Raw genomic sequence first — 57,671 nt, forward strand, 5'->3', positions numbered from 1 at the left:
CATATAAGTTCAGCGGATATGGCCGCTACTAAGACCTTTCAAGCCCGCTACACTTTCAACCCGCCATGTTGCATGGATTCGGAAATGGTGCTATTTAACGGGTAATTCGAGTGCGGCTTCCTGAAGTGGCGCCGTGTGCCGGTCCGTGGACGGTTCTATTCGGGTATGTCTGCTTTCAGGGAGATAATCACGATCATGACCTGAAGGTGTCCTTGGCTATGACGCAACGCCTGATCGCCTGCCATGAATGTGACCTTTTGCACCGCATGCAACCGCTGCCGGAAAAAAGCAAAGCCCGGTGCAGTCGATGCAGGGCCGTGTTGTATGCCCACCATCCGCAATCGCTTGACCGCTCTCTGGCGTGCGCCATTACTGGTCTGCTGCTGCTATTTATCTCCAATATCTACCCTTTTTTGTCGTTGGAGTCCCAGGGGACCATCCTGGAAACCACCCTGATCACCGGAACGATCATTCTATCACAGCAGAGCATGGCAGGAGTGGCTTTACTGGTTCTGCTGACCAGCATGCTCGTGCCTTGCATGATGCTGGCGGCGCTGGTCTATGTGCTCTGGCCGATTAGACGCGGATATCGCCTGCCGGCCAGTCGCCATGTTTTTAGACTGGCCCTTTGCCTGAGACCGTGGAGCATGACCGAAGTCTTCTTGTTGGGGATTCTGGTATCAGTGGTCAAGCTGGCCAAAATGGCCACCATCATCCCGGGTACGGCGCTGTTCTCCTTTCTCGCTCTGGTGTTTGTGCTCGCAGCGGTCGGTGCATTTTTGGATCCCCATGGCATATGGGCAAAGATGGATGAATGGCGATGACCCGTTTGAATGCGGCCCTTACTGCCACCAATTGCGGTCTATATAACTGCCTCCGTTGTGCCTTGTTAATCCGGCGACCGGCAATGACCGGGCGGGTGCGTGTCCGATGTCCCCGCTGTGGTGCGCGGCTGCATCTCAGGAAGCCCAACAGCATCATGCGCACCTGGGCCCTTCTCATTGCCGCCTTTATTTTTTATATTCCGGCAAACCTGCTGCCGGTTACCCTGACCACCTATTTGGGCAGCACGCAATCCGACACCATTTTGAGCGGGGTGATCTACTTTATGCAGACCGGCTCATGGGGCATTGCCCTGATCATTTTTGTCGCCAGCATCGTGGTGCCCATCGCCAAGCTGCTCATCCTGAGTGGACTTCTCATTTCGGTGCAGCGGAGCTCCCGCTGGCGACCTGAAGAACGCACCCGGCTCTATCGAATTACCGAGTTGGTGGGGCGATGGTCCATGCTGGATGTCTTTGTCGTAACCGTGCTGGTCGCTTTGGTCCGCCTGGGCTATTTAACGACCATCGAAGCGGGGATCGGCGTTGTTTATTTTGCTGCCGTGGTGGTCATTACCATGGTCGCCGCCATGAGTTTTGATCCGAGATTGATCTGGGACGCGCTGGAGAAGAACGATGACGCAACCGCCTACTGAACCTGTTTTCGACGAGCCGATACCAGCGCCTGAGATCCAAGCCGGCAAACGGTTGTCGATTGTCTGGCTGATTCCCCTCCTGGCGGCACTGATCGGGGTTTGGCTGTCGGTTAAAGCGATTCGGGAGAGCGGACCCAGCATCACGATTGTCTTCAAATCTGCTGAAGGCTTGGTTCCCGGTAAAACTGAAATCAAATTTAAGGATGTCACCGTCGGCAAGGTCCAGAACATTCAACTCAGCGAAGATCTTTCCCAGGTGTTGGTCACTGCGGCAATGAGCCGCGAAGTCGCCGCTCATCTCACGGGGGATACCCTGTTCTGGATCGTCCGGGCACGGGTGGCCGTGGGTGAGGTGTCCGGGATCAATACCCTGCTTTCCGGTGCCTATATCGGTATGATGCCGGGCAGCAAAGGCAAGACCACGCACCAATTTCAGGGGAGCGAAAAACCACCGGCCATTTTCAGGGATTCGCCTGGCCGGCAGTTCAATCTGCGGGCTGAGCACCTGGGGTCTCTGGATATCGGATCACCGGTTTACTACCGGCAGGTCAAAGTCGGTCGGGTCACCAATGTGGATATGGCCAAGGACGGTACGGGTGTAATGCTTGAGATATTCGTGGAAGCGCCCTACCACAACCAGGTGAAACACGGTTCGCGGTTTTATAATGCCAGCGGTCTGAATGTGAAAATCGGCGCCGACGGTGTCCGCATCGATACACCGTCGTTGGCCAGCTTTCTTGTTGGCGGCATCTCTTTCTTTACGGCCGAAGATGTCAAGCGGGCACTCCCGCCATCGTCCAGTCAGGTTTTTACCCTGTATGACAACCGTGACGCCGCCAATGCCGCAACCTACAGTTATCGCGAGTATTATCTGCTCTTTTTCGAAGAGACGGTTCGGGGGCTGTCGACAGGTTCGCCGGTGGACTTTTACGGCATTAAAATCGGCGAGGTGATCAGCATCCGACTGCTGTTTGATCAGGACGCGTTGACTTTCAGGATCCCAGTGTTGATTGCCATCGAACCGGACCGGATCGAACTGTCAGGCAACCTGGCGACTCCCGAATACAACGTGGTGGAAAAGCTGGTGGGCAAGGGGCTGCGGGCCCAGCAGCGCACCAGCAACCTGTTCACCGGTCAAAGCTATGTGAGCATGCGCATTCACCCGGAGGCCGAACCCCAGATTCTCCGCACGGATGATGTCTATCCGGTGCTGCCTACCATTCCCAACACAGTTGAAGAGATTACCGCGACCGCCAAACGCCTGCTGGACCGTTTCAACACGCTGCCCATGGAAGAGACGTTGCAGGATATCCGTGAAGCTGCCCGTCAGGTGGAGGCCATGCTAGGATCCAAGACCCTTGAAAGCGCAATTGACAATATCGACGAGAGCTTCAACCAATTCAAGCAGGTGACATCCGGCTTCAATAGCGGCACGCTGCCGAAAGTCAACGGCATGCTGGATCAGGCCAGGCAGTCGCTGGCTCGGGGCGAGGAAGCCCTTGCCACGGCCAACACCGTTCTGGGCGAGGGTGCACCCATCGTCTACAACCTGAACCGCCTGCTGATGGAGCTTCAGGAAGCAGCCCGAGCAGTAGAAGCCCTTGCCGACTACCTGGAACGTCACCCCGATGCGATCGTTTTCGGAAAAGGAAGCCAGCAATGACCCGTATCCCGTTATGGACCGTCACTTTGAGCTGTGTGTTGATTGCTTTCTTTTCAGGCTGCCGGTCGATGACGCCACCGGTAAAATATTATTTCTTGACCCCTCTGTCTGTCGGACCGTTCTCTTCAGTAAATTCAGATGGTATGCGGGATATGCGCGTCGGCATCCAACCGATTGAACTGCCAGGATATATCAATCGGGCGCAAATGGTCAAACGAATAGGGGAAAACCGCCTGGAGGTCTCGTCCCTTAACCGCTGGGCCGATTATCCGGACCGCATGATTCAGCGGGTGATCGGCGAAAACCTTCAACTTCTCCTGGCCGAGGCCCGGGTTTACAGCGCACCGTGGCCGGTGGGCCTTCAACCGGACATGGTTGTCGATTTTTCATTCTTCGAGTTGATTGGCACGGATGATAAAAAAATACGACTCAGTGTGGTATGGACAATCAGGGCCAAAGATGACCCGGCGGCGGGGTTGTCCCGCCGGACGAGCCTTTCAGAGAAGATGCCCGGTTCCGGGTTTGAGGATATAGCCGCCGCTCACAGCCGGGTGCTTGCGACCCTTTGCCGGGATGTTGCCCACGCCTTGAACGATTTCTCTGCCCAGTGACATCGGCAACCCTGCTTCACGGGCCTGGCTGCGTGATCCGGCAGTTGCAGATAGTTTATCGCACGCACGCCGCTTTTTGGGGGCGACTTGCCGGAGGGTTGTGAACCAACCGATCAGGCAATCCAATCGCCAAGGTTCGGTTCTGTCTTGGCGTTGAAGTTCTTCGTCCTGGTCTTCCGCGCAGCGTGAAAAATAACCGGATCGTCAAGGCCAATTTTTTCACCATGGGCATCGATCGGCCGTCACCTCAGTTTGCGTCTGCGGGTTTGGCTTTGATAAGCAGCGACAGCAGCAGGCAGATCGCCGCGCCTACCAGGCAGACGTGAAATGCGCTTTTGAATCCCGGCAGCGGATAGTGCTCCCCGACCTGGCCGGCACGGTCGATGATGTTGCCGGTGAGCACCTGGAATGCGGCGACGCCCAGGAAAGGTGCCGGATTGAGAATGCCGGAGGTCAGGCCCAGGCGTTCAGAAGGTGTATTTTCACGGATGATCCCCCATATGGTGCTGATGAATCCGCCCACCACGAAGCCCAGTACGCCAAAGATCGCGGCGAATCCGACGATGCCCAAGCGCTCGAAAACCACCAGGATGGCCAGCCAGCATAGGGTGTAGACAGCCGAGATGACTGTCAGGATTCTGGCTTTGTTCAGGGAGAAGCGATCGGGCAGCCATCCGAAAAAGGGTGCACCGATGATAACACCGATGGGGATCAACATATTCAGTTGGCTCGCCAGGATGCGGTCGATGTTCAGCACGGCCACTAAAAAGGGTGTGGCCCACAACCCCTGAAGGGTCACCGCCGTTCCGTAAAAACCGAAGAAGATGGCCGCCACCAGCCAGAACTGCAGGGAATTAAGGATGGTAAGCGTGTTGCGTGCCAGACCGGGCGATGGTGCCCCGGACGCATCGCCTTGTGGACCGGGCAGCGTTTGCTGGGTGGAATCGTGGGTGACGGTCAGCATCAGGACAGCCATCGCCAGAGTGACGCCGCCGATGATGAAAAAAGTGGGGCGCCATCCCCAGGTGCCGGCTGCCCAGGCCAGCGGCGTGGTTGCGATCACCGCACCGAAATTGCCCACGGACATGAGAAGGCCCACCATGGTGGCGAACTCTTTTTCCCTGAACCACTGGGACAGCGCCTTGACCGTCGGTACATAAACCCCGCCCACACCAAACCCGATCAATGCTCTTCCTGTCGATGCCCAACCGATTGATGGCGCCATGCCGAAGATGAAACAACCCAGGGCCGCTGTCATGGACCAATAGGCAATTACCCGCCGTGGGCCGATACGGTCCGCCAGATAGCCAACCACAGGTTGATTTAGTGCGTAGATGTAAAAATACATGGAGGACATCAATCCCAGCGCCGTTGCATTGGTGTTGAACGCCGCCAGCAGGTCCGGCACGATCACCGATGTGGAGACCCGGTGGAAATAGACCAAAAAATAGATCAGGCAGATCACGGTGAAGACCACCCATCGATGGGGGTCGCGATCTGAACCCGATGAGGATGAAGACATGGGGGGCTGCTCTCTTGGGTGGAATGAACCGCGATAACGCGCGGACAGCAAATCGATTATCATCCATATGGTGCTGCGCAGCACTGCCGTTGCAGGCAGGACATGCCCCGCGGCGTGTTGCGGGGAATGTCAATTGCAGCGGTTGTTCATGCTGGTGATGACCGCCGCACCCGATGGCAGACCGGACAGCCATAACACAGATGCGTTTCGTTGACCATTGCAAAACATGGCTGGCAGCCAATCTCGGCGCATTGCGCTTGGCGGCTGTCGCCTCTATCAGGACCGATTTCGAACCCAACCTATTGAAAATGATTCAACGACCCGGTCAGGTGCCCGACCCAAATGTCGACAAAATCATCGTACTCGGCGGTGCCTTTGAGAATTACTTCACAGTCAATTCCCGCTCTGCTCAAGACCGACTTCCATGAATCATCTCCTTCCCCGGCCATGTCGTTTTTCGCATGGTCGCCGGCCACGGACATAAATGGCATCAGGTATGCCTTGTCAATTTTTTTCTGCAGCAACAAATCCGTTATCAGCCCGATCCCCGGGTACCCCTCAACGGTGCCGACAAAGATGTTGGGGTCCTTGAGCTGGATCTGGAACATCAGGGCCGCATAAAAAGCGTTGGCGGGATGGTGGGTTCCGTGTCCCATCAGTACCACGGCTTCATCGGCGCGGCGGGATTTGGGAATCACCTTCATTATCGCGTTGACGGCGCGTTCCATATCTGTCTGCTCGGCAATCAGGGGGTATCCCAGAACAATTCGCCGGATTCCGCCCATGGTTTTAAAGGCCTCCACGGTCCGTCTTAAATCGTGAAACTCTTCTCCACCGATGGTGTGCAGGGACTGCACGGCAACGTGGGTGAATTTTTCATCCTGCATTTTAGCCAGGGCAACGGCTGGAGAGTCCAGATGCAGGCCCTTTTTAAGGAGTTTTGCGCGGATGATATGGGATGTATATGCCCAGCGGACCGGAATGCCCGGGTAGGCTGTCTTCACTTTCTTGTCGATGTTTTCGAATGAGACCTGGGCGGACGCTTCGCTCGATCCGAAAGCCACCAGCAGGATGCCGATCTTTTCGGGGGCACTGCTGTGCCCGTACCCGCCTGCGGCAGCATCGTTTGCGGGCATCGGCAGCGCCACCGCCAGCATCATCGTCAATACCAACAATCCAATTGCCCTTTGCATCCTTTATCTCCTTTGCAAAACCATCGTTTAAAACAAAAAGCCCTTCATGCAAAATACACGCATGAAGGGCTGCACCCAGCTTTCTTGACCCTTTCCGGTTGTCATCCGCCTCATTTCTCGTGGCAGGATGGATCGTTCAGGCAGGTCTTCTGACTCTCGGATCGTTCTACTCTTCGCGCCTTCCCGTTTCACGCGATGGAACAGTGGCTGTGCGAATTTCGTCCCCGATTACAGCGGCGGGACCGTTCCCGATTTGCACGGGATTCCCTATTAAGCCTCGTGGCACCTTGACCGAGCTAATATCAGGCCGCCGGAAAATGTCAATAAAATTCTCAGTGTCCAGCGGAACCGAAAAAGGGATTTATCGATGGTGTTGTAAGTATTTAATTATTGCCTTTGAAGGGCTATCGTGCTTGAACGACAATCGACAGCATTCGTTGGATAAAATTCCTTTGGCGTAAACCGATATAATCTTATCTCGAGGAGATTGCGACCATGTCCTTACCTTTGATAAAAAACTACATTGACGGGGAATGGGTGGAATCCGATTCGACCTCATTCGGGGACGTGTACAATCCGGCAACGGGTAAGAAAATTGCCACTGTGGCCTACGGAACGGCCAAGGATGTGGACCGGGCCGTCAAGGCCGCCCGGGAAGCCTTTGCATCCTGGCGGGAAACGCCTCCGTTGAGCCGGGCCAGGTATCTTTTCCGTCTCAAGGATGCTTTTGAGGCGCGCTTCGAAGCGATCGCCGAAACCTTGACCACCGAGCATGGCAAGGCCATTGACGAAGCCCGCGGAGAGGTGCGCCGGATGATCGAGAACGTGGAGCACGCTACCGGTGTGACCACCCTCATGACCGGCTACACATTGGAAGACATTGCCAAGAACATCGACTGCTATGGTCACCGGCAGCCCATGGGTGTTTTTGGCTGCATTGCTCCCTACAACTTCCCGGCCATGGTGCCGTGGTGGTTTCTGCCCTATGCCGTGGTCACCGGCAACACCTTCGTTTTCAAACCATCCGAGCAGGTGCCCATGACCCAAACCCGCATCATGGAGGTTGTCGACGAGGTTGGGTTTCCGGAAGGAGTGATCAACATGGTTCATGGCTCGCGGGACGTGGTCAATGCCATGCTCGCGCATCCCCATATCGAGGGTATCAGTTTCGTCGGATCGACACCCACGGCCCGGTATATCTATCGCAAATGCGGGGAGACGGGGAAAAGGGTCCAGTCCCTGGGCGGGGCCAAGAATATCGTGGCCGTCATGCCCGACGCAGACCTGGATCAAGGTATGCCGTCCCTACTGACTTCCTTTTTCGGCTGCACCGGCCAGCGCTGCCTGTCCGGGTCGGTCCTCGTGCCGGTGGGGAATATTGCCGGCCGCCTGGTGGAGCAGTTCACCGCTGCCGCCAAGACCGTCAGCGTGGGGAATGGCCTGGATGAGCAGACCTTCATGGGGCCGCTGATCAGCGCAGCCCATCGGGACCGGGTTTTGGGATATATCGAAAAGGGTCTCGCTGAGGGCGCGGACCTGATCCTGGACGGTCGAGATGTGGCGGTGGATGGCTACCCGGATGGTTTTTTCGTCGGGCCCACCATCTTCGATAACGTTACAGCGGATATGACCATCGCCAAGGAGGAGATTTTCGGCCCGGTGGTGAGCATCGTCCGCGCAGCGGATATGGATGCGGTGGTGGATCTGATCAATACCCGCGGTTTCGCCAATGCGGCCTGCATATACACCGCCAGCGGAGCGGCGGCCAGGGAGTTTAAATACCGGATCAAACCGACCATGATCGGCGTCAACATCGGCATTGCCGCGCCCATGAGTTTCTTTCCATTCGGCGGGGCCGGGCATTCCATGTTCGGTGACATCAAGGGCCATGGTCAGGAGAGCTTTCTGTTTTACACGGATATGAAGGTCGTGATCGAACGGTGGTATTAGGATCAAAGGTTTCGCAACCCACTTAAAGGATCCACGGATTGGGGACCCCAAGGATTGGCGGGACCGCTTGCGGGTGCGATCAATATCACCATAAACTTGGATATGCCGGGAGTTTTAAATGGTTGGGGTGGGTTGATACGACCCGTTTCCCATCAGCAGTCCGTTTAAACAGCCAATAGAATCTTAAAGGGAAGATGATGCCATTAACCAATTTTGGGGCGATCCTGAATTTTGCCGAAATGGTCGAGCGAGACGATATGGAATTTTACCGCCGGGCTGCATTCACGGAGGCCGCGGCGCCACACCGGGACCTGTTCGAGGCGTTTGCCAAAGAGGGCGGTAAGAATATCCTTACGGTCCAGCGCACCCGGCGGGAGAACGTTACCGAGATGATCCTGGAACCGATCCGAGGTTTTGTGCGGGACAGCTATCAGGAAACGGTGGAGGATCCGGCAGGCAAGGGTCCTGCAGCTATTCTGGCGGCGGCCATTTCACTGGAAAAACGAGCCATGCGCTACTATAGCGACGCCGCAGAGAAGATCCGTGCATTGCCCGAGGTGTCGCGGGTGCTGAAAACCCTTGCCAAGAAACGATCCAAGCGACTTGAACATCTGCACCATCTGTTGCCATGATCGCCAGACGTTTGCGTCCCTGCCGGGCTGCAGATGCCGCTTACGCGTGGCTGCTGGAAAGGTAGTGCCGGATATCAACGGCATCCATCTGCGCCGGGTCCAGAAACTGTTCCGCGTAAGTCTGGTAAACCCCGCTTTGTAGAAACAGGTCGAACAATTCGGCATCGATGTGCCTGTCGTTGCGCATTCGGCTCATGATGCGCAGGGCCTCATTCAGCGTTTTCGGTTTTTTATAAGGCCGGTCCGCGGCGGTCAGCGCTTCGAAAATATCTGCTATGGCCATTATTCGTGCGGGAATGGACATCTCCTCTTTTTTCAATCCCCGGGGATAACCGTTGCCGATCATGGTCTCGTGGTGGGCCCCTGCGATTTCGGCCACGTGTTTCATATTTTCGGGGAAAGGGAGTCGCCTGAGCATAATAATGGTCTGGATGATATGTTCGTTGATCTTGAAGCGGTCTTCCGGTGAAAGGGTTCCTTTGCGGATAGCCAGGTTGTAAAGCTCACCAAGGTTGTACTGATTTTCGGGAACGGCCATATTGAAGCCGTAGGTGTTGCCTTCGAAGGGGTCCGGGTTGGGTCTGGGAATGATATGCTCGGGTTTGTCGGTCAGCACGTGCTCGACAACCGGCAGGGTCGGGCGCGGCTGCCTGTTTTTCAATGCGGTTTCATCCTGGGAGATGCCCATGCGGTCGTCCAGGTGGCGCACCCATGTGCGGGCGGCGATCTCCTCCAAGCGTTCAATTTTCTCGTCGGGCATGAATTCGCCGCCGATGTTGCAGGCGGCAACAAATGCAAAATCATCGGCGATCTGCTTGTGTCTCTTTTCCAGTTGCGCCTCAAGGCATGCACCGTCGGCATTGCCGGCCAGGCGCTGGCGATAGAAATCGATCTCGGCATCCCGAAGCAGCACCTCGAAGCGCATGCGGATCTCGTGAATTCGATTGTAGATCGTCTCCAATTTGGTGGCCTTGTCGACCACATGTTCGGGTGTGGTGACCTTGCCGCAGTCATGCAGCCAGGCCGCCACCTCAAACTCGCGCCGCTTATCTTCCGCGTCCATTCTGAAATTGGCAAAGGGGGCGTCTGTGGACTCGTGGGCTGCCATGGCTATCATTTTCGCCACGACCGGCACGCGCTTGCAGTGGCCGCCGGTATAGGGGGATTTGGCGTCAATGGCGCCGGCGAGGAGTTCGGTGACGGCTGTGAACAGGTCTTCAATTTCCTGTTTTGCCTGGATCAGCCTAGCCGTGTAGTCCCGGATGGTGCTTTTCATCAAGACAAAAGCCTTGATCAGGGAGTGGATCTCCTTGATGCTGGAGTCGAAGGGTTTCGATTCGGAGAAATCGGACTGCTGGATTTTCCTCGACTCCTTTTCCAGTTGAATCAGGGATCCTGATATCTTGCGCGATACCAGCAGGGCCAGGGGCATTACCACCAGGAGCACCAGACCGGAGAAGAGATAAATCCGCTGCTGCATCCGCCGGATGTGACCGGTAAAGTCGGCCAACGGAGCGGTGGAGGCCAGTATATGATCGAATTTCAGGTCCGTTTTGAAGGCCGTTGACCGTACCAGGTAGGTGGCGCTGTTGATCATTATTTCAAGGGTTCGGTTGCGCAGGTATTCCGGGTGGGCTCTGTATTCGGCAACGATGGCCCTGACCAGTGGGTCGGCCGATTCCTCACCGGTGAGAAAGCTCAGGGTTTCCCCTGCACCGGTTTTGATTGGGTTTTCTGTGGGATGGGCAATGACCCGACCCGTGCGGTCGAAAAGGAACAGCCTGCCATTGTCCGACACTTTCTGTCTTTCCAGCGAGATGGAAAACCGGTCCAGGGTGATGTCGGCACCGAAAACCCCGCCGCCGCTCAGCAGCCGCTGCGCACAGGTGATACCGGGAACTTTCGTGGAACTGAAAATATACGGCTCGGTGAAGAATGCTGTTTCCAGCTTACCGGCCTGTATGTACCATGGCCTTGAGCGGGGGTCGAAATCCGGATCCAGATTGTCAATTTTTCCAATGACCTGCCGTTTCAGATTCAAAAAACGCCAGCGCTGCTGCTTCAGACCCTGGGAATCGGTGAAAATGGTGCGCAGGATATAGGCGGCTCCCGGCGGTGCGTCGAACAGGAGGCGAAGTTCCGGTTGGTCGCGAACGGCAACGATCTGGATGAAGCTGCCGTTATCGTAACCAAGATAGGTTGAGAAGATATAGTCATAAAAATCCAGCGCCTTGATCATCAGCTCAATGCCTGGGTGTGACGTCCCTGCTTCCTCCGGGGCAGTGGCCATACCGGGGATGCGCGCAGCCAATCCGACCAGCACGGCCACCGATTCCAAGGTACGCTCGTAGCGCTCCAGGGTCTTTGCGTTGATTTCCGAAAACAGCCGGTCGGCCATGTGGATCGCCGCCGCCTTGCTTTCCCTGTGGCTGATCCACAAAAACAGCCCGGTCAAGGTGATGACGATGACCACTACCAGCGTGGTGATGCCGATATAAAACGGATAGCGTTTGACCTTCAGGTTCATGCGTATTCCTTGTGCTGGGAGAAAGATGTGCATCCCGCGTGTCGGGTCTTGCTCAGGAAGACCACCCCTGGGGATCGAATGGTAAAGGAAACAACTTCGGGAAAGCTTGGCGGTGCCGCAAGAAGTCCGATTTCTGCGCTACGCTTCATCCCTCGGCACGGCTGTCGACGCCGGGGTCAATGGCTGAATAGTTCATTTGCTGCCGTTCGAACCGGAAGGGCCATCCGCAGAGGGATCATCCACGCAGACACTCGACCACTGGGTGACTTGGACGCAGCCCGCCCGGCGTTCACGGTTTTCACGGCGATCTTTATCCTGTCGTCTTTCAGGCCCCCCGTCGGCGAAATAATCGATGTCGTACGTCTGCCGCCGGTCTTGGCCGGAGCGTCGATCCAAATACGGATCTGATTTGCGCTTATCTTTTGGCGGTTTTCTTTTTTGCATGGCTTACAGCGTCTCCCTTCAACGCTTGGCACCAGATATCCGAGACTTTGCGGGCCCGCTGCCGGGGCCCCGTCAGGCGCGATTTCCGCTTGCGCAGGGTGGGGCCGCCAGCGGTTTTGAGAAGTGACCGTAAGGCCAAAAAGGGCTCGCAGCGGCCTTGAAAACACATTGCCGATGCCGATGAAACCTGGCCGCGATTGCATCTAATATGTGATTACCCTAATGTATCAAATAGCTTACCAGACCACAGCGGCAGAAACAAGCGCTATTGCAACCACCGTGAAGATCGCGTGGTTGGCTTTTGACGTTTTATTGATTATGATGGGAGGCCGTTGTATGGGAACAATGGAATCCGCTTCGCGGCTGTCCGCCGGAAAGGTTCGCTGCAAGGTAATTGCCCATGGCCTTGAACGCCAAACCGTTTTTCAATGAGTCCGATTCCCGCTTCAAGCTGTTCCACGAGCTGATGGCCCGTAAGGTGCGCAATATTCTGCTGGTATCGACACCCTATGATGCCTGGATCATGGAAGAGGACTGCCGGCTCTCCGAGCGTATCGTCAATGAGTACCGGGGCCTGAACCTCAGCCAGCCGCCGCGCCTGACCTGGGTTTCATCGGCCGAACAGGCGCTTGCCGCCCTTGACGACAAACCTTTTGACATGGTCATCACCATGCCGAGGCTGTCGGATATGGACGCCGCCGCCCTGGGCCACCGGATAAAGAAAAAAGCCCCCGGATTGCCGGTTATCCTTCTTACCCACGACACGATTCCTTCACCGGCCATCAAAGAACCGGACAATGCGCCGGGGATCGACAGAACCTTTGTCTGGTCGGGCAACACAGACATCCTGGTGGCGCTGACCAAAAGCGCCGAAGACCGGATGAATGTGGAAAAGGATACCCAATCGGCAGGCATCCGCGTGATACTTTTTGTGGAAGACTCACCCTATTACCTCTCTTCCTTGCTGCCCATTCTTTACCGCGAATTGGTGGGACAGACCCAGGCGGTGATGGAGGGAACCCTCAACGAAGAGCATCGGCTGGTAACCATGCGGGCCCGCCCGAAAATACTGGTTGCCGGAAACTACGAGGAAGCCCTGGCCCTCTACGAGCGATTCGAAGCCAACGTGCTCGGCGTCATTTCCGATGTGCGTTTTTCCCGCAACGGCGTGTTGAACGAAACCGCCGGGGTGGATTTCCTTAAGCACGTGAAAGCGCGGCGCTTCGACATCCCGCTGTTGCTCACCAGTTCGGAAGCCGCTTATGCATTGAAGGCCGAGTCGATCCCCGCCGCTTTTGTGGATAAGAATTCTGACACCCTGCACCAGGATGTGCGGCGGTTTTTCAAGGAGCGCCTGGGCTTCGGCGATTTTGTTTTTCGGATGCCCGACGGGTCTGAAATCGGTCGCGCCTCCAACCTGAAGGCGTTGGAGAGGCATCTGCTGAGTATACCCGAGGCGTCCTTTCGCTACCACTGCAACCGCAATGATTTTTCCCGCTGGCTCTTTGCACGCACGGAGATGGTCCTGGCCGCCGAAGTCCGTCCCATCAGTGGAAATGACTTCTCCGATGTAGAGAGTCACCGCCGCCATCTGGTAGAAATCATCGCCGACCGGCGCAAATGGCGCCAGAAGGGGATCGTTGCCGATTTCGATGCGGCGGATGCGGATTTCGATACTGAATTTTTCAAAATCGGAAAGGGCTCCCTGGGGGGGAAGGCACGGGGATTGGCCTTCGTGGCCTCCCTGCTGGGCCAGAATTTGGATCGCTGCAGCACCTACAAAGGCGTGGAGATAATCGTCCCCCAGACCCTGGTGGTCACCACCGATGGGTTCGAGTCCTTTGTGGAGGAGAATCAGTTGCGATACCTGTCTAAAACCGACCTGCCGGACGAGACGATCGCCGATATTTTTGTCAACAGCCGTTTTCCCGGCTGGATCGAAAACCGGCTGCGCGACTACCTGACCCAGGTTACCTATCCGCTGGCCATCCGATCTTCCAGTCTGCTTGAAGACGCCCAGTACAGGGCCTATGCCGGCTTGTACCGTACCTACATGATCACCAATGACTGCCCGGACATCGAGCAGCGCCTGAGCCATCTGATCCATGCCATCAAGCTGGTCTATGCATCGACCTATTACAAGGGGCCCAAGGCCTTTTCCAGACGGGTGGGCCACCGAACCGAAGAAGAGCAGATGGCTGTGATCATTCAGAAGCTGGTCGGGACCCAGTATGGGGACAGTTTTTATCCGGCCATTTCCGGCGTGGCCCAGTCCCACAATTACTACCCGTTCGCGCGAATGAAGCCCGAAGAAGGAATTGTCACGCTTGCCATGGGATTGGGAAAAACGGTGGTCGAGGGCGAGAAAACGCTCCGGTTTTCACCGTTCCACCCCCAGCTGCTTCCCCAGCGTTCGACTGTGGAGGATATCCTCGAAAACGCCCAGCGCCATTTTTATGCGCTCAAAATGGAAAAAGTCTGCCAATTTCTGGAGGCCAATGATGGTGCCAACCTGTGGCATCGGGAGGTGGCTGACGCGGAAAATGAGCTCCCCATGCAGCTTCTTGCCAGCACGTATGTGCCCGATGAGCATCGCATTCGCGATACGGTTCATATCCCGGGTCAGCGGGTCCTCACTTTCGCCCATATCCTTAAATACCGGGAGTTCCCCCTGGCTGACATCCTGAAGGACATGCTCGAACTGGGTGAGCAGGGAATGGGTTGCCCGGTGGAGATGGAGTTCTCCGTCAACCTGACTGCTAAAGACGGTTCCCCACAGGAATTTGCCTTTCTCCAACTTAGGCCCATGACGGCCCGCGCCGATTTGGAGCAGGTGAATATTTCTGCAGAGGAGATCGAACAGGCGTTCTGCTTTTCAGGCAGGGCGTTGGGAAATGCTCGCAAACAGGATATGGCCGACCTTGTTTTTGTGAAGCCGGAGACGTTTGATCCGGGAAAAACGATTGAAATTGCAAGGGAAATCAGCCGAATCAACGCGTTTCTGGTCAAGGAGGGTCGAAAATATTTGCTCCTCGGTCCGGGGCGATGGGGCTCGGCGGACCGGTGGCTGGGGGTTCCCGTCGCCTGGGCAGACATTTCAGGGGTGGGCGCCATGGTTGAGACCGAGTCGGAAAAACTGGTTGCCGAACCATCCCAGGGCTCGCACTTTTTCCACAACATTACGACGTTGGGTATAAACTATATCACTGTTTCCGCTGCAGACGGCGGAAGAATAGATTGGCGCTGGCTGGCTGCACTGCCCCGTATGAATGATTCCACGTTTGTCGCGCATGCGCGGCTTGAGGCGCCGGTGACCCTTAAAGTCGACGGCCGCCGGTCCCAGTGCGTAATCGTTAAAGGCAACGGCCCGGGTGCTGATTCGTCGAACGGTACCCTGAACACGAACTGACATTCGGAACCATTCAAACGCAACCGCGGCGTTCCCAATTTGGGGGGGGTACATTTACTTAGACTGATGGGAGGAAATCCAATGTTGGACATTCTGCAGCTGGTAAAAGAGAAGGATCCCGGGCAGCGGGAGTTTCACCAGGCGGTCATGGAGGTGCTGGCCTCCGTCAAGCCGGTGATGGACCGCAACCCCGAATACCGGGCGGCCAAGATATTAGAGCGGCTGGTGGAGCCTGAGCGGGTGGTTTTGTTTCGGGTGCCCTGGGTGGACGACCAGGGCGAGGTGCAGGTCAACCGGGGTTTTCGCATCGGGATGAACAGCGCCATCGGTCCATACAAGGGCGGCCTGCGCTTTCATCCATCGGTCAACTTGGGGATTTTGAAGTTTCTGGCCTTTGAGCAGGTTTTCAAAAACGCCCTGACCACTCTGCCCATGGGCGGGGGCAAGGGCGGGTCGGATTTCAACCCCAAAGGCAAGTCGGATTTCGAGGTGATGCGTTTTTGCCAGAGCTTCATGGCCGAGCTGTTCCGCCACATCGGTCCGGACACGGACGTGCCCGCCGGGGACATCGGGGTGGGGGCGCGCGAGATCGGCTACCTGTTCGGCATGTACAAGAAGCTCAAAAACGAGTTTACCGGGGTGCTCACGGGCAAGAGTCTGAACTGGGGCGGCAGCCTGATCCGGCCCGAGGCCACGGGTTACGGTTCGGTTTATTTTGCCGCCGCGATGCTGGCCACGCGCAACCAGACCCTGGAAGGCAAGACCTGCCTGGTTTCCGGTTCGGGCAACGTGGCCCAGTACACGATGGAGAAGCTGCTGGACCTGGGTGCCCGGCCGGTGACCTTTTCGGACTCTTCGGGGTACATCTACGACGAGGCGGGCATCGACCGTGAGCGGCTGGCCTTTATCATGAATCTGAAGAATGTGCGCCGGGGCCGGGTCAAGGCGTATGCCGAGGCTTATCCGACTGCGGTGTACAGCGACGTCACGCCGGACCAAGCGTACAATCCGCTGTGGAGCCACAAGGCCGACTGCGCCTTTCCGTCGGCGACCCAAAACGAGATCAACGCCAGGGATGCGCAGAACCTGGTGGACAATGGGGTGATCGTGGTCAACGAAGGGGCCAACATGCCCACGGAGCCGGAGGGGATCGACATTTTCATCGACAACAACCTGCTGTATGGCCCGGGCAAGGCGGCCAATGCGGGCGGGGTGTCGGTATCGGGTCTGGAGATGACCCAGAACAGCATGCGTCTGTCGTGGACGCGCGAGGAGGTGGACACGCGTCTGCAGATGATCATGAAGAGCATCCACCGGACCTGCCTGGATGCGGCCGAGCAGTACGGTACGCCGGGCAATTACATGAACGGGGCCAACATTGCCGGCTTCGTCAAGGTGGTTGACGCCATGATCGACCAGGGCGTGGTATAGCGGCGTCTTGAACAGCGACGTGCGTGCAATTTACTGCCAGTTGCCGCGGAGAAGCTTCAATCTGAAATAAAAAAACGGCATCCCGTGGTTAATAAGGGATGCCGTTTTGATGGTGCGTCTGTCTATGGGCTTATACTTTGGCCACATTGGCTGCAGCGGGACCACGATCGGTTTTTTCGACGTCAAAGGTCACCCGATCGCCTTCCGCAAGGGTTTTGAAACCCTCGGCCTTGATGGCGGAAAAATGAACGAAGATGTCGCCCTGACCTTCTTCCTGTTCAATGAAGCCAAACCCCTTCTTGTCGCTGAACCATTTTACAACACCATTTGCCATTTCTGCAGCCTCCTTAGAAAAAAGTAAACACAACGGTCTCGTACGATAGTTGCCGCCCATTGGCGGCGAAGCCCACCCTTGTGCAAGACCTATCCGGCCGAATGGCCGGCCGCCACGCGAATCAACATGTTACGATGAAAATTCAATCAACGGTGTTTTCACCCGCACTGGTCATCGCGGGCGGCAGAATAAGGCATGCCTCGGGACCGACTGCTGATTGACAGCCGGTCCAATCGCACTGTCGCCCCCTTCATAACCATAGGGCTACTGTTCATTCACAGAATAAACGCCCCGGCCGATCCTTTTCATTTTCCCTTTTTGACATGCCCGATGAACGATATTGCTGATCTGTTTTTCCGTAAAACCTGATTTTCCTCTCAATGCCTCCACCGTGATGCCTTTTTTAAAGCGTTTCATGATGGTGAGCACCTGATCTGTGGGGGTGAGATTTTTACCCTTGGGCGTCGCCTTTTCATTCGTGACCGGCTCCGCCTTTTTATTGGGAATTGCTGTTTGGGGATCTTTTTCGAACGCCTTGGCCAGCGCTTCGGTTTTCTTGGCTAATGTGTTTAGCTGCCGGGCGACGGTTTTTAGATCTTTGGCTACTTTTTTCATAACCGGTCTCCTCCATGTAAATGGGTGTGCGATGGCTTTACGTTGGCAACGATATATATTGAGACAGAACGAGGCGCCACTCGACAAATCAACCACTCAGCGATTCATGTGAGCGGCGGCTCGGTTGCATTTATCATGATGAACCGAATGCCGGTTGATTCACGGCTTGTTTGGCGTTGCGGGATGAGAACAAGTGTGGACCGACTCTGAACGGCTGCACGAGTTTCGCATGAGAACAGAAGGCTCAGACGCTGCAACGCATCATGAGAAGGAACATAATGGATTGGTTGGTAAATGTCAAGCTGCCAGAATATCAATAAAAAACGAATTTCCTGCGCGTTTGGTGCGAGATGATGAGATGCATACTTCGATTCCGTACGATGGCGACGTGATGCCCTCAACCCGTCTGTCAGGAAATACGAAGACGGTTTTTAAGCCATGCTTGGGCTTTTCAAGTACTCACATGGGCGTGAACGGCAATGTCATTCGCAAAACGATTACCGATCCCGGGGGCCCGGCGCCTGGGTTGGGTTCCCTGCCTGCCGTCCGCAACCGGTGCTACCAGATCTTGATCGGGCCGGTATCCAGATGGACGAAATTGGATTTGGGATAGTAGCCGACACCACCGCTTTGAAGGTCTATGGCCACTTGGCGAAGTGCAGGGGTCTGGTGCCCGGGAATTCGGATATCGACGGCGCGGCCTTCCATGTGCAGGCTTTTTTTGGCCACCCCGCCGCTGACTTTTCGGAGTGCAGCGTTTGTGCTCGGTGAGCGGTATCCGGAAATAATGCTGATGGGTGCCACGGGCTTCACCCCGACCACGATGTGATGAAGCAGATCCAGAAGATTGGGGTCAATCGCTTTGATCTCCCCGGTACGAAAATCGCGCATGATATGATTGATCCGAATGACTGCACGATGGATCAATTTTCCGTTTGCCCGGTAGCAGGTTTTAAGGGTTTCTCCGGTGTGCACATTATAGAAGGAGAGCACGTGATGTTCAGGGCTCAGTGCAGCCAGCGCTGGATGAGCGAAGGCGGTTGTCAGGATTACGGACGCTCCCATTTTCAGAAACGTTCGCCGGTCAATCTGGGCTGTGCTGGCGAGCCGCTTGTCGACCCCCTGGTAAGGGGTCGACAAGCGAACGGCAAATCGATTTCTGCCCTTGCGATAAGGACTTCCCGCAGCTTGCTGCATAGAGGGATCCGAAGTGGAGCAATTTTTCATCGTTCTCATCCCATGCCTTGCAATATCCGGCCGATTCCTGCGTGGTGAAGGCGTGAAATCGCACCATGCATTACCGTGGGCGTACCACGGGGAGGCCATTTTCGGAAGTGGGGGGCCTTTTGTTCGGCCACAGGCCGACAAGGCATTAAGAATTACTTAGGGAAAAAAATCTTGGCTGTCAAGGGTTGGCTTGCGAAGGCTTGAACGGGCCAGTTTGCGCGGGGCGGATTGGGCCGGCGAACCAGGCAGTCGATATAAAGTTTTTGTTCAACCCTGCCGATAAACGCATATATGTATCCACATCCCAGCCGAAGCCTGCAATCGGTGCGTTTTCCTATGAAGGCATTGGCGGCGGCATGGGCGCGGCAATACGGGCTCAGGACTGAAATGAAACCGAATCAGACCCAAAAAACCGACACCATAAACTCCCGTAGAGCAGGAATTGACCGGCGTTGGATTCCCTCAGCAGGCCACCAGCCTGAACGACGGAGAGGCGGGGATCGTCGGGCTATCCGCAAGCGATCGTTCATGGAACCGCTTGACCTGGATGCAATTGAGGCAAACCGGGTATCGGCCGCCGATATGGATTTCAATGCGCCAACGCGGTCGGCGAACCGTTCGTCCTTTGCGCCTGACCAACCAGGAACGCAGACGTTGGCAACGATTCCGAAAAGGGGATTGTCAGACGGCGCATAGGCCAATGTTGCAGCCATATCCGTCATCCCGGTGAAGCGACCGGTTTTCGCCAGGCCGTCTTCATGCCGGCCGCCTGCAGTATTCCGACGGCCTTTTGCATGTGCGTGCCAATGGTGTCTACCTCGTGAGAATCATCTCCCGGAACAATGTCTATACCCATGTCACAGGCTTTTTTAAGAATGGGTGTGGACAGATAGGGTTCGTCCTCACCCCTTGAGAGCGGGCGCAGGTTGAAATCCAGGATCAGATCCAATTGCTTGATCAATTCCAGGTTTCTGACGATTTTCTCCCATATGATCGGCATGCACAGCCGAGATCGGTAATCGGGATCATGTATCCGAATGATATCCAAATGGCCCACCACGCGTGGTTTCAGCGCCTGAATCATTTCGTACTGCAGATCGAAATAGGCCGCGTACAACCCATCCAAACCGCCGCAGCGATTGGCCGCCTGGTCATAACAGGACCGGCTGCAGTCAAAGGGAATGTCCTTGACATGGTGAACGGAACCGACCACATAGTCGGGTGAAAAGGTATTGATCAACGCGTTGACGAAGTCGAGACTGCCGGTGCAGGTTTCGGTTTCGAAGCCGACATAAAGGCGGATGTCACGCGCATATTTTGTCTGAAGATGCCTGCAGACCTGCATATAGGCGGCAAAGCGATCCTTGAGTGCTCCGGCGTCCAGTCCGGCGCCTTTCTCTTCGGGGTAGACAAAGTCATCCGACACCGGCGGCATATGTTCGGTTATGCCCACCCAGGGATAGCCCTGGCCAATATACGCCAGAACGATTTCCTCCAGACTGTTTTTGGCATGGCCGCAGAACTGGCCGCTGTGGCCTCCGTGAACCGACACCGGGTATGGGCGTTGCATTGCTTTTCTCCGAAAGCGTTATTTGGATTGGCGCCAATGTGTCAGTGCAAAGGTCATCGACCAGCCGGCGCATGACCGTCATACTGATTCTCGAGATCGGCAACGGCAGAAATGCCGGCGTATTGATCAACAGACGTTCGACGGATGCTGCTGCAGCTATCAGAATTCATCGGGGGCGTCAATGCCCCCCGAACGGACATAAGCCTCAAATTCAAATTGAAGCCACCGGCAAATGGTGATACCACCGCTTAAGAATGCCGGTGTAGGAGCAGCGGAGCAGCATGCAAAATCATAAGGGAACAATCCGGACCTATCCCGACGCACCGCGACCGGCGGTTGCGGCGGTGGTCTTCAAAGGCGATGCCGTGCTGCTGGTCCGGCGCGGTAATTCGCCCTGCCGAGGTATATGGGCCATTCCCGGCGGGCGTGTCCGTCTGGGGGAAACCCTTCAGGCGGCGGCCGAGCGGGAGATCCTCGAGGAGACGGGTGTGGTGATCCGGGCCGGAGAGCCGCTGCTTGTCTTTGATGTCATTCAAAAAGACGCGACCGGAGGGGTGATGTATCATTATGTGGTTGTGGATCTGGGTGCCGACTATGTGAGCGGAGAGCCCCGGGCCGGCGACGATGCCGACGAAGCCCGCTGGGTATCCGAGGCTGAGCTTGAGGGGTTGAAAGTCAATCCGGCCACCTGCCGTCTCCTGTCAGAAAAATTCAATTTCGGGAGACAGGTCTGATGCGGGAGCTCAGCGTTGAAGAAAAAGCTTGCATCTGGCAGTGGGGAAAGCAACTGTCGCTCCACACCACCCTTCGATATGCGACCGTCGGCCACGCGATGGGTCCAGCATTCAAAAGCTTCGCCGACCAGGTTGCCGAGCTGGCCCCCCGGGTTGGGCTGAAAAAGGACGGCGATGCGCGCGTTGCGCTGCCCACCCTGTTCGTCAGCAGCCAAGTGGCCTACCAGGCCCTGCCCCTGGACCGGGAACTGGAACCATTTCTGGCGGTCCTGGGTGATGGCAGTGCGTTTGCCGATCGCATTGCACCGCATGCACGGGAACGGTTGACCCTGCTGCGCGCCCCCGCACTGGTTAAGGTTTACGTCACCCCCCGCTGCCCATTCTGTCCGGCCACCGTGTCCATCCTGCTGGGCCTTGCTGCCTGCAGCGGGCAGGTCCGTGTGACGGTCATCGATGGGGAACTGTTTCCCGACGCGGCGCAACGGGATCGTGTCAGTGCTGCACCCAGCGTAATCCTGGACGATCAGTTCCGCTGGACGGGAACCGTCGATGCCGGCGAGCTGGTCAGCCTGATGCTTGACCGCGATCCGGCCGGTCTGGGTGCCGATGCCTTAAGAGGCATGATCGAAGACGGCGACGCCGAAGGGGTAGCCGTTATGATGGCTTTGCGCGGGATGATTTTTCCCGCTTTCATCGCGTTGCTGGTTGATCCGCGCTGGTCCGTACGATTGGGGGCCATGGTGGTCTTCGAGGCCCTGTTTGAAAAGGATCCCGGGCTTGCCGGCGAGATAGTGGAACCACTGCTGGCAGCTTTTTCTGATGTGGATGACATGGTCAAAGGGGACGTGATCCATATACTGGGTGAGTCGGGAAACCGGAAGGCGCTGTCATTTCTACGGTCAGTGGCTGCCGGCGACTATGACGACGAGGTTCGAGCTGCGGCAGCGGAAGCCTTGGACAAACTGAAATATAAACCAATCTGTTTTTAAATCACCGACGCAAGCAGTGAATGCCTGTCCAACCGCTGCCAGGGAAGGTAGACGTGATTGACAACACGGACATCAATGGTGAATTCCTGACCTGGGTCTACTTGACGGTTAAAGACGCACCCGATCCTATATTGTGGTTTGATGAATCCGGCCGTTTGCTGCGTGCCAACGCAGCCGCCTGCCGCCGGTTTGGTTTCCCATCCAACAATCCCGCCGGGCTGACGATTCATGACATCGACACCCGTTGCGATGCAGCGCGCTGGTCGATGCTGAAGGATGATTGGGTAAAGCAGCCCGGCAACATTTATGAGACGCAATTTTTTTCACGGCAGGGGGAACCGATTCCCGTTGAAGTAACCTGTGCTCACTTCCCATTCAATGGCCGGCGTCTGTTCTCCCTGTTTGCCAGGGACATCTCTTTGTGCCAACGCATCCAGGCGGTTTCAAAGGAAAGCGAGGCCCGGCTGCGCGCAATATTGATGGCGCTTCCCGATCTGGTTTTCGTGCTCACCGAAGAGGGACGCTACCTGGAAGTGCTCACATCCCGGGAAGAGCTCCTGAGTGCCCCTATCAACGACCTGCAGGGGCGATTGCTTCAGGACATTTTTGAAAAACCGGAGGCAGACCGTTTTCTCAAGCTGACCCAAGACACCCTGTCCAGCAACGCACCGGTGGTGATCGAATACGAGCTTCCCATTGGTGGTCAAATCCACACGTTCGAGGCTCGCGCCGCGCCTATGGCTGAAGCCATCGACGGGAAAAGGTGCATCGTTTTAATCGTGCGCGACATCACTGAGCGCAAACGGGCCGAACATCTCCACAGCCAGAACCTCTACCTGAGGGAAGAACTGACCAAAGAGCTCAACTACGGCGACATCGTGGGTTCATCGGCAGCCATGCGAACCGTATTCGAAAATATCAAGGTGGTGGCCGGTACGGACGCCACCGTGCTGCTGCTCGGAGAGACGGGCACAGGCAAGGAGCTTATCGCACGCGCCGTTCACAAAACCGGCAGCCGCAGGAGCAGTCCCCTGATCAAGGTTAATTGCGGCGCACTGCCGACCGATCTGGCGGAGAGCGAACTTTTCGGGCACGAAAAAGGGGCCTTCACCGGTGCCACCGACCAAAAGAAAGGTCGTTTTGAGTTGGCCCACCACGGTACGATCTTCCTCGATGAAGTCGGTGAACTGCCGGCGGCAATCCAGATCAAGTTGTTGCGCGTGCTTCAGGAGCAGGAGTTTGAGAGAGTGGGCGGCACCCAGACGCTGAAGGTGAACGTGCGTGTGATTGCCGCAACCAACCACGACTTGTTAACCTTGGTTAAGGAGGGCAATTTCAGGTCGGATTTATACTACCGGCTCAACATTTTTCCAATTAAGGTGCCCCCTTTGCGCGACCGCAGGGAAGATATTCCGTTATTGACAAAGCATTTCACTGCTGCCTTTGCGAAGCGCTTTGGCAGACACATCGACCGGATAGACGGCCAGGCAATGGAAAAGCTCATGCGCAGCAACTGGCCCGGGAATGTGCGTGAGCTGGCCAATGTGATCGAACGGGCCGTAATTCTCTGCCCGGGAGGGGTTCTTGAAAAAAAACATATCAGCGACCTCAGCCAGGAACCGATAAAAGGGGACCGATTCCCAACCCTGGAAGAGGTGGAGCGACAGCACATTCAGGCTGCCTTGGGAAAAACAGGCGGCATTTTAGCCGGATCCAGGGGTGCTGCCTCCCTGTTGAATATCAACCGCTCAACCTTATGGTCCCGGATGCAGAAGCTGGGCATTCGGATCGACAAAAAGTATGTCATATCCTGAGTACGGACACGGTTTGCTGAAATTTCTGCATTTGCCGATATAACGGCAATTTTTTAAATCCATTCACCATTTCCCATCAGCACCATCCAAATCGCTGATGTTGCGCCCGCCAACCCTCCGGGACACTCTTCAGATACTTTTCTCAATTTGGCACGGATTTTGTTCTGAAATGTGGGCATCAGCCCATTCGAGGCCCTTGCCCATAACGACCTATCATCGGTGATATCATGGAAAACAGGGTCTCGATATGGATTAAGACAGCGTCCCCGGTCTTTTTGAACGCTTCGGGCTGACCTTCTCATCACTTTAAGGTTTCTGGAGGCAGAAATGAAAGCTATTGCCGTCAACGCGGGCCAACTAAAGAGATTGCGACAGGCCTTCAAGGGTCCGGTGATCGGCCCTTCCGACCCTCGATATCCTAAGGCCCGCAGGGTGTGGAACCATATGATCGACAGAAAGCCCGCATTGATTGCCCAGTGCACGGGGTCGACGGATGTGGCCGCAGCGTTACGTTTTGCCCTGGAAAACAGGCTTTTGGTCTCCGTTCGCGGTGGCGGTCACAATGTGGCTGGCTACGCTGTCTGCGATGACGGTCTGGTCATCGACCTGGCACTGATGAACCGAGTGACAATCAATCCCCAAGCGCGCACGGTCCGCGTCGGGGCAGGCGCGCGATGGGCTGATGTGGATCAGGCAACCCAGCCGCATGGCTTGGCCACGCCGGGTGGTGAAGTATCGAAAACGGGCGTTGCCGGACTTACACTCGGCGGCGGGGTCGGATACCTGAGGCGCAAGTATGGTCTGAGTTGCGACAATCTGCTGTCAGTTGACATGCTCACCGCGGATGGACGGATGATCACGGCCAATGCGATCGACAACCCCGACCTGTTCTGGGCCTTGCGTGGCGGAGGCGGCAATTTCGGCGTCGTGACCGCATTCACGTTTCGGCTGCACCCGGTGGGACCGGAGGTTGCGACCCTGAACCCGTTTTATCCCCTGACCGAGGCCCAACGGGTGCTGATTTCCTGGCGGGAGTTCACAGCTGCAGCTTCCGATGAAGCCACAACCGCTTTTGGCATATGGGGTATTCCCGCACATCCGGATCTGCCCGCCGATCTCCATGGAGCTTCCGTGTGCCTGTTCGACGGTATGTACGCCGGTCCGTCCAGTGTCGGGGAAGAGGTCTTCCGGCCGCTGAGAAACCTGAATGGTTCGTTGCTGGATTTCAGTGGCCGCGTTCCCTACGTGGAGGCGCAGCAAGCCTTTGATGCGTTTTTCCCTGATGGCGGCCTGTACTACTGGAAGTCCCTCTTCATCGATGAACTCAGCGATGCGGCCATCCAGGCCATCGTGTCCATGGCGGCCGAGCGCCCCGACCCCAACATCCTGGTCATCATCCGTCATCTGGGAGGCGCCATCAGCCGGGTCGACGAACAGGCAACCGCCTATTGCAATCGTCAGGCGCAGTTTATGCTCAGTATTGACGGGGCCTGGACCGATCCATCGGCGTCCGAACGCAATATCGACTGGATCCGACAATTCTGGAAAACCATGCGGCCGTTTTCCAATGGGAGGGTGTATCTCAATTTTCCGGGATTCGATGAGCAGGGCGGTAACATCTGGCAATCCAGCCATGGCGAGAATTACCGGCGCCTGGCCCTGGTTAAAAAAAAATATGATCCAACCAACGTCTTTCGCATGAACCAGAATATCCAGCCGGCATCGCCAACGCATTGAACCGCGATAGCGAGCGCATTCCCCGCGGCTTGCCGCGGGGAGGATTCAATCGATCTGCACGGGAAAGGGAGTCATCCAATGCAGCACCCTCATCGTCAAACGGCTGCTTCCCAACGGCAGAAACCTTGCTACGACTGCGCCGGTGAGCTTGAAAGGCGGTGCCCCCGATGCGACACGAAAATCCTGCCGGGGCAGAAGTTCTGCGGTGAATGCGGTCTGAAACTGAATCCGACGCACGCGCAGACAACCCCTACACCGGCCGAAATTGAAGGGGAACGCAAACCTGTCACCGTGCTCTTTTCGGATGTTTGCGGATACACGGCCATTTCGGAAAAGCTGGACCCCGAAGAGGTCCGGGATATCTCCAGCCTTCTTTTTGCGGAGATTGCCAAAATCATTGCCGGCTACCAGGGTTTTATTGAAAAATTCATTGGAGACGCCGTCCTGGCAATTTTCGGTTTGCCGGCTGTTCATGAAGATGACCCGATCAGGGCGGTCAGTGCGGCCATTGAAATTCACCGTAAAGTCAAATCGATTCGACCGAGGTTGCAGGGTCGGATCGACCATCCGTTGCGTATGCACAGCGGTATTCACACCGGACTGGTTGTGTCCGGCGAGATGATCGTGGAAAAAGGGATCCACGGTGTGGTCGGAGACACGCTGAATTTGGCTTCGAGGCTTTCCGATATTGCCAAAACGGATGAAATCGTCATCAGTTCTCAGACGCACCAGCTCATCTCCCCTTACTATGAAACCAGACCGATGGGTCAAGTCAACCTCAAAGGCATCGCAAGTCCTGTCAACGCTTACCTGGTTGTGGAAGAACTGCCGGTCAAAACCCGGTTCGAGGCGGCTAGACGGCATGGCTTCACAGAATTTACAGGCAGGCGTCAGGAGCTGGACCGGCTGCAGGCATGCCTTGAAAAAACCGTGGCTGGAAAAGGGCAGTTGATAACCGTGACCGGTGAGGCCGGGATGGGAAAAACCCGTCTGGTCTATGAGTTCTGTGACCGCACCGATAAAAACCGGGTCACAGTGCTTCAGGGGCGCTGCCACACATACGGAAGCAATATACCCTATCTGCCATGGCTCAATGTGCTCAAGGGTTATCTGTCCTTGAAGGAAGATGACACGCAGACGCAACTGGAAAACAAAACCATCGCCAACATCCTCGCGATCGATCCTTCTTTAGCGCAGTATCTGCCTGTATATTTGCACCTGCTTTCCATTCCGAGCAAAATTTATCCGCTTCAGGACCATCTGCACGGCCAGAAACTAAAAAATTCGATCAACCAGGCACTGGCGGGTATGATTCTGTTAAGCGCCCAAAAAAAAACAGTGGTCCTGGTTCTGGAGGACTGGCACTGGGTGGACGAAGCCTCGGATTCGACCCTGGCCTACCTGGCAAGCCTGATGGAATCCTACCCGCTGATGGTAGTGATTCTTTATCGCTCGGAGGAAGCCAAAAAATGGCCCGACTGGCACTTTCATACCGCATGTGTGTTAAAAGCCATGGATGATCAGAACACGGACCACATCATCAAATCCATTTGGAAGGTAAATGAACTGCCGGATGGATTTTCATCGTATGTGCATGACCGGACCGGCGGCAATCCATTTTTCATTGAGGAGGTCTGCCGGGCATTGAAGCAGGACGGGTCTGTGCGAATTGCCGATCGAAAAGCGGTTCTGGTCAAGCCGTCAGAAAAACTGAGCCTGCCCCCAACGGTTCAAGCCGTCATCAGGGCGCGACTGGACCGGCTGGCAAAACCTGTGAAGGAAACCCTCCAACTGGCGGCGGTCATTGGCCGGGAATTCCCCTTGCGAATTCTTGAAATGCTTACCGAAACCAGGCACCAGTTGCCATTGGTGCTGGATGTGCTTAAAACTCAGGAATTGATCCAACCGATCCGATTGACTATCGAGCCCAGGTACATGTTTACGCATGTGCTGACCCAAGTTGCCGCCTATGAAAGCCTGCTGTTGAAGAGACGCAAGACTTTCCACGCTTCAGTGGGCCTGGCAATGGAGCGATTATATGCGGATCGACTTGAGGAGCGCTGCGAAAACCTGGCGCATCACTTTTCCAACAGCACCGACACGAAAAAAGCCCTGTTCTATTTGGAAATGGCCGGGGTCAAGGCATCTCGTGTCCACTCCCTGTCGGAGGCAAGGCAGTTTTATAAAACCGCCTTGTCGGTACTCGGCTCCAAAAAAATGGATGCGGAAAATCAGGAAAAGTACATTGATTTTAGCTTAAAATGGGCCGAAGTGTCCCAGTATGCACCTTCCAATCGGGTCAGAAATGCGCTGATCCAGTCTCTGGATTTTGCCAAGACCGTCGACAACCCCACACGCATCGCTGAAGTGACTTACTGGGTCGGGAAATTTGATTATATGCAGGGGGATTTTATCGAAGCCATACCCCAAGTGGAACGCTGTATCAAGTGGGCAACTGACCTGAAGGACCCCGAGCTGCTGGCCATTTCCACCAATCTTTTCGGACGTGCCTGTTTGTATACCTGCGACTATTCGAAAGGAATCGACTATCTGAATAGGGGCCTCGAACTGATCAAACCGTTTAAGAAATGGGACGACATCGTCTATTCCACGGCAATTTTGGGGTTGATGTTGGGCCTGACCGGAAAATACCAGGCCAGCCTTAAAACGATCGCCAGAGCGATAAGAATTGCGAGAAAATACGTCATACCGACTTTCGAGGCCATGGCCTTCGGGTATCTGGGTGCAATCCAGTATTGGTACGGCAACTGGAATGCGGCCATGAACAACTGCAGCAAGTGCACCGATCTTTCCAAAAAACTGGGCAATTCACTGCCCATCATCTGGGCCACCTTGTTTAAAGGCGCTGCGCTGTTCAATTCGGGCATGCAGGAGCAAGGCCTGGCTGTCATGGGGCGATCAATTGAAATGATGGCAGGGTTGGACTCTGTATTGGCGCTGCGTTATTTTTATTCCCTTTACGGGGAAAACCTCGCGGTGAACGGAAGATTCCGTGAGGCGGAATCAGCCAATCGGAAAGCCGCGGCACTCAACCAGTCGGGACAAAAGTGGGGCGAAATCGCCGGCTGCCGAACCATGGGAATCCTGGCCGCCGCTGGAAGAAATCCGGATTGGCTTCAGGTTGAAACCCATATGAAGAAAAGCATCGAGATCTCGACGCGTGCGGGAGCGATGACTGAACTGTCGCTGAGCTTATACCGTTTTGCGAATCTGATGCACCAGAAAGGAGATGTGCAGCGCGCGCAGCGCTATTATCGCCAGTGGTACAATCTCACTGATAAAATGGGTTGCAAGGTTGCAAGAAAAAACACCCTTAACCTGGCTAAACATGAAGCGCCTTTCTTTGATATTCTTTGTCAAGGCAAAGAGAACTAAAATGGCACCGCACCCATCCAATAATGAAAACAGCTGCGCAACCCATGCAAATAGGCATCTGACGCGAGCTCGGTTGATTGGGTCAGGCGACGGTCAGTCCAAAGGTTTGGCATTCCCAAGAAACTGGTCTCTCCAATCCCGATAACGGTAAAGATCCTTTTCCAGAAAATAGAGGCAGCCCATTAAAACGGCCGCATCATCGAGCTGCCCCAGACCGGGGATAAAATCACCGATCAGGTCGATGGGGAACAGCAGGTAGGCGACAGCCAGGAAAAAGATGATCCCTGAAACCGGGGAAACGTTGCGGTAGCGTCCCTTGCCGTAATCACGGATCAACAGCACCAGAAGGCGCAGATCCTCGGTGAGGCGTTTAAACAGATTCATGTCGGCGGGGGTGGGTCTGGCCATGAACGGTCCTTTGGTAGGGGTCCCATAAAAATAGTGCGCGTTTGGCAGATCTGTTGTAACGTTTTAGGACTTTTTAGATCTTTACGCTTGGAAGACGAAAATATGTTCAGCTTCCATACTTACCTCCTCTCTCTCCTCGAGCCCCCAACGATCCCCAATGTGTTTCGGGGGCTCACCCTTTTTTCATTTTGACAATCGGCCGCCCATGGCCTTAAATAGACATCCGGTTACCAATATGCTATCAAGGCGGTGATATGAACACGCAAACGCTGATCCTGACTGTTCTGGTCTTCTGGCTGGTCATGGGCCTGGCTTTTCTGTCCGCATACGCTGAAGTGAGACGTACGGGGGGGACCCTGGTGGATGCCATGCGGAATAATGAAACCTTTTTTTTTATAATCAGCATCGTGGTAGGCCTGGTGGCAGTGGCCTTTAAGCTGGCCTGATCCGCACGGATTTCATGGTTTGGTCGTCGTTTTGCCTTCCGACAGTTTTTTCCGCTCCGTCTCGATCCAGTCAATCCGGCTCCATAAACCCTGAAGGATCCGTACCTCCCGGTCGCTGAGGCCGGACCGTCCGAACAGCCGCCGAAAGGCCCGCAGGATGTGGTCCGGGTTTTGCGGGTCCAGGTAATCGGCCGCCAAAAGCGTCCGGCGCATATGCTGGAACATCCTTTCCACATCATCGGCCTGTGCCGATACCCGGCTGTCATCGGACGGTATCCAGGTATTGATCTCGCGCTTGCTCAGTTCGTAAAGCAACAGGGCCACCGCATGGGACAGGTTCATGGATGCATAGGCGCTGTCGGTGGGAATGGTGACGAAAATCTGGCACAGATCCAGTTCGCTGGTGTGAAGGCCTCGATCCTCGCGACCGAATACAAAGGCCACCCGGCTGTCAGGTGATTGGCAACGTGCATGAATGGCAGCCTGTTGCGGGGTCAAGCAATTTTCGCGGTACTTTCCGGATCTGCGGGTGGTGCCGAAGGCCAGATGACAACCGCTCAGGGCCTCCTGCAGGGTTTGGAAAACCGGCACATGGTTCAAAATCATTTCGGCTTTGAGTGCCATTCGGCGGGCAGTCAGGGACTGGTATGCACAACCGGGGTTTACCAGACGAAGGTCGGAGAACCCGAAATTCATCATTAAGCGGCACACTGATCCAACGTTGATCGGTCCCTGGGGTTCCACGAGGATGATGCTGATGTTATCCATGCTGACCACAAGACGGCCTCCGGATTGCCTGATGATGCGCTGCTGACGCGTCGGCAGCCTGAAAAACGTTTTGCCAAAATGGCATATTTGGCTGTAGGGTGTCAACGCAACAAGCAGTGGGTTGCTCGTTAAAAAAGTTAGGCGTTAAAAAGGTTCGGCTTAAGGAAAACGCATGCATGCAGCCAAAGATTATATTGTCTTCCCCCTCGATGTGCCCAGCCCCGAAGCGGCCAGAGCGCTGGTCAGCCTGCTGGCCAATGACGTGGGCGTGTTCAAGGTCGGTCTTGAACTGTTTATCCGATCGGGGCCGGAACTGGTGCGTTGGATTCAGCAGGCAGGCTCCGCCAAGGTATTTTTGGATCTCAAACTGCATGATATTCCGATGACCGTCAAACGGGCCATGGTCCAGGTGGCCGACCTGGGCGTTTTTTTTGCCACGGTTCATTGCGGCGAAAGCCGGGCCATGCTGGAGGCTGCCGTTGAAGGGGCCGGTGGACGGGTCAACGTGCTCGGAGTCACGGTGCTGACCAGTATTTCTCCCACAGAGGTGGCCGAGGCCGGCTATCACGAGCGGTACGCGAAGAACCTGCAGCAGTTGGTGATGAAAAAAGCGCAGATGGCCAGGGAGGCCGGATGTTCAGGGGTGGTCTGCTCCGGTCAGGAGGTCCGGGGCATAAAGGCCGCCTTCGGTGCTGCGTTCAAGGCGGTGACGCCCGGCATCCGACCGGCAGGCGGCGGGGTGGCTGCGGACGACCAGTCCCGGATTGTAACACCGGCCATGGCCATCCGGCGTGGCGCTGATTATCTGGTTATCGGCAGGCCCATCCGCGATGCCGCCGATCCGCTGGCGGCCGCACGTGCTGTCGCCGCAGAGATTCAGGGTGTGTTGAATAATCGGTCCCTTGCCGGATCAGCGTACCTGGATATATCGCCACAGAGCCAAGGACAGGACAACGGCGCAGACCATGAGGACAAAACCGATTTGCTCGGGTGAGAAACGCTTCATTGAACCATTATTGTGCAGGTTGCGGGCAAAATTCTACTCCTCTTTGTCCAACCCGAAGGCCGTGTGCAGGACCCTGACGGCCAGTTCGGTGTATTTTTCTTCGATGATGCAGGAGATGCGGATTTCCGAGGTGCTGATCATGATGATATTGATGTTTTCCCGGGCCAGGGCATTGAACATCAGCGAGGCCACACCGGAATGGTTTTTCATTCCCACACCGATGACTGACACTTTGGCGATGTTGGGGTCGCCGAACACATCCTCCGTTCCGATTGTTTGCGCCAATCGCTTCTGCATCTCCAGGGCCCGTTTGTAATCCGCCTTGGGTACCGTAAAGGTCAGGTCCGTCTGGCCGGCGGCACGGGTGTTCTGAATGATCATGTCCACCAGAATTCCGGCCTCAGCGATGGGTGAGAATATCTTCGCTGCGATCCCAGGCTGGTCGGGAACTTTTTTCAACGTAATGCGCGCCTGGTTGAGATCATGGGTCACTCCGGAAACAACCAGCTGCTCCATGCCGGAATCTTCGTTAACCACCATGGTGCCTTCCTCCTCTGAAAATGATGATCTGACGTGAACGGGGATGTTGTACTTCTTGGCGAACCCCACTGATCTGATCTGCAGAACCTTGGCACCCAGGCTGGCCATGTTCAGCATCTCGTCGTAGGAGATCTCTTTTATCTTTCTGGCGCGCGGGCAGATGTTTGGGTCGGCCGTATAGATGCCGTCAACATCCGTATAGATCTCACAGACGTCAGCGTTCAAGGCCGCAGCGATGGCCACCGCCGAAGTATCCGATCCGCCGCGTCCCAGCGTGGTAATGTTGCCTTTGATGTCGGTGCCCTGAAATCCGGCCACCACGACGATGGTGCGGTCTGAAAGCAGCCGTTTGATTCGGTCGGTTCCGATTTCAAGGATGCGGGCGTTGCCGTATTCACAGTCGGTGACCACTTCGGCTTGGTGCCCCAAAAGTGACTGGGCCTTGTATCCCATACCCTTTAGCATCATGGCCAACAGTGCAGCGGTGGTCTGCTCACCGGTGGCCAGCAGCACATCCAGCTCACGCCGGTCCGGGGTTTCCGTGGCCTCGTTGGCCAGGCCGATCAGCCGGTCGGTCACGCCGGCCATGGCGGAGAGGATCACGACGACTTGGTTTCCCTGATCATGGGCTTTCAGCACGCGCTTGGCGACGCTGCGGATTCGCTGGGTGTCGGCCACCGACGTGCCGCCGAATTTTTGAACAATCAAAGCCATACACGTGCACCTTCACCGGTTAACAATCGGTATCAATATCAGTTCTATGGGGAGGGGGGTAACCAATTGTCGATGTCATTTAACAGATCAGACGGGCCAAGTCCATATGCAATTATGCGAATCGACCGGGAGGCGTCGCCGGCGATACCAAAGAACAGTTCCAGCCGCTGGGCGGGGCGGTCCGCAGGGTGCAGCCGCTGGGCCCATTCAACGGCGACGATGCCCTCTTCGTCGAAAAGATCCAGCAGGCCGATATCGTCTGCATCCACAGGCTCCGGCAAACGGTAGAGATCCACGTGGAAAAAAGGCAGTCTGCCTGGGTATTCGTTGATCAGGGTGTAGGTGGGACTGGTAACGGTATAAGACGGTGGAACGTCCAGACCCTGGGCCAGCCCCTGGGCAAAGGCTGTTTTCCCGCTGCCCAGATCGCCGATCAGGAATAGGGTGATGGCGTGATTCAGGCGCCGGCCCAAAGCGCGGCCCAGGTCCACGGTCTGGTCGTGCCCCCGGCTTTCGAATGCACGGATGGTTGCGGCAGGCAGGCAGGTTGGAGCGACCTTCATGGTTCGGTCGGACCTGTGGGGCAGAGCAACGGGTCAATCGCGGGCCAGGGGAGGCTGTCTCCACCGCCGAGAAGTTTGCCCATCGCATGGGGAAGGGCATGCATGACCTCTGTGGCCAGATAGCCGAACGGCGATTTTTGACGCATGAGCCAGTCTGCCGCCGCGCCATGCAGATATACCCCGGCCCGGGCGGCGGCGCTGATTTCCAGACCCTGGGTGATCAGGCCGGCAATCAGACCGGTGAGCACATCACCCATGCCCCCGGCGGCCATACCCGGATTGCCGGTTGGATTGACAAATACATTGCCGTCCGGCCGGGCGATGACCGTCGCCGCCCCTTTGAGCACCAGGTAAACCCGATGCCGCTTTGCAAAAGATCGCGCATGACCGATGCGATCGTGCTGAATGTCGGCGGCGGTGTGGCCGCTGAGCCTGGCCATCTCCCCGGGGTGAGGGGTAAGCACGATGGGTGATCGGCGTGTGGACAGAATGGATAGATTCCCTGCAATCAGGTTAAGGCCGTCGGCATCGATCACCATGGGAAGGGGGCATTGTGCGATCAATCGGCCCAGTAATCTGCCGGTTGAGGCGTTGGTGCCCAACCCCGGCCCGATGGCGATGCAGCGCTTGTCCGCGGTTATGGACATGATGGCCTCCTGGGCGGATTCGTCCAGATTGCCTTGGGCCGTTTCCGGCAAATCCACCGTCATGACTTCGGTAAGCATGGCCGCCATGACATGACTCAGCGATCGGGGCACCCCCAGGGTCACCAATCCTGCACCTGCACGCATGGCTGCGGTCGCGGTCATGGCGGCGGCCCCGGTTTTACCTGGAGAACCGGCCAGGACCAACAAATGGCCGGTGCGGCCTTTGTGGGCAGCTGCCGATCGTTCAGGGATTTCTTTTTTCAGGGTGCCGGGCGTGATCAAGTGCTGGCGACAGCCCACACTTGCGGCAACGTGGGGCGGAATGCCGATGTCGATAACCTTCAACCTGCCGGTCAGGGTGCGTCCCGGGTAGGAGAGGTGACCGACCTTGGCAAAACCGAAGGTGGCCGTGGCAGCGGCTTGAATGCAAACACCGCAGACCTGTCCACTGTCCGCGTTGAGACCGGAAGCGATATCCACTGCAAATGCAGGTCGTTCCTGCTGATTTATGAAATCGATTGCCGTCTTGAAATGTTCGCGTACATCCGATGTGAGACCGGTGCCCAGGATGGCATCGATCCAGGTGTCCTGGTGGCGCAGCAGCGACTCTCGGGATTTGAACGCCGCAGCATCGGCCAGTTCCATTACCGGCACGCCCATGCTGTCAAGCAGTTTCAGGTTGGCGGCGGCATCACCGGTGATCCGACCCCTCTGGGAAAACAAAAAAACCGTTGCCGGGATGCCTTTTTGGTGCAGATAGCGGGCCATGACAAAGCCGTCCCCAGCGTTGTTGCCGTGGCCTGCGGCAATGCCCACGTTGCCGGGATGATGCCGGAACACGGACTCCAGAAAAAAGGCTGTCGCCCCGCGGCCGGCATTTTCCATGAGCAAACGCCCGGGTATGCCGAAGGAATCAATGGTTGCCCGATCCATGCGCTGCATTTCATCTGCCGTTACCAGATACATCCCGTTCTCCTTTTAGCCCTTACCCGGCAACCCTGCTAAAGGGCGTCGATCAGGCCGCGCATCTCCCTGACCGCCCGGTCTATCCCAACCAGTGCGGCCCGTGAAACAATGCTGTGGCCGATGCTGAACTCATCGATTTCCGACAGTCCCTTGAATGCTTTGATGCTGTTGTAGCACAACCCATGGCCGGCATTGACGCCCAGTTTGAGTTTTTTGGCCAGTTTGGCGGCGTCCACGATCTTGGCATGCGCCTGTCTTCGTTTGGCGTTGCCGGTGGCTTCACAGAAAGCGCCGGTATGGATTTCAATCATATTTGCACCAGTCTGATGCGCCAGCTTGATCTGCTCCGGTTCCGGGTCGATGAATATGCTCACAGGAATGCCATTGTTCTGCAGGGCGCCGATGGTCTCACCGATGGATTTGTTGTGCAAGATGAGGTCCAGTCCCCCTTCGGTGGTGACCTCTTCGCGGCTTTCGGGAACCAGGGTGACCAGCTCCGGCCTGACATCCAGGGCAATGCCCACCATCTCCGAGGTGGCGGCCATCTCAAGGATCAGCTTGGTCTGGACCACCTTGCGAAGCAACCGGACATCGCGGTCCTGAATATGTCGGCGGTCTTCGCGCAGGTGGCAGACGATGCCGTCTGCTCCGGCCAGTTCAGCCAGCACGGCGGCTGCAACCGGATCTGGATAAGTCACTTTTCGCGCTTCCCTCAAGGTGGCGATATGATCGATATTCACTGCCAGACCTGCCATGCTCAATCCTCCGTGTGAATCAATTCCATCAGTTGGTTGCTTTTTTGCTCCATGGCGGCTGCCGCTGCTTCCGAATTGACGTGATCGTAGCCCACCAGGTGCAGAATGCCATGAATCAAAAGCTGGTCGAAACGCTTACGCATCGCCATGCCGGCGTTAAGGGCTTCCCGGTGAGCCGTGTCGGCGGAAATCACCACGTCGCCCAGAAGGTCCGGCGTGATGCCGGAAAACCGGCCCTCCTGCATGGGAAATGAAATCACGTTGGTCGGGCCTTTATGATTCAGATAGGCCATGTTCAGGGTTGCGATCTGATCGTCATCCACGATCAGAATGGACAGTTGGGCATCAGGATAGCCCAAGGCGTTTAATATGCGCCTGGCGGTCGTCCGAATTTCTTGTTCTGGCAACCTGTGGCGGCTTTGCCGGTTTTCGATCAGCACTTCCATTCTTGGCCTTTCCGGATGTGATTGTGGCGCTGTCCTGGTATTCAATCCGGTGGTGATGGATCCCGTTTAAAATCTTGTTGAAACTTTTGGCGATCAGGTGAAGGTCCTTTAGGGTCAGCTCACAATAATCCAATTGGCCATCGGAGAATATTTTATTGATCAGGTTCTGCACCAAGCCTTGAATCCGCGAGGATGTCGGGTTGTCCAGGGTGCGAGAGGCCGCCTCGACCACATCCGCCAGCATGACCAGCCCCGCCTCTCGGGTCTGGGGCCGCGGGCCCGGGTATCTGAAATCATCGATATTGACCGCATCCTCGCCTTTGGCGGCTTTGGCCTTTTCGTAAAAAAAACTGATCAGGCTGGTACCATGATGCTGCTGAATGGTGTCGAGAATTACCTGTCCGAGTTTGTGCTCGCGCGCGAATTCGACGCCGTTTTTTACGTGGGCGATCAGGATCAGTGCAGACATGGACGGTGCCAGCTTGTCGTGCCTGTTTCTGCCGTCTGACTGATTCTCGATAAAATAAAGAGGCTGTTTCAATTTTCCGATGTCATGATAGTACCCACAAACTTTGGAGAGGATGGGATTGGCCCCAATTTCCGAAGCAGCCGCCTCAACCAGCGACCCGACCACAACACTATGGTGATAGGTGCCCGGCGCCTCCAGCATGAGCCGGCGCAGAATGGGCCGATCCAGGTTGGAGAGTTCCAGCAGGGTAATATCGGTGGTGTAGTGAAAGACCATCTCCACCACCGGAGCCAACCCAGCGGTGATGATGCCGGCACCGATGCCCCCCAGAAAGGCAACGGTTAGATCAAAGGGCAGCGTTGCCCATGAGGGAGTGCCAATGTAAACACTGATCACAATGGCTAAAAAGGCATTGAGCAACCCCAGTTTGGCGCCGGTCTTGATGATTATCCTTCTTTCGCGGCAATCTTGAAGCCACCATACCGCCATCGTACAGCTTAAGATGAAATAGATGAACGTCTCCAGCCCTCCCTGAAGCAGCATGGATGCACACAGGGCCAGCGCCAGAGCAAAGATCAGTGCGGTGTCCCGGCCCATGAACAGGCAGACGATCATGGCGCCGGCCGCCAAAGGGATGCCAAATTCGACCGGTGATACGGGGCGATTCAGGGGCAAACCGAGAAACCAGGCTTCTGGCAGGGTGGTGGAAATTTTCACTACGATGATAAATGACACCAGGATGGATGCGAGAAAAAGCAGATCCTTGTTGCCGTTGTGTGCCGATTCCATGCGGCGTCTGAGCCTGACGTGATATTGAATGATCAATACAGCGGTCATCAGTGCAACCGCACCGGAGCCGCCCAGGGGAACACCGTGGCCATCGACCCGGCCCTCCAAGGCCTTGAGCTTGCGAAGCTGCAAGGGTGTCACCCGTTCACCCTCACGGAGCAGCATCTCTCCCTTTTTTATCATGTAAAGGACCGGTTTGATCTGCTGTGATGCGCGCTCCTTGCGCGCTTCCGTTTCGTGGCTGTTCAAGGTCACGTTGGGTTGTATCAACCGTTGGCAATAATCCACAATCAGGTTGAGCAGGTCGTAATTCATGCCTTTGAGCAACGGATCGCCGACCACCCTGACCATGGTTTTGGCCTGATCCGGACCGTAAAACTGCTTCAGGTTCAATACATGGGCTTCCGTCATCGTCTCCAGGTTGCGCAGGGTGATGCCCTTGTCCGATTCCAACAGCAGGATTTCTTTGTTGGCGACCACACCGGTGGAGAGCACCTGGGTGATGATGGTGGTCAGCAGTTTAGGGATTTCCTTTGAGAATTCATGTTCGCTGAGAATGGAAAACGCCCCGTTGCTGAATTCGATACCCATCAGGCTTTCGAACAGGTTTTTCTTGGCCAGCATCCGTTCGGTCAGCGGCACCTTGGGGAGGTTCGGAACATCACCGGGCTCGACAGGCGCCGTGTCCGAGGAGGACATGGCAGCGGGCGGCGTCGGTGATTCCTCCAGCAGTTTTTTGCTTTCCTGTTCGTATATCAGCCGCAATTTGTCGAAGGCATCGTTCAGGCGGGTAACCGTGCTCTTTAGAATCTTCGGGTTGAGGTCGTAAACGGTAAGGACGTTTTCTATGGCCTGGCGGCGTTGGGCTTCGGTAGCGGAGGTGTCTTCAATGAAAAAATCTTCGGCAGCCTTGATATCGGTTTTTACGACATCACCGACCGAATAGGTGTGTTTTCTGATGATCAGCCTTGGGTACAGACTGGTGGTGAAAATGATAATGATCAGTACCAGCAATGCCCAGCGGATAAGCGGGCTCACCTTGAAAAAATGGTCGAAGGACTTTTTTTTGCGATCTCGGATCATATTTTTGGCCATACTGCGGGGCTCCGAAACCAACTGCTCAATCCACCGATGAAACGGTCGGAAGGGGAACGATCGGCGCGCCTATTTCCTGCTCCGGCCGGCCTCCAGCAGTTCATAGGCGTTGATGATATCCTGGACCAACCGGTGTCGAACAACATCCTGCCGGGTAAAATGGATGAAGCCGATGCCGGTGACGGGTGTTAAAATCGCTTTGGCCTCGACCAGTCCGGAGGACTTGCCCGCCGGCAGATCGATCTGGGTGATATCTCCGGTAACCACGGCCTTGGAGTTGAACCCGATGCGGGTTAAAAACATCTTCATCTGTTCGGTTGTGGTGTTTTGGGCTTCATCCAGGATGATAAACGCTTCGTTGAGGGTTCTGCCGCGCATGAAGGCCAGCGGTGCCACTTCGATCACCCCGGTTTCCATCAAAGCGGCCACTTTTTCGAATCGCATCATGTCATGCAGCGCATCATAAAGCGGCCGCAGGTAGGGGTCGACCTTTTCCGACAGATCTCCGGGTAAAAAACCCAGTGATTCGCCTGCTTCAACGGCTGGGCGGGTCAGGATGATCCGGCTGACGGTTCCTTTGGCGAGTGCCGATACGGCCATGGCCATGGCCAGGTAAGTTTTTCCCGTGCCGGCAGGACCGATCCCAAAGACGATGTCATAGCTGCGAATCGCCTCAATGTAGGCTTTCTGGTTTTGATTTCGGGGTGTAATGGCCCGTTTCTTCGAGGTTATATAAACGGTGTCCAGGAAGATTTTTTTCAGGTCCGTGGTGTGGTTTTCTTTTAGAATCCGCAGGGCATAGTCAAAATCATTGAGATAGACAGGATATTTTTCCTTGACCAGACCATAGAGTTGCTCCAGCACCCGTCTTGAAAGATCCACGGCCAGATCTTCCCCTTTGAGATATACCGTGTTGCCTCTGGTGTGAATATGGATCCCCAGAAGGTCTGCAAGACGCTTGAGGTGCGCGTCATGCTCGCCAAAAAGCTGCCGGGCCATTTCAATGTCGGAAAAGGTCAGGCGGGTTTGCTTGTCTTCTGTACAGGCATCCATAAAAAGTGCCGTGCTTCGTTTGTGTTTGTCGTCTGCGTTGCCAGCCAGTATGAATTGGCTTTGCTTATTTGTCAAACCGGCAAGGCCGCCCCGGGTAAATCCGGTGACACGCAATGGTTGTCGGCATTGGCATATCCGACTTTGGGGGGGAATGCAAACGTCAAATTTACCGCCTTGGCGCCGGTGAAAATGCTTGACTGGGAAATGCCGCTCTGTTAACGTCATCTACCTAAAAAAATTAGAAAAGATTCATTTAACGGGTTGCATCATTAAGAGACCGTCATGCATGCTTTCGATATCCTGATTGTTACCATTCTGGCGTATGGGTTGATTCGTGGTGTTTTCAGAGGACTGGTCAGAGAAATATCCTCAATCATTGGTGTTCTGGGCGGATTTTATGCCGCATACACCTACTATCCATACGTGGCCAAGTCGATTTCCAAGTGGATTGCCAACCCTGCTTATCTCAATATTTTTAGTTACATGGCAATCTTTTCAGTTGTGGTGATGATTGTGGCGATCCTTGCCGTGGTCATTAAATATCTCCTCAATATCGCCTACTTGGGATGGGTGGACCGGATCTGCGGGGCTTTGTTCGGGATGCTTAAGGGCCTTTTGGTGTGTTGCGTGCTGTTTATCGTGCTGACCGCCTTTCTGCCCAAGGGGGCTGTATTTGTTAAAGACGCTGCGCTGTCGCCCTATGTAGCCACGGTATCGGAAGTCATGGCAACAGTGATTTCAAAGGAGATGAAAGAAAATTTTGTCACCAAAGTTAAGGATTTCAGGAAATCTTGGCAGACCCCGTAAAACCCATCCGATCGACGCCCATCGAACGCCTTGCCGCGCTCATCGAAACCCTGAGAGGCGAAAACGGTTGCCCGTGGGATAAAAAGCAGACGCCGGACACCATGGCAGTTTACCTCATCGAAGAGGTATACGAACTGGTGGAGGCCATTATCTCTAAAAATGCAGACGCCGTCTGCGAAGAGGCGGGCGATGTATTATTCCAGCTGCTTTTTGTGGTCAATCTGTTCAGGGAATCGGGAGATTTCGGTCTTGAGGATGTGATCGAAAAAAATATCGCCAAGATGACCCGCAGGCACCCCCACGTTTTTGGCGACGCCAGCGCAGACACCCCCGAAAAGGTCAGTCAAAACTGGGAGAAAATCAAACGGCTGGAAAGAGGGGGCGCCGGGCGCCATTCGGTGCTCGGCTCAATCCCCCGGAACCTGCCTGCATTGCTCAAGGCTGCGATGGTTTCGGAAAGAGCAGCCAAAACCGGTTTTGACTGGGATGACCTTTCCGGTGTGATGGACAAAGCCATGGAAGAGTGGATGGAGTTCTCAAAGGAGGTCAATACTGCCGAAGGTGCAGCCGGCAGCGATAAGGCGGCCCTGGAATTCGGAGACATTATGTTTACCATGGTCAATGTCGCCCGGTTTGCCCGGATCCATCCGGAAATCGCATTGATTCGTTCGATCCAAAAATTTGAAAAACGGTTCAATTATTTGGAAGAAAGGGCGAAGGAATCGGGGCGCAATCTTGACAGCCTGTCCGTCCAGGAAATGCATGTTCTCTGGGATGAGGCCAAAGTCGAGTTCGGCTGATAGTGGCACAGCGCTGAAAGCCAACACGCACAGCCGGCAATTAAGCCGGCTGTGCGTGGATCCGGAACACACCGCCCGTCAGGCGCGTTCGTCTATGGGTTTTTGCTCGGGTGGTAGTCTGAAAACCACATTTCCGTTTTTGTCGTATTTTTCAAAGTAAACGCCCGCATCATCCGCATTGAACCCGCCGGTCTTTTGCTGATCATCGGCTTCGGTTTTTGTGCTTTCCCGAGCACTTTCGATGGGCCGTTCTTCAACAGCCTTTTCGGCTTTTTTTAGGGCTATATACCTGTTTTCCACTACCAAATTACTGTCCATGCGATTCGTCGTTCTGACGGCTGATTCGCCAATTGTATCCAACATGGCAATCCCCCCTTTGTTTTCTGCAAACGATTGTGCGGTCCCTGGTGATTCCGTCCTTTCAGCGTTGCCAGTGACCTGCCGGTCCCTTTTTAGCTGCCGTTTGTTTCAGCCATGCGTTTAACGGCCTTTCTGGCCAGTTCATCGAGCCGATTCATCAATCCCTGTGAGTCGTCAACAGCAATGGATCGGGTCTCTTTTTGATTGTCCGCTTCGATGGTGTTAAAAATAAATGCATTTTCCTTTTGGAGATTGGTGAGATCCGTTGTCGCGTTCTGAATCTGTTTGTTCATCTCCTGCTCAAATTCTGATCCGGAAGTAACATTGGTTATCTTTTTAAGCACATTGGCGGTCACTTTTTCCATTATGGATTGGTTTTTAGCTTCTGCAGAAATCCTGATCGAGTCGGAGCGGCGGTTATGGGACACATGCTGGGTGGGACCCGGCTTGCCCTGACTTAACTGTCTGCGGTAAACGTTCAGTACATTATGGATCTGATAGCTTTGGATATGCATATGGGCTCCTCCGATACCCTTATCGGCAGATCCAAAAATACCTTTAGAAAAAAAACCACCGCCGCATCCCTCAGATACGACGGTGGATTGTTTATGGAATACGGTTGATGGATGGGCACGGTCTATTTTGGGTTGCCGCATCCGGGAGTACCCGGTCGATCAGTCGTCGAAATTCCCTTCGGGACTCGCGTTGCTTTCAATCAAAGTGGCCCGATGTGATATTTTCTCCGGTGTCCATGCTTGCGGGTCTTCGATCCGCTCGGCCTTGGGGCCCGGATCAAAAGTGTTGGCCTGCAGAATTGTTTCAATGGCCAGGTCGGCCGTGTCGCTGGCATTGAACACGTTGACGAGCATGTTGTAAACGAAAGATTCCACCCGCTGCTCCATCCGTGTGCGAATTTCGAGGGGAAGGCCCAACAGCTTGGTTTCGAAAGGCAGGTTGAGCTTCTTATAGTTGCCGCCCTTCCACCCTTTGGCATTGGCAAAAGCCACCATTTTTGCCCACATGGCTTCAGTGACACCCTGATCGGTGACTTTGATAAAATCACCCTTGTCATCCAAAGCGGCATTGCCGTCATCATTGACCGCAAGCCCCCACGAAATCATTTGCAGGGCGGTGGCGACATTGGCTTTGGTGGTGTGCGTTCGGTTGGCGATTTCCCGGAGGCGATGCGAACTATTCCCGGAGGTGCCATGCTGGGCGCCCGACACATGATAAACCGCCAGCGCCTCGTGGATTTCCTGGGTCAGGTCCACCTGGATCCCCTGGCCGCTGGATTCGATCCCGTGCACGGTTCCGTTGTTTAAGGCGATCCAGTTGGGGAATATGCCGTGGGCATTGAGCCCCTGGATCAGGAAAAGGGCCTCAGTTTTGGTTGACAGTCCTAATTTTCCCTTGATTTCGCCAATTTCAGTCTCCAATCCGGACCAGTCGGGAATAAACGGCTTCAGTTCCAGATTGGCCAACAGGTTCTGATCGTCAGGCATATGGGAAGCATCGATCGCAATTGAGGTGATGCCGGCTTCGAACATCGTGGGGATCTCGATCTTGGCATCCGGGACATCATCCATGCTTTTGATGCCATAGTGATCGGCATGCAGCGCCACGGGAATGGTGATGCCCAGTTCATTGCACGCTGCGTCCACAATCCGGGCCATATTCCAGTAATTGACTGCACAATAGGCATCGGCTCCGCCTTCGGATCGGGCGATTTCAATTATCAGTGCGGAATTTGCCCGTTGGGCGGCTTTCAGCGCGCCTCGGATCACAAAGGCGCTTCTACCGTTGGCTGCCATGCAGATCGCATTTTTCTTTTTGATCATGGCCAGATCGATGAATTTCCCGCTGATCAGCAGCGCTTTCGAATTGGGAAAGCGCTTTTGGATGTTGGGAGGACGACCAACTGAAACCGCTTTGTTGAAGTCTCTGGACGATGTTGTCATGACTTTCCTCCTTACCGCATTTCTCATGAAAAGGATGGTGTTGGCCGTTTAATTGGACCGCATCGGGGATTCGATCGCTGGGCTGATGGTTTCAAAGACAACCCATCACCCCTGCGCCAAGGCCGAGCCCAGGCTTCTTTGGCGGCGGCTGTTCGATGAAAGATCGCTGTTATTACTCACTTTTAGGTGATTGCTTCGACATGACGCTTTGGTTATAGGCCTCAATTTTTTCGTTGAATGCGTTCAGTTGGGCCTCATAATTTTTCGTCTTGGCGTTGTATTCTGAAATGCGAAGGTTGATTTCTGCACGTGCGCCGGAGTTGAGCACCTCAGCACTCAACTGTTCAAGCTGTTTCCTCTCTTCAAGCAGCAGCTGGTACTGGGTGTCCAGTTCGGCTTTTTCCTTTTCGAGTAATTCTCGGTTCACTTCAGTGCCTTCACCTTGTTGATCGGCATCCGGCAGCGCTGATTCAATTGCAACCGGGGATTCTGGCTGGGTTTCTGGCGCTGGGTCGGATACGGTGTCTGCCGCCGCATCCGCTTCGGTTTCAAAACGCTGGGCGGTTGACCGCTGCGCTTTGGGCACCTGGCTCAGGTCGTCTGTCCAGCGTTTCTGGCCGTTTTCGTCAACGTATTTATAAATTTCAGCGTACGCGGGTGCCGCCAACAACAGGGTAAAGATCAGAAAAAATGCCAGCATGGTTTTTTTCATGGGAAGGGCCTCTGTTGTGAGATGAAGGTGAATTACGCCCAAAGTGAGTGCTAACCATTTGAATGCCTGACTATAATGTGCTTATCGGGAGGATGTCAAGCACCGACCGCGACTTCAAAAACAATCTTTCGGCAATTCAAGATGGGGGATGAACTATTGTTTGACAATGAAATCAGCTTGTGTAGATTGAGCGAGACCGCTTTACGGCATCAGACGGTAGTGCAACCGTCATTCAACCAATCCCTGAATCGGGATGGCTCCACAGGAAGCTTGCGCAAATGTTTTGGATGGTTCGAACAGCCCTGTTAATTATTATTGTCGCCTCGGCAGGCTGTGCACCGAGGCCGTCGACGGTTTCCATCCCCCCCGGGCCGCTTCCCCAAATGCCGGGGTATTCGGATTACCAGAATGCAGAGCAGGCTTTTGAAAATGGTCTATACGCAGAGGCGCTGGATGGTTACAACACGTTTTTGCGCGAGGCTTATGGCGACCGTTTTGTGGACGCGGCCCTGTTTAAAATTGGAAAAATATACAGGCTTACCGGACGCAACGACGATGCCATGGCAGTGTTCTCACGGCTGAACCGTGAATTCCCGCAAAGCACGTTGACTCCTGATGCCATGCTGGAAATCCTGGAGTTGCTTTTCGACAGCGGCGATTTTGAGGCGGTGACTTCCCACGGGCGGGTTTTCAGCGCAAGGATCGATCCAGACCTTCGGCGGCTGCAGTTTTTCACTATTATCGCTTCCGCCTATGCGGCGATGGGTTCGCATCTGGATGCCGCCCAATACTACTATCAGGGATGGCGCATCGCATCCGGTGCGGAAGCCCAGACAGCCTGGTCCAGATTGAAAGACTCGGTCGAGAAGCTCGGCGCTGATGACATCCAGCAACTGATCGCTCAGGTGACGGATCGACGCGTCACGGGACTCTTGCTCTACCGACTTGGAATGGGGTTCATTCTGGATGAGAATTATGATGAGGCGCTGGATGTCCTCAACATATTTGTGAAACAATTTCCCGAGCATCCGGATTTTCAAGATGCAGCGGACATGATTCAGTCGCTGACGGAACGGGCCCGCTTTACCCCTTTTACGATTGGTTGTGTGCTGCCCTTATCCGGTTCATACGCCCTGTTCGGCCAGCGGGCGTTAAACGGCATCGAACTGGCAATGAGCCAATCCCTTGAGATGAATGCCGGCATTCCATGGCGTCTCATTGTCAAAGACTCCCGCTCAGATGCCGGGGCGTCCGTTCAGGCAGTGGAAGATCTGGATCAACACAAGGTCGGGGCCATCCTGGGGCCCATGTCCGCCGCCGAAGCTGCTGCCGCAAGGGCACAGGCCAAGGGGATCCCCATCCTGGTGTTTACCCAGCGGGAAGGGATCGCCGATATCGGCCCCTATGTGTTCAGGAATTTTATTACCCCGCAAATGCAGGTGCGTGCGCTGGTATCATTTGCCGTGGAAGACCTGGGCGTCAAGCGGTTTGCCATCTTGTACCCTGATGAAAACTACGGTCGGCGCTACATGAACCTGTTCTGGGATCAGGTAGTCGCTTTTGGGGGCGTGGTTAACGCCGTCGAACCATACGATCCCGAGGGCACGGATTTCGCCAATCCCATTAAGAAGATGGCCGGTATTTTCTATGATGTCCCCAAGGATCTGACGGCAGCCAGCATGCCCATGATTCACCCCCCGCTGCAAACAGTCATAACGAACCCAAAGCTGTCCGGACGTGAATTGATCGACGACCCGGTGGAGCGGATCAGTGGGATCCCTCTGGATCGGGACGCCATCGACGAACTGGGCCGGCGCACCCCGGGCAGGGATGATCAGTGGCACCCGATTGTGGATTTCGAGGCGGTGTTTATCCCCGATGCCCCCAAAAAAGCTGGCTTGGTCATACCTCAACTGGCTTACTACGATATTCGCGACATCTACCTGCTGGGGACCAATCTGTGGAACTCGAGGACGCTTCTGGAAATGTCGGGGGAATACATGAAAGGCACGCTGATCGCCGACGGTTTTTTTGCCGAAAGCCAGTCTGAGACGGTCAAAGCCTTTACGGCGGCTTTCCAGCTCACCTTCGGCAGAGTACCGGGCATTATCGAGGCCGTGGCTTACGATAGTGCCATGATGGTGTTTCAGACCCTGCGCCAGACCGCCACCGACTCAAGGCGGGATTTAAAGCAGGCCCTGCTGCAGGTCAAGGATTTCGAGGGGGTGACCGGCAGGACCGGCTTTGCTCAAAACGGTGAAGCGATCAAGGACCTGCAGATGCTTCGGATCAGTAACGGGCGGTTTGTGCAGGTTCAGCGAACACCTGAACCCGAAACCGTTATTCAAAGTCAGTAAGCCCTGCTCTGCCTGCGGCCATGAATATTTTTCATTTCACGTATAATTTTCTGGCGACCGCGCTTAGCCTGGCCGTTTTGCCTGCAGTCTGGATGCAGGCGCGCAGGGACCCGGCTCGCAAGGCGGTGCTTGCCCAGCGACTGGGATACTGTCTGCCAAGCCGGGACGGGCTGAACCCGGCTCGGCCGAGAATCTGGATTCATGCCGTTTCCGTGGGTGAAGTCAAGGCTGCCGAAGCTGTGGTCAACGCCCTGGACATCGCCTGCAGGAAAGTGCCGATTCTGCTGACCACCACGACAATGGCCGGCCAGCGATACGCCCGCAGACAGTTTCACGGACGCGCCACCGTGGAATATGCACCGGTTGATCTGTGGACAGCCATCGGGCGGTTTCTCTCTGTTCACCGGCCGGACCTGCTGGTCTGCATGGAGACGGAGATCTGGCCCAACTGGATTTTCAGAGCCCATGGGGCCGGGATTAAAACTGTGTTTCTCAATGGCCGCATTTCCGCACGGTCGATTCGTTCGTACATGAAGATACGGCCGCTGATGAAACCAACCCTGGAGAAGGTGAATGCCTTCAGCATGATCTCCGCAATGGATGCCCGACGGATTATTTCATTGGGTGCACCGGCCCATCGGGTTCAGGTCAATGGCAATGCGAAAATGGATGCTCAGGATTGGGCTGTAGACGACGCCCTGATTGAGAACTTAAAACGGACCTATGCGGTCGATGATCATACGCCGGTATTCATTGCGGGAAGTGTTCGCGGGGCGGAAATGGATATCCTGATGGATGTCTATGGTCGGCTGGCGGTGCAGGTTCCGGGTATGGTTTTTATTATAGCGCCGCGGCATATTGAAAATTCACCCGGAATCGCCGCACGTGCCAGCGCCAAAGGCATCGACTGGCAATATCGGACCCAATTGGGAAAAACCGGCCGCGCCCGGCATTCGCCGGTGGTGATCCTGGACACCATCGGCGAACTGCATCACCTTTACGGCATTGCCACGGTTGTATTTTGCGGCGCGAGCCTTGTCCCCCTTGGCGGGCAGAACGTTCTCGAGGCTGCCGCGTGGGCCAAACCGATCCTCTATGGCCCTTCAATGGAGGATTTCGAAGAGGCCAGAACACTGCTCGAGACATTCGGCGGGGGTATGTGTGTCAAGGATGAGGTGGAACTGACCGAGCGGGCCGCTTATCTGCTAACCCATCCCTGCGAGGCTCGCCGGTTGGGCTGTCTGGCAAAAAAGGCGATTCTCTCCAGTCAGGGAGCGGCCGGCCGGCATGCGCGCATGATTGCCGATTTGCTGCACCTGCCACCCGCATAGCAAGGTGTTCAAACGCGGATATACCTGGCCGAGCGGCGCCGGGACCAGACCTGCTCCCACTGCTGGAGGTCAGGAAAAAATTTCTTTTTCTGCACAATTGAGCCGTTCCGTTTTGTAGACCGGTTGTTGTACAACCCCCGGTCAGCGGTCAGCAGGGGCCATTTTTCAGCGACGGCTGGCCGGTGGATTCCAAAACGGTTGTCCACAGCTTTCCGTTGGGTCTGACCTGCTTTCGCCTCCCCACCGTTGCCTCCATCGGTAAATGCACGAAATGGTTGTTCCAGTGGCCGATAACCAGCTTGGTCTTTCCCGCCATTCCCGCATGGACAGCATCCCGGCCCAAAAAACCGCAGAAGACGCTGTCATTGGCATTGGCCGGAAGGCTGCGGATCATGTAGCTGGGATCGATATATTTGAGGTTCAACGGAATGTTTTTGGCCGCGAAGTGGGCTTTGATGGCGTCCTTCAGAAAAGGGCCGATGTCATTGAGACGGATATTGCCGGATGCATCCCGACGTTCATCCACATGTTCAAAATATTTCTGCCCGGCCCCTTCGGCAACCACGATGACTGCATGGCCCCGTTGGGTCACCCTGGCCTCCAATGCGGCCATCAGACCCTTGGGGCCCTCAAGATCAAATTCAACCTCCGGAATCAACACGAAGTTGGCATCCTGCTGGGCCAGGGCGGCCGTAGCGGCAATGAAGCCGGAATGGCGCCCCATCAGTTTGATCAGACCCACGCCGTTGGGGTAGGCGATGGCCTCGTTATGGGCGCTTTGAATGGCCATGCGGGCGACATCCACAGCGGTGTCGAATCCAAATGAGCGGGATATCATGTGGATATCGTTGTCGATGGTTTTCGGGATGCCCACCACGCTGATTTTTAGATTCCGCTGGTCGATGGCATCCGCAATCTTGGAGGCAGCCATGAGCGTGCCGTCGCCACCCACCATGAAGAGGATGCCGATATTGTTCACCTCCAGGCAGTCCACGATGCGATCGATATCCTGGGCGCCGCGCGACGATCCTAAAATGGAGCCGCCCATGTTCATGATGGTGGTCACCAGGGCCGGGGTCAGGTCCATAAAATCATGGTTGTACTCGGGGATAAACCCCTCCAATCCATGGCGCACACCATAGATGATCTTTACCCCGTAGCGGTAGTGCAACTCCAGTACAACCGCACGGATGATGTCGTTCAGGCCAGGGCAGAGGCCACCGCAGGTGGTGATGGCGCACCGGAGTTTGGCCGCGTCAAAATAAACTTTGCGCCGGGGTCCGGCAACTTCGAAGGCCGGTGGGAAAATTCCCTTTGCAAGCATCGCTTCGACGTGTGCGCGCTTGATATTGATCATCACCTGGTCTTCGTCGGAAACAAACAGATGATGGATGCCGCCGTGCTCTTCCTTCAGCATCGGCGACGGTATCTTGGCCTGACCCAGCTCCCGGATGCGGGTTTCGATGGTTTCATGATTCATGACGGCTCCTTGCAGGTTATCCGTTCCAACAATGCCTTTTTCTCGGGGTCAAATCCGTTGAATTTGAATTCGCCCTTCCCGAGGATGTCATGCAGGTGTAAAATTCCCAGCACCCGGCGATTTGTGTCGATAATCGGCAGCACGGTGATTTCGTGCTGCTCCATGATATTGAGGGCATCAAAAGCAGGTGTTTGTGCAAAGGCATGCAGGGGAGACGGGGTCATCGCCGCAGTCAGTGACTGCTCAAAAACAGGCTTCTGCTGGGCGAGCATGCGTCTGAGATCCCCGTCGGTGAGAATTCCCGCCAGCTTACGATCGTCGTCAACGATGATCAGTGCCCCTATACCGTGGCGGTCCATTTTTTCCACGGCTGCCTGCATGGATTCCGATGTGGTGGCGGTGGGAACCAACGCATCGGTGAACATGATGTCGCTGACCTGCCTGGACAGACGCTGACCCAGGGCGCCGCCGGGATGGAACCGCTTAAAGTCGCTGGTTTTGAATTGTTTTTTGTTGATCAGCACCACGGCGAGTGCATCCCCCATGGCCAGCAGTGCCGTGGTGCTGGCCGTCGGTGCCAGACCAAGGGGGCAGGCCTCTTTTTCTACCCCCACATCGATGACGATATCACTGTGCTTGGCAAGGGTGGACGTCGGGTTCCCCGTCAGGGAGATGACGGTACAGCCGATGTTGCGGATACTGGGCATCAGAATGTTCAGTTCATCGGTTTCTCCACTGTAGGACATGGCCAGGAAGATATCCCCGGGGTCGACCATTCCCAGATCGCCGTGCATGGCTTCCACAGGATGCAGAAACAAAGATCGTGTTCCCGTACTGTTCAGGGTGGCACTTATTTTCCGACCGATGATACCGGACTTCCCGATACCGCTGACAATGACCCGTCCGGTTGCGTTTAAAATGGCCGCCACCATCTGTTCGAACCGCTGATCGAGGCGGTCGATCAGCCTTAAAATGCCGTCTGCTTCAATTTGCAGGACCTGGCGTGCTTCATCTACTATCATGACAATGCATTCCCATTGAAAGTTGCGCAGCCGGTGAATTGAAGGGTGCGATTCCCGCCATATCGAACCGGCTTTCGGCCTCCATCTCCATGTTTCAGAAGATGCCCAACAATAGCCTATTTTCTTGAAAAGTCAATCTGACCGTGGCCAACCGTATGGCATTGTAGAAATGCCCCTGCAGGCGTACGACAACCGTTCCTTTGGAGTTTGGTGACGCCGCAAGGCCTTCAAAATCGAATGCTGCCGACGTCTTGTATGGGCAGGAGAGACAATACAGGAGATAACACTTGCTAAAAAACCAGCGATTTTATATATTCCAGCCAATTTCCCAATGTAAGCGTCAGTGTCCGGGAACGCCCCCGGCGTCAAGGTGGATGCCCCCCGGATGCCCGATTTCCGTTTTGGGCGCCGGTGCTGCCGCCTGGACCTTCAACGACATCAACTTTGAAGTCGCCAGGGCGAAAATCAAACCAGCATCATACGGGAACCTCGGGGAAATTGCCGCCGCGCTGGGCGTCGATCCGCAGTTGATGGTCGTGGTTGAGAACCACACGGACAGTACCGGCGCCCGCGCCTTCAATATGGATCTGTCCAGTCGCCGTGCCAAGGCCGTCGTGGATGCATGACTGACAGGGGCGTTCGTGTGGGAAATCCGTAAGCTCCGCCGGTTGCAGACCTGCACCGGTCAATCAATCAGGCAGGCAGGCAGACATCTTCATCAAAAACCGTGTCGTCTTCACTCAACCGGAAGAAATAAACCAACCCAAACCATTTTACGCGTCCGTTTAGACAGCCCGTCGGTGCGGACAGTTGCGGGGAAGGAACATGCCAATGGAAGCGATCGTCGGGAAAATCTATCAACTGCTCACTGTTTATGGTCTGAAAGTGATTGCCGCCCTGGCGATTTTCATCATCGGGCGATGGGTGGCCAAGGGCGTGCGCAAGCTTGTGGAACGCCTCATGGCCAAGGGCAGGGTTGACGGCACGCTGATTTCCTTCACCGCCAACCTGGCTTACATCGGCCTGCTGGCCTTTGTCATCATTGCCGCTCTGGGTCAGCTGGGTATCCAGACCACCTCCTTCATCGCCGTTCTCGGTGCTGCCGGTCTGGCTGTCGGTCTGGCCCTGCAGGGGTCGCTTTCCAACTTCGCCGCCGGTTTCCTGCTGATCATCTTCCAGCCCTTCAAGGTGGGTGATCTGATCGAAGGGGGCGGCGTGTTCGGTGTGGTGGAGGCAATCCAAATCTTTACCACCCAATTTAAAACCGCCGACAACAAGACCGTTATCGTGCCCAATTCCAAACTTACCAGCGACAACATCGTCAACTGGACAGTCAAGGGAACCCGTCGGGTGGATCTGGTGTTCGGAATCGGCTACGGCGATGACATTGACAAAGCCCGATCACTGATGGCGGATATCATCGCCCAGGACAACCGTGTCTTGAAAGATCCGCCACCGCAGATATCCGTATCGGAGCTGGCCGACAGCAGCGTCAATTTTGTGGTTCGCCCCTGGGTCAAGGTGGAAGATTACTGGGGAGTCTATTTCGATCTGACCGAGAAGATCAAAAAAACCTTCGACGCCAACGGGGTTTCGATTCCGTTCCCCCAGCGTGATGTTCATGTTTATCAGCATGACGCCGATGCAAAGGAAAAAAGTGCTTGACAAACGTTATTGACCCGAATAGATAGCGTTGGTTTATGAAAAGGCCGAAAGCACCGTTGGCTTTGACCTTTTCACTGTTCAGATCATACCGGGAGGTGTTACCATGAAATGTACAACGGTTCGCAAAGGCAATGATTGTGCCTTCATGACAGCCAAGGGCTGTGGATACAATGGCGGCGTATGTTATGAAATCGTGGAGCAGTGCAAAGGATGCGGCCGCACCGTCGAGATCACTTCGGGCTGGTACTGTTCCGCCTGTCCCGAGCCCACCGTCAAGTGGAAGAACGGCAACTGCAATCTGGCCACCCATGTCAACACGAGCATGGCTGAAGCGGCGCAGAAGGTCAACCCGTTGAAAGCGTCCAAGCGTTCGAGAAAGTAGCTGGTCTGCCGGGAACGCAACTGATTTGTCGAAAACCCCGCCACCTGACCGCTGTGACGGGGTTTTTTGCGTGGCGATGTCAGCCAGTCGAAGCCCCCGGCAGGCGGCCTAACCCTGCCCGGTGCATCCTCTTGATATATCAGGCGGTTTTCCCTTGACAGGCTTTGTCATCTGGAAGTATTGATCCCATCTGTCATCTTTGATCGCATGGCTTGGTTTCGGTCCCGAAACCGGTTGACGGGGCACGGAGTCTTGCTTTGCGCTAAACCAAGAAAAACTCGGTCTCGTGCAGTCGACATTGCTTTTACAGGATTCCACGGCTGGAAAAGCCCATTGAGGACGGATATCCATGAACCCTTTAGCTGAACAGCTGAATCAGACCATCAAAGCCGCCGCCCCCCATGTCTATGACATGCTGTCGGATGTGGGCAAAAGACTCTTCTTTCCCAAAGGCATCCTGAGTCAGAGTGCCGAAGCCAGGGAAAAAGCCCATGTCATCAACGCCACCATCGGTATTGCCAAAGAAGGCGGCCGAACCATGCGCTTTGACAGCGTTATGGCATCCATCAACAATATACCTTCCAGCCAGGCGCTGACCTACGCCCCGTCTTTTGGCATTCCTGCCCTGCGCAAACAATGGCAGGCCGAGATTTTTGAAAAAAACCCCTCCCTGGCGGGGAAGACGGTCAGTCTGCCGGTGGTCACATGCGGAATTACCCATGGTATCGCCACGTTTGCCGATGTCTGGACCAGCCCGGGGGATGTGATTATTCTGCCCGAGATGATGTGGGGCAATTACAGCATGATCTTTTCCGTGCGTAAAGAAGCCCGTATCCGCCATTACGAATTGTTTACCGCCGAGGGTGGATTCAACCTGGCCGCATTCGAACAGGCGGTCCGCCAGGAGGCTGCCGACCACCGCAAGATCACGGTGTTGCTCAACTTCCCCCAGAATCCTTCGGGGTACACCCTTTCCGAAAACGAAGCGGACGGAATCGTCAGGATTCTTAAGGCTACGGCCGCTGCCGGAACTTATGTCCTGGCGGTCACCGACGATGCCTATTTCGGTCTTTTTTATGAACCGGAAACGTTGAAGGAGTCCATATTTGCCAGACTGTGCGGTGCACATCCCGGCATTCTGGCCGTAAAACTCGATGGGGCCACCAAGGAGAATTTCGCGTGGGGACTGCGGGTGGGCTTCATTACTTACGGGGGCACGTTCAACGGCGATACGGCGCCGCTTTTCGATGCGCTGGAACGTAAAACGGCCGGGTGCATCCGGGGCACCATTTCCAACGCCTCCCATTTGAGCCAGACCATCTTGCTGAACTCCATGCGGGACCCAAACAACCCCACTGAAAAACAGGAGAAGTTCGCGATCCTCATGGCCCGGGCCAAGCGGGTCAAAGCGGTTTCGACGGACGCCAAATATGCCGCGGCCTGGGAGGTCTATCCGTTCAACTCGGGCTATTTCATGTGTATCCGCCTGAGAACCGTGGATGCGGAAACCCTGCGTATACATCTGCTGGATCGGTACGGCGTTGGCTTGATATCCCTGGGGGAATCCAACCTGCGTGTCGCTTTTTCGTGCATGGAAGAGGCCGATGTGGAGAAATTGTTCGATATTATCTTTCAAGGAGTCAAAGACCTGGAAAAAAGTCAGTAGATCATGCCGCAAACGGAAACGAAACCGAGTACGTACCGGCCAGTCAATGCAAAGTTCAATATCGCCCAGGCCACCCGCTGGTCAGTCTATTTCATTGCGATTGGCCTGATTGCCGGAATGGGTTCGGTCATTTTTCAGTACCTGTGCCAGTTGGGGCTTCATTTCTTCCTGGATATGCTCGCCGGTTACCGCCCGCCCTCGCCGGCGGGTGAACATCACCTGCTGCCGCCCACTTCGGTCCCCTTCAACCGCTTGATGCTGCTGTTTCTGCCGGCCATGGGTGGAATGCTCAGCGGATGGCTGGTCTACACATTCGCTCCGGAAGCTGAAGGCCACGGAACCGACGCGGCCATCAAGGCCTACCACAACAAGGGGGGATTCATTCGCACCCGGGTGCCGGTTATCAAAACCATCGCCTCAGCCATTACCCTCACAACCGGTGGGTCCGGGGGCAGGGAAGGGCCCATCGCCCAGATCGGTGCCGGTTTCGGTTCCTTTCTGGCCACGACCCTCAAGCTTTCCGACCGCGAACGGCGGATCATGATGGCCGCGGGGATCGGCGCCGGGGTGGGCAGTATCTTCCGTGCCCCGCTGGCCGGCGCTCTTTTTGCCGCCGAAGTGCTTTACCGTGATACCGATTTTGAATCGGAGGTGATCATCCCGGCAGGGATCTCTTCGGTGGTGGCTTATTGCATCTTCTGCCTGGTGTTCGGCTGGGGTTCGTTGTTCGATTCACCGCCGTTCAATTTCCGTAACCCCCTCGAACTTGGACCGTACCTGGTACTTGCCCTGGTTCTGGTGGCCACGGGTGTATTTTACATCAAGGCCTTTTACGGAACGATCCATCTCTTCGCGTCTCTAAAAAAAATCCCCAACCATATCAAGCCGGCCATCGGCGGGCTGCTGACCGGTATCATCGGCTTTTTTCTGCCCCACACCCTGGCTTTTGGTTACGGGTTCGCCCAGAAGGCGATCAACAATGAACTGGCGGTGCCTTTCCTGTTGACACTGGCCCTGGGAAAAGTGCTGACGACATCATTTTCCATCGGTTCAGGGGGCAGCGGCGGTGTTTTCGGCCCCTCCATTGTCATCGGCGGTGCCATGGGGGGGTGTGTGGGGAGAATCTTCCACGACATTATGCCTTCAGTGGTCACCCAGCCCGGAGCGTTTGTGGTGGTGGGTATGGCCGGCTTTTTTACGGCTGTTTCCAACACGCCCATTTCCACGATCATTTTTGTCAGTGAAATGACCAACTCCTACCATCTGCTGCTGCCCAGCCTGCTGGTCTGTTCGGTAGCCTACATGGCATCCCGTCGCTGGACTATTTTCCGCCAGCAGGTGCAGAGCAAGGTGGACTCACCGGCCCACGCCGGGGATTTTTTTGTGGACATCCTCCAGGCCATTCCGGTCAACGACCTCATGCCCCTGGTGAAAAAGGTCACCCTGATTCCTCAGGATATGCCCTTTATGGCATTCAAGCGCTACTTCTCAGAGACCAAGCAGCACTACTTCCCCGTGGTGGATCAGGAAAAACGGCTGGTGGGGATCTTTTCGATCAACGATATCCGGGGTGTTCTCTTTTCTCCCGAAATCGAACAGCTTGTGCTGATGAAGGATGTGGCAACCGCAGACATTATCTATACCACCCCGGAGGAGGATCTCAACGCCGTGCTCAAAAAATTCACCACCCGCAACATAGACAGTCTGCCGGTGGTGCAGGCCGACGACCGCGGAATACTCCTGGGCATGCTCAACCGGCGCGAGGTGATCGCCTTCTACAACCAGAAGGTGGACGAGATGAAATCCCGGCGCCAGGACCGCTACGGTGTCTAGGGAGAGGGCGGGTCAAACCAAATAATTGCGATAACAAGTTATTGCTCATTTTTCATGTAGGAACCTAAAACGAGCGAAACGATGGGAGCGCGTTAAAGATAGCCGGCTTGAATGCCGATAATTACCAGCGGATGGGCAGGTGTTGGCCCGTGTTTGTGGCTATTGTTGGTAACCACTCATTGTAAACCCAGTTATGGCACTCACGATCAGCCGATGGTTCCGGTCGTTCAAACAGGTGGTGGCGGGGGAGGATGCCAACCCGCTCATCGAGGAGAGAGATTTACCCTTCTGGCGCGAACAGATACTGAAAGCCACGTTAATTTCGGGGCTGGTATTATCGGTCCTTTCCTATCTGCCGGCCCTAAGAATTGCCGTTCGGGAAGGTATTTGGAGTCTGGCGCTGATCAACTCCCTCGCCTATATAGTTCTCTTCCTCTGTTTGCGATACCGACGGATTAAATATGAATACCGGGTCCTGACCGTCGTGACGGTCGCGTATCTGGTCGGTCTTTTAATTATCCTAAAGGTTGGCATCATCAGCGGCGGTCCCGCCTGGCTCTTTTCCGCTGCTGTTCTGGCCGGTTTGCTGCTGGGGTTGCGTGCGGCCCTGATCACTTTGGCAATCAACGCAGCCGCCATTACGACCCTTGGATGGCTTTTAGCGGTCGGTTTTTTCGGGTCTCAAAACGGGGTTTTCAACACCTTGGAGAGGGGCTTGGCAGCCGGGGGCAGCTTTGTCTTTCTCAACATCGGGGTCACTTTGTCGGTGGTGGTGCTGGTCAGGGGCCTTGAAAACACTACCTGCGAAATGCAGTTGGCCTCCGCCAGTCTTAAGCGGGAACGAGCTGAACTGGTGCGGGCCAAGGTTGTGCTTCGCAAGGAAGTCGAGGAGCGCAAGGGTTCCGAAGCGGCTCTGCGCGAGAGTGAATCGCGATACAAGCTGCTTGCCGAAAACGTTACCGATGTGATCTGGACGGTGGACGTGCGGCTTCGGTTCACTTACGTCAGCCCTTCGGTTGAAAAACTGCTTGGCTATGCAGCCGATGCAATGCTGGGCCAGACGGTGTTCAGTTTTCTTTCGCCCGAGTCGCAAGCGCAGATGCTTAAGAAAAGCGCCGTTTTGAATGCCAAGCTGGAGAAGAACGGTAATCGGCCCTTTGACCTGCAGAACCTGGAAATCAGGATGGTTCGCAAGGATGGAGAGCAAGTCTGGGCTGAGATCCAGACCAGTTTTTTCCTGACCGATCAGGGCACCGTTGATGGCATCGTCGGTGTGGCTCGGGATATCACCAAGCGCAAGGAGTACGAAGAGGCACTGGAAGAAAGTGAAAATAAATATCGCAGCATCCTCGAAAGCA

General features: G+C 55.4%; 48 protein-coding genes and 1 riboswitch (1 of these 49 running past the window's edge). Of the genes, 26 read left to right on the top strand and 22 right to left on the bottom strand.

The features are described 5' to 3' along the window. The first annotated feature begins 218 nt into the window (after positions 1–218). From R6V78_RS20770 to R6V78_RS20785, 4 genes are all read left to right on the top strand, one after another. A complete protein-coding gene (locus R6V78_RS20770) occupies positions 219–824 on the top strand; it encodes a paraquat-inducible protein A (protein ID WP_410291308.1) in 606 nt (201 codons plus the stop codon). A gap of 155 nt (positions 825–979) precedes the next feature. Further along, a complete protein-coding gene (locus R6V78_RS20775; protein WP_410291309.1) occupies positions 980–1,477 on the top strand; it encodes a paraquat-inducible protein A in 498 nt (165 codons plus the stop codon). Further along, complete coding sequence (locus tag R6V78_RS20780; RefSeq protein ID WP_410291310.1) at positions 1,458–3,140, top strand: intermembrane transport protein PqiB; 1,683 nt, start codon at positions 1,458–1,460, stop codon at positions 3,138–3,140. The genes R6V78_RS20775 and R6V78_RS20780 overlap by 20 nt, the downstream gene beginning before the upstream one ends. A gap of 152 nt (positions 3,141–3,292) precedes the next feature. Continuing rightward, a complete protein-coding gene (locus R6V78_RS20785) occupies positions 3,293–3,751 on the top strand; it encodes a membrane integrity-associated transporter subunit PqiC (RefSeq protein WP_410291311.1) in 459 nt (152 codons plus the stop codon). Positions 3,752–3,998: 247 nt separating this feature from the next. Here R6V78_RS20785 and R6V78_RS20790 read toward each other — a convergent pair whose 3' ends face one another. Both R6V78_RS20790 and R6V78_RS20795 read right to left on the bottom strand, forming a co-directional pair. After that, positions 3,999–5,273, bottom strand: a complete 1,275-nt coding sequence (locus tag R6V78_RS20790) for an MFS transporter (protein WP_410291312.1) — start codon at positions 5,271–5,273, stop codon at positions 3,999–4,001. Between the two features lie 299 nt (positions 5,274–5,572). After that, positions 5,573–6,466 (bottom strand): sirohydrochlorin cobaltochelatase, encoded by an 894-nt coding sequence (locus R6V78_RS20795; protein WP_410291313.1) that lies wholly within the window; start codon positions 6,464–6,466, stop codon positions 5,573–5,575. A gap of 121 nt (positions 6,467–6,587) precedes the next feature. After that, a riboswitch (cobalamin riboswitch) is annotated at positions 6,588–6,771 on the bottom strand. A 190-nt stretch (positions 6,772–6,961) separates the two neighbouring features. On the opposite strand from R6V78_RS20795, the gene R6V78_RS20800 reads away from it, so the two are divergent. Together R6V78_RS20800 and R6V78_RS20805 are read left to right on the top strand one after the other, a co-directional pair. Continuing rightward, positions 6,962–8,416 carry a CoA-acylating methylmalonate-semialdehyde dehydrogenase gene (locus R6V78_RS20800; protein WP_410291314.1) on the top strand — a complete coding sequence of 485 codons (1,455 nt, stop codon included), beginning with the start codon at positions 6,962–6,964 and terminating at the stop codon, positions 8,414–8,416. Between the two features lie 197 nt (positions 8,417–8,613). After that, positions 8,614–9,048, top strand: coding sequence for a hypothetical protein (locus tag R6V78_RS20805; protein WP_410291315.1), 435 nt, complete (start codon positions 8,614–8,616; stop codon positions 9,046–9,048). A 40-nt stretch (positions 9,049–9,088) separates the two neighbouring features. Here R6V78_RS20805 and R6V78_RS20810 read toward each other — a convergent pair whose 3' ends face one another. Further along, the gene (locus R6V78_RS20810) at positions 9,089–11,575 is read right to left on the bottom strand and encodes an HD domain-containing phosphohydrolase (RefSeq protein ID WP_410291316.1); all 2,487 of its coding nucleotides are present in this window, start codon (positions 11,573–11,575) and stop codon (positions 9,089–9,091) included. A gap of 844 nt (positions 11,576–12,419) precedes the next feature. Here R6V78_RS20810 and R6V78_RS20815 point away from each other — a divergent pair. Both R6V78_RS20815 and gdhA read left to right on the top strand, forming a co-directional pair. Next, on the top strand, positions 12,420–15,428 hold the full coding sequence (locus R6V78_RS20815) for a PEP/pyruvate-binding domain-containing protein (protein WP_410291317.1): 3,009 nt from the start codon (positions 12,420–12,422) through the stop codon (positions 15,426–15,428). Positions 15,429–15,509: 81 nt separating this feature from the next. Continuing rightward, a complete protein-coding gene (gene gdhA / locus R6V78_RS20820) occupies positions 15,510–16,859 on the top strand; it encodes an NADP-specific glutamate dehydrogenase (RefSeq protein ID WP_410291318.1) in 1,350 nt (449 codons plus the stop codon). 130 nt (positions 16,860–16,989) lie between these two features. Here the strand turns inward: gdhA and R6V78_RS20825 are convergent, their stop codons facing one another. From R6V78_RS20825 to R6V78_RS20840, 4 genes are all read right to left on the bottom strand, one after another. Continuing rightward, entirely contained in the window at positions 16,990–17,193 is a 204-nt protein-coding gene (locus R6V78_RS20825; protein ID WP_410291368.1) for a cold-shock protein, read from the bottom strand. Positions 17,194–17,457: 264 nt separating this feature from the next. Continuing rightward, positions 17,458–17,808: a hypothetical protein gene (locus R6V78_RS20830; protein WP_410291319.1), complete on the bottom strand. Its 351-nt coding sequence runs from the start codon at positions 17,806–17,808 to the stop codon at positions 17,458–17,460. A gap of 558 nt (positions 17,809–18,366) precedes the next feature. Beyond that, positions 18,367–19,005 (bottom strand): YcbK family protein, encoded by a 639-nt coding sequence (locus R6V78_RS20835; RefSeq protein ID WP_410291320.1) that lies wholly within the window; start codon positions 19,003–19,005, stop codon positions 18,367–18,369. A gap of 748 nt (positions 19,006–19,753) precedes the next feature. Beyond that, positions 19,754–20,605, bottom strand: a complete 852-nt coding sequence (locus tag R6V78_RS20840; protein WP_410291321.1) for a histidinol-phosphatase — start codon at positions 20,603–20,605, stop codon at positions 19,754–19,756. Positions 20,606–20,886: 281 nt separating this feature from the next. On the opposite strand from R6V78_RS20840, the gene R6V78_RS20845 reads away from it, so the two are divergent. From R6V78_RS20845 to R6V78_RS20865, 5 genes are all read left to right on the top strand, one after another. Further along, a complete protein-coding gene (locus R6V78_RS20845; RefSeq protein ID WP_410291322.1) occupies positions 20,887–21,339 on the top strand; it encodes an NUDIX hydrolase in 453 nt (150 codons plus the stop codon). Continuing rightward, positions 21,339–22,328 (top strand): HEAT repeat domain-containing protein, encoded by a 990-nt coding sequence (locus R6V78_RS20850; RefSeq protein ID WP_410291323.1) that lies wholly within the window; start codon positions 21,339–21,341, stop codon positions 22,326–22,328. The genes R6V78_RS20845 and R6V78_RS20850 overlap by 1 nt, the downstream gene beginning before the upstream one ends. 53 nt (positions 22,329–22,381) lie before the next feature. Continuing rightward, positions 22,382–24,142 carry a sigma 54-interacting transcriptional regulator gene (locus tag R6V78_RS20855; protein WP_410291324.1) on the top strand — a complete coding sequence of 587 codons (1,761 nt, stop codon included), beginning with the start codon at positions 22,382–22,384 and terminating at the stop codon, positions 24,140–24,142. A gap of 327 nt (positions 24,143–24,469) precedes the next feature. Further along, on the top strand, positions 24,470–25,879 hold the full coding sequence (locus R6V78_RS20860) for an FAD-binding oxidoreductase (protein ID WP_410291325.1): 1,410 nt from the start codon (positions 24,470–24,472) through the stop codon (positions 25,877–25,879). 78 nt (positions 25,880–25,957) lie between these two features. Further along, positions 25,958–29,275 (top strand): AAA family ATPase, encoded by a 3,318-nt coding sequence (locus tag R6V78_RS20865; protein WP_410291326.1) that lies wholly within the window; start codon positions 25,958–25,960, stop codon positions 29,273–29,275. Between the two features lie 93 nt (positions 29,276–29,368). Here R6V78_RS20865 and R6V78_RS20870 read toward each other — a convergent pair whose 3' ends face one another. Continuing rightward, on the bottom strand, positions 29,369–29,683 hold the full coding sequence (locus R6V78_RS20870; protein WP_410291327.1) for a YkvA family protein: 315 nt from the start codon (positions 29,681–29,683) through the stop codon (positions 29,369–29,371). Positions 29,684–29,937: 254 nt separating this feature from the next. On the opposite strand from R6V78_RS20870, the gene R6V78_RS20875 reads away from it, so the two are divergent. Then, positions 29,938–30,129: a hypothetical protein gene (locus R6V78_RS20875; RefSeq protein ID WP_410291328.1), complete on the top strand. Its 192-nt coding sequence runs from the start codon at positions 29,938–29,940 to the stop codon at positions 30,127–30,129. 12 nt (positions 30,130–30,141) lie between these two features. Here the strand turns inward: R6V78_RS20875 and R6V78_RS20880 are convergent, their stop codons facing one another. Beyond that, positions 30,142–30,897 carry an RNA methyltransferase gene (locus tag R6V78_RS20880; RefSeq protein ID WP_410291369.1) on the bottom strand — a complete coding sequence of 252 codons (756 nt, stop codon included), beginning with the start codon at positions 30,895–30,897 and terminating at the stop codon, positions 30,142–30,144. A 172-nt stretch (positions 30,898–31,069) separates the two neighbouring features. On the opposite strand from R6V78_RS20880, the gene pyrF reads away from it, so the two are divergent. Beyond that, a complete protein-coding gene (gene pyrF, locus R6V78_RS20885; protein ID WP_410291329.1) occupies positions 31,070–31,891 on the top strand; it encodes an orotidine-5'-phosphate decarboxylase in 822 nt (273 codons plus the stop codon). Positions 31,892–31,936: 45 nt separating this feature from the next. On the opposite strand, the gene R6V78_RS20890 is transcribed toward pyrF, so the two are convergent. The 7 genes from R6V78_RS20890 to R6V78_RS20920 all read right to left on the bottom strand — a co-directional run bounded on the left by R6V78_RS20890 (position 31,937) and on the right by R6V78_RS20920 (position 39,886). Beyond that, positions 31,937–33,157 (bottom strand): aspartate kinase, encoded by a 1,221-nt coding sequence (locus tag R6V78_RS20890; protein WP_410291330.1) that lies wholly within the window; start codon positions 33,155–33,157, stop codon positions 31,937–31,939. 44 nt (positions 33,158–33,201) lie between these two features. Next, on the bottom strand, positions 33,202–33,720 hold the full coding sequence (gene tsaE / locus R6V78_RS20895) for a tRNA (adenosine(37)-N6)-threonylcarbamoyltransferase complex ATPase subunit type 1 TsaE (protein ID WP_410291331.1): 519 nt from the start codon (positions 33,718–33,720) through the stop codon (positions 33,202–33,204). Further along, positions 33,717–35,333, bottom strand: coding sequence for an NAD(P)H-hydrate dehydratase (locus tag R6V78_RS20900; protein ID WP_410291332.1), 1,617 nt, complete (start codon positions 35,331–35,333; stop codon positions 33,717–33,719). The genes tsaE and R6V78_RS20900 overlap by 4 nt, the downstream gene beginning before the upstream one ends. Positions 35,334–35,368: 35 nt before the next feature. Then, positions 35,369–36,088 carry a pyridoxine 5'-phosphate synthase gene (locus tag R6V78_RS20905; RefSeq protein ID WP_410291333.1) on the bottom strand — a complete coding sequence of 240 codons (720 nt, stop codon included), beginning with the start codon at positions 36,086–36,088 and terminating at the stop codon, positions 35,369–35,371. A gap of 2 nt (positions 36,089–36,090) precedes the next feature. Then, complete coding sequence (ybeY, locus tag R6V78_RS20910) at positions 36,091–36,534, bottom strand: rRNA maturation RNase YbeY (RefSeq protein WP_410291334.1); 444 nt, start codon at positions 36,532–36,534, stop codon at positions 36,091–36,093. Next, positions 36,434–38,887 (bottom strand): HD family phosphohydrolase, encoded by a 2,454-nt coding sequence (locus tag R6V78_RS20915; RefSeq protein ID WP_410291335.1) that lies wholly within the window; start codon positions 38,885–38,887, stop codon positions 36,434–36,436. The genes ybeY and R6V78_RS20915 overlap by 101 nt, the downstream gene beginning before the upstream one ends. 69 nt (positions 38,888–38,956) lie before the next feature. Then, positions 38,957–39,886, bottom strand: a complete 930-nt coding sequence (locus R6V78_RS20920; RefSeq protein ID WP_410291336.1) for a PhoH family protein — start codon at positions 39,884–39,886, stop codon at positions 38,957–38,959. Here R6V78_RS20920 and R6V78_RS20925 point away from each other — a divergent pair. The 3 genes from R6V78_RS20925 to mazG all read left to right on the top strand — a co-directional run bounded on the left by R6V78_RS20925 (position 39,860) and on the right by mazG (position 41,547). Beyond that, positions 39,860–40,159, top strand: coding sequence for a hypothetical protein (locus tag R6V78_RS20925; RefSeq protein WP_410291337.1), 300 nt, complete (start codon positions 39,860–39,862; stop codon positions 40,157–40,159). The genes R6V78_RS20920 and R6V78_RS20925 overlap by 27 nt on opposite strands. A gap of 63 nt (positions 40,160–40,222) precedes the next feature. Next, positions 40,223–40,747 carry a CvpA family protein gene (locus tag R6V78_RS20930; protein WP_410291338.1) on the top strand — a complete coding sequence of 175 codons (525 nt, stop codon included), beginning with the start codon at positions 40,223–40,225 and terminating at the stop codon, positions 40,745–40,747. Continuing rightward, positions 40,732–41,547 (top strand): nucleoside triphosphate pyrophosphohydrolase, encoded by an 816-nt coding sequence (gene mazG / locus R6V78_RS20935; protein ID WP_410291339.1) that lies wholly within the window; start codon positions 40,732–40,734, stop codon positions 41,545–41,547. Before R6V78_RS20930 ends, mazG begins: the two co-directional genes overlap by 16 nt. 78 nt (positions 41,548–41,625) lie before the next feature. On the opposite strand, the gene R6V78_RS20940 is transcribed toward mazG, so the two are convergent. The 4 genes from R6V78_RS20940 to R6V78_RS20955 form a co-directional block, all read right to left on the bottom strand. Further along, positions 41,626–41,910, bottom strand: coding sequence for a hypothetical protein (locus R6V78_RS20940; RefSeq protein ID WP_410291340.1), 285 nt, complete (start codon positions 41,908–41,910; stop codon positions 41,626–41,628). Between the two features lie 89 nt (positions 41,911–41,999). Next, a complete protein-coding gene (locus R6V78_RS20945; protein WP_410291341.1) occupies positions 42,000–42,563 on the bottom strand; it encodes a DVU0524 family FlgM-associated protein in 564 nt (187 codons plus the stop codon). 18 nt (positions 42,564–42,581) lie between these two features. Further along, a complete protein-coding gene (locus R6V78_RS20950; protein ID WP_410291342.1) occupies positions 42,582–43,865 on the bottom strand; it encodes a class II fructose-bisphosphate aldolase in 1,284 nt (427 codons plus the stop codon). A 172-nt stretch (positions 43,866–44,037) separates the two neighbouring features. After that, a complete protein-coding gene (locus R6V78_RS20955; protein ID WP_410291343.1) occupies positions 44,038–44,577 on the bottom strand; it encodes a DUF4124 domain-containing protein in 540 nt (179 codons plus the stop codon). A 278-nt stretch (positions 44,578–44,855) separates the two neighbouring features. Between R6V78_RS20955 and R6V78_RS20960 the strand changes: the two genes are divergently transcribed. Together R6V78_RS20960 and R6V78_RS20965 are read left to right on the top strand one after the other, a co-directional pair. Continuing rightward, positions 44,856–46,934, top strand: coding sequence for an ABC transporter substrate-binding protein (locus R6V78_RS20960; protein WP_410291344.1), 2,079 nt, complete (start codon positions 44,856–44,858; stop codon positions 46,932–46,934). 20 nt (positions 46,935–46,954) lie between these two features. Further along, a complete protein-coding gene (locus R6V78_RS20965) occupies positions 46,955–48,265 on the top strand; it encodes a 3-deoxy-D-manno-octulosonic acid transferase (protein ID WP_410291345.1) in 1,311 nt (436 codons plus the stop codon). 148 nt (positions 48,266–48,413) lie between these two features. Here the strand turns inward: R6V78_RS20965 and R6V78_RS20970 are convergent, their stop codons facing one another. Both R6V78_RS20970 and R6V78_RS20975 read right to left on the bottom strand, forming a co-directional pair. After that, positions 48,414–49,745 carry an ATP-dependent 6-phosphofructokinase gene (locus R6V78_RS20970; RefSeq protein ID WP_410291346.1) on the bottom strand — a complete coding sequence of 444 codons (1,332 nt, stop codon included), beginning with the start codon at positions 49,743–49,745 and terminating at the stop codon, positions 48,414–48,416. Then, positions 49,742–50,767 carry an SIS domain-containing protein gene (locus tag R6V78_RS20975; protein WP_410291347.1) on the bottom strand — a complete coding sequence of 342 codons (1,026 nt, stop codon included), beginning with the start codon at positions 50,765–50,767 and terminating at the stop codon, positions 49,742–49,744. The genes R6V78_RS20970 and R6V78_RS20975 overlap by 4 nt, the downstream gene beginning before the upstream one ends. Positions 50,768–51,141: 374 nt before the next feature. Between R6V78_RS20975 and R6V78_RS20980 the strand changes: the two genes are divergently transcribed. The 6 genes from R6V78_RS20980 to R6V78_RS21005 all read left to right on the top strand — a co-directional run. Beyond that, positions 51,142–51,393 carry an OmpA family protein gene (locus R6V78_RS20980; protein ID WP_410291348.1) on the top strand — a complete coding sequence of 84 codons (252 nt, stop codon included), beginning with the start codon at positions 51,142–51,144 and terminating at the stop codon, positions 51,391–51,393. A 205-nt stretch (positions 51,394–51,598) separates the two neighbouring features. After that, positions 51,599–52,432 (top strand): mechanosensitive ion channel family protein, encoded by an 834-nt coding sequence (locus tag R6V78_RS20985; RefSeq protein ID WP_410291349.1) that lies wholly within the window; start codon positions 51,599–51,601, stop codon positions 52,430–52,432. A 103-nt stretch (positions 52,433–52,535) separates the two neighbouring features. Next, a complete protein-coding gene (locus R6V78_RS20990) occupies positions 52,536–52,814 on the top strand; it encodes a PxxKW family cysteine-rich protein (RefSeq protein ID WP_410291350.1) in 279 nt (92 codons plus the stop codon). Positions 52,815–53,163: 349 nt separating this feature from the next. Continuing rightward, the gene (locus R6V78_RS20995) at positions 53,164–54,480 is read left to right on the top strand and encodes an aminotransferase class I/II-fold pyridoxal phosphate-dependent enzyme (RefSeq protein ID WP_410291351.1); all 1,317 of its coding nucleotides are present in this window, start codon (positions 53,164–53,166) and stop codon (positions 54,478–54,480) included. A gap of 3 nt (positions 54,481–54,483) precedes the next feature. Then, the gene (locus R6V78_RS21000) at positions 54,484–56,313 is read left to right on the top strand and encodes a chloride channel protein (protein ID WP_410291352.1); all 1,830 of its coding nucleotides are present in this window, start codon (positions 54,484–54,486) and stop codon (positions 56,311–56,313) included. A 193-nt stretch (positions 56,314–56,506) separates the two neighbouring features. Next, positions 56,507–57,671, top strand: partial view of a PAS domain S-box protein gene (locus R6V78_RS21005; protein ID WP_410291353.1) — the beginning only. Its footprint extends 1,520 nt past the window's final position; the window shows 1,165 of its 2,685 coding nt (coding positions 1–1,165); the start codon lies at positions 56,507–56,509; its stop codon lies beyond the right edge, outside the window.

It is taken from the genome of Desulfosarcina sp. (assembly GCF_046496365.1).
Classification (GTDB): domain Bacteria; phylum Desulfobacterota; class Desulfobacteria; order Desulfobacterales; family Desulfosarcinaceae; genus Desulfosarcina.

Bases quoted from the DNA above. Each gene is read 5' to 3' on its own strand.
- R6V78_RS20880 (WP_410291369.1), bottom strand. From the start codon at position 30,897: ATGGATAACATCAGCATCATCCTCGTGGAACCCCAGGGACCGATCAAC.
- R6V78_RS20985 (WP_410291349.1), top strand. From the start codon at position 51,599: ATGGAAGCGATCGTCGGGAAAATCTATCAACTGCTCACTGTTTATGGT.
- R6V78_RS20990 (WP_410291350.1), top strand. From the start codon at position 52,536: ATGAAATGTACAACGGTTCGCAAAGGCAATGATTGTGCCTTCATGACA.
- pyrF (WP_410291329.1), top strand. From the start codon at position 31,070: ATGCATGCAGCCAAAGATTATATTGTCTTCCCCCTCGATGTGCCCAGC.
- R6V78_RS20920 (WP_410291336.1), bottom strand. From the start codon at position 39,886: ATGGCCCGGCAGCTTTTTGGCGAGCATGACGCGCACCTCAAGCGTCTT.
- R6V78_RS20955 (WP_410291343.1), bottom strand. From the start codon at position 44,577: ATGAAAAAAACCATGCTGGCATTTTTTCTGATCTTTACCCTGTTGTTG.
- R6V78_RS20960 (WP_410291344.1), top strand. From the start codon at position 44,856: ATGTTTTGGATGGTTCGAACAGCCCTGTTAATTATTATTGTCGCCTCG.
- R6V78_RS20815 (WP_410291317.1), top strand. From the start codon at position 12,420: ATGGCCTTGAACGCCAAACCGTTTTTCAATGAGTCCGATTCCCGCTTC.
- R6V78_RS20775 (WP_410291309.1), top strand. From the start codon at position 980: ATGCGCACCTGGGCCCTTCTCATTGCCGCCTTTATTTTTTATATTCCG.
- R6V78_RS20795 (WP_410291313.1), bottom strand. From the start codon at position 6,466: ATGCAAAGGGCAATTGGATTGTTGGTATTGACGATGATGCTGGCGGTG.
- R6V78_RS20810 (WP_410291316.1), bottom strand. From the start codon at position 11,575: ATGAACCTGAAGGTCAAACGCTATCCGTTTTATATCGGCATCACCACG.
- R6V78_RS20875 (WP_410291328.1), top strand. From the start codon at position 29,938: ATGAACACGCAAACGCTGATCCTGACTGTTCTGGTCTTCTGGCTGGTC.
- R6V78_RS20785 (WP_410291311.1), top strand. From the start codon at position 3,293: ATGCGCGTCGGCATCCAACCGATTGAACTGCCAGGATATATCAATCGG.
- R6V78_RS20930 (WP_410291338.1), top strand. From the start codon at position 40,223: ATGCATGCTTTCGATATCCTGATTGTTACCATTCTGGCGTATGGGTTG.
- R6V78_RS20890 (WP_410291330.1), bottom strand. From the start codon at position 33,157: ATGGCTTTGATTGTTCAAAAATTCGGCGGCACGTCGGTGGCCGACACC.
- R6V78_RS20965 (WP_410291345.1), top strand. From the start codon at position 46,955: ATGAATATTTTTCATTTCACGTATAATTTTCTGGCGACCGCGCTTAGC.
- R6V78_RS20995 (WP_410291351.1), top strand. From the start codon at position 53,164: ATGAACCCTTTAGCTGAACAGCTGAATCAGACCATCAAAGCCGCCGCC.
- R6V78_RS20780 (WP_410291310.1), top strand. From the start codon at position 1,458: ATGACGCAACCGCCTACTGAACCTGTTTTCGACGAGCCGATACCAGCG.
- R6V78_RS20980 (WP_410291348.1), top strand. From the start codon at position 51,142: ATGCCCCCCGGATGCCCGATTTCCGTTTTGGGCGCCGGTGCTGCCGCC.
- ybeY (WP_410291334.1), bottom strand. From the start codon at position 36,534: ATGGAAGTGCTGATCGAAAACCGGCAAAGCCGCCACAGGTTGCCAGAA.
- R6V78_RS20790 (WP_410291312.1), bottom strand. From the start codon at position 5,273: ATGTCTTCATCCTCATCGGGTTCAGATCGCGACCCCCATCGATGGGTG.
- R6V78_RS20835 (WP_410291320.1), bottom strand. From the start codon at position 19,005: ATGCAGCAAGCTGCGGGAAGTCCTTATCGCAAGGGCAGAAATCGATTT.
- R6V78_RS20865 (WP_410291326.1), top strand. From the start codon at position 25,958: ATGCAGCACCCTCATCGTCAAACGGCTGCTTCCCAACGGCAGAAACCT.
- R6V78_RS20945 (WP_410291341.1), bottom strand. From the start codon at position 42,563: ATGCGGCAACCCAAAATAGACCGTGCCCATCCATCAACCGTATTCCAT.
- R6V78_RS21000 (WP_410291352.1), top strand. From the start codon at position 54,484: ATGCCGCAAACGGAAACGAAACCGAGTACGTACCGGCCAGTCAATGCA.
- R6V78_RS20840 (WP_410291321.1), bottom strand. From the start codon at position 20,605: ATGCAACGCCCATACCCGGTGTCGGTTCACGGAGGCCACAGCGGCCAG.
- R6V78_RS20870 (WP_410291327.1), bottom strand. From the start codon at position 29,683: ATGGCCAGACCCACCCCCGCCGACATGAATCTGTTTAAACGCCTCACC.
- R6V78_RS20970 (WP_410291346.1), bottom strand. From the start codon at position 49,745: ATGAATCATGAAACCATCGAAACCCGCATCCGGGAGCTGGGTCAGGCC.
- R6V78_RS20825 (WP_410291368.1), bottom strand. From the start codon at position 17,193: ATGGCAAATGGTGTTGTAAAATGGTTCAGCGACAAGAAGGGGTTTGGC.
- R6V78_RS20915 (WP_410291335.1), bottom strand. From the start codon at position 38,887: ATGGCCAAAAATATGATCCGAGATCGCAAAAAAAAGTCCTTCGACCAT.
- R6V78_RS20950 (WP_410291342.1), bottom strand. From the start codon at position 43,865: ATGACAACATCGTCCAGAGACTTCAACAAAGCGGTTTCAGTTGGTCGT.
- R6V78_RS20925 (WP_410291337.1), top strand. From the start codon at position 39,860: ATGCTCGCCAAAAAGCTGCCGGGCCATTTCAATGTCGGAAAAGGTCAG.
- R6V78_RS20830 (WP_410291319.1), bottom strand. From the start codon at position 17,808: ATGAAAAAAGTAGCCAAAGATCTAAAAACCGTCGCCCGGCAGCTAAAC.
- tsaE (WP_410291331.1), bottom strand. From the start codon at position 33,720: ATGAAGGTCGCTCCAACCTGCCTGCCTGCCGCAACCATCCGTGCATTC.
- R6V78_RS20805 (WP_410291315.1), top strand. From the start codon at position 8,614: ATGCCATTAACCAATTTTGGGGCGATCCTGAATTTTGCCGAAATGGTC.
- R6V78_RS20905 (WP_410291333.1), bottom strand. From the start codon at position 36,088: ATGGCAGGTCTGGCAGTGAATATCGATCATATCGCCACCTTGAGGGAA.
- R6V78_RS20770 (WP_410291308.1), top strand. From the start codon at position 219: ATGACGCAACGCCTGATCGCCTGCCATGAATGTGACCTTTTGCACCGC.
- R6V78_RS20800 (WP_410291314.1), top strand. From the start codon at position 6,962: ATGTCCTTACCTTTGATAAAAAACTACATTGACGGGGAATGGGTGGAA.
- R6V78_RS20940 (WP_410291340.1), bottom strand. From the start codon at position 41,910: ATGTTGGATACAATTGGCGAATCAGCCGTCAGAACGACGAATCGCATG.
- R6V78_RS20975 (WP_410291347.1), bottom strand. From the start codon at position 50,767: ATGATAGTAGATGAAGCACGCCAGGTCCTGCAAATTGAAGCAGACGGC.
- R6V78_RS20845 (WP_410291322.1), top strand. From the start codon at position 20,887: ATGCAAAATCATAAGGGAACAATCCGGACCTATCCCGACGCACCGCGA.
- R6V78_RS20860 (WP_410291325.1), top strand. From the start codon at position 24,470: ATGAAAGCTATTGCCGTCAACGCGGGCCAACTAAAGAGATTGCGACAG.
- R6V78_RS20900 (WP_410291332.1), bottom strand. From the start codon at position 35,333: ATGTATCTGGTAACGGCAGATGAAATGCAGCGCATGGATCGGGCAACC.
- R6V78_RS20850 (WP_410291323.1), top strand. From the start codon at position 21,339: ATGCGGGAGCTCAGCGTTGAAGAAAAAGCTTGCATCTGGCAGTGGGGA.
- gdhA (WP_410291318.1), top strand. From the start codon at position 15,510: ATGTTGGACATTCTGCAGCTGGTAAAAGAGAAGGATCCCGGGCAGCGG.